Origin of the sequence: Sphingorhabdus sp. (assembly GCF_044338195.1) — a bacterium.
Lineage (GTDB): Bacteria > Pseudomonadota > Alphaproteobacteria > Sphingomonadales > Sphingomonadaceae > Sphingorhabdus_B.
The window spans coordinates 1-55,434 of the sequence record NZ_JBIIMC010000008.1 but is presented as its reverse complement, the minus strand read 5'-3'; the positions used below and the strand labels follow the sequence as shown (position 1 = coordinate 55,434).

The window sequence follows — 55,434 nt, the reverse complement described above, 5'->3', positions numbered from 1 at the left end:
CGGGCGCTGCGGATGACGATCCGTCGGGCATCGGCACGCACAGCCAAGTTGGCGCGCAATTTGGTTATGGGTTGAGCTGGACGTTTTTGTTCAGCTTCCCATTGATGGTCGCGATTCAAGAAGTCGCGGCTGAAATCGGGCGCGTTACCGGGGCAGGTATCGCGCGCAATATGCGCCGACATTATCCCCGGCCATTGCTGGTGCTCATGGTCGGCCTGCTGCTCATCGCCAATATCGTTAATCTTGGGGCCGATCTGGCGGCGATGGGTGCTGCTGTGGGGCTACTGATCGGTGGGCCAATCGGCCTTTACACATTATTGTTCGGGGTCTTTTGCATCACCGTTGAAGTGGCGCTATCCTATGAGCGCTATGCCGCGGTGCTCAAATGGGCGACGCTGTCGCTCTTCGCTTATGTTGCCGTCGTCATTGTGGCGCAGGTGCCTTGGGGAGAGGCGCTGACCTCTCTGGTTGTTCCGCGCATTGAATGGACCGGCGCGTACGCCACAGCCGTCGTTGCGATATTGGGGACCACTATTAGCCCTTATTTGTTTTTTTGGCAGGCGGGACAAGAGATTGAAGAGCAGAGGCGGCATAAGGTAAAACCGCTGTGCATCACGCCCAAGGAAGCCGGGCCTGAACTTAAGCGCATCCGTATCGACACGCTGACGGGCATGGCGTTCAGCTCGATCGTCTCGCTGGCCATTGTATTTGCGACGGCCGCGACGCTGCATGCCAATGGTATCCGAGATATCGAAACGTCGGCGCAGGCGGCCGAAGCATTGCGGCCTATTGCTGGAAATTTTGCCTTTGCGTTATTCGCGCTGGGTATCATCGGAACCGGATTGCTTGCGGTGCCCGTGCTTGCCGGGTCGGCCGCTTATGCCGTTACGGAAATGTTTGGTATGGCGGGAAGCCTTGATGCCAAGCCAACCAAGGCGCGTCTGTTTTACGGGACGATAGCGGTGACAACCTTACTTGGCGTGTCGTTGCAGTATGTCGGCATTGACCCGGCGCGTGCGTTATATTGGGCCGCTGTCGTCAATGGCGTGCTTGCGGCGCCGTTAATGGTGATGATGATGCTTATCGTGCGCAACCCGCGCGCGATGGGGCGGCTGACATTGGGACGCCGCGCGACCATTACCGGATGGATCGCAACGGGGGTTATGGCAGTGGCAACGATTGTGTTTTTCGCCACGCTCTAGAGTAGCGATGCCGCTGCGCCATTTATTAGGATTTCGGTACGCGGGGCTGTTTCGTGGGCGCTGGTAACGAGTCCAGAAACTCCAATTCGTTGAGATCTATGTTCGCGTCGGCTCTTTTGCCTTTCAGAACATCAATCTCCGCTTGGCGCTTCTTCAGATAATATTCGCGCATTGCCGCATACGGATTTCCGCTTTCCTGCACCCGGGTCAAAATCACATCATTTTCGACACGGTCGTCAATCGAGGAGAGCGCACCTTTGGTGGCCGAGACAATGGGATTGCTAAATGGCTTGCCAACTGCGGCTGGTAAAAGCGAAAGATCAACGACGCGCCCGAGAACATCACGAACGGTGGTCGACCCAATTAAAGGCAGATATAAATAGGGTCCAGGGCCGACGCCATAATATCCCAAGGTATCTGCGAGGCCATTGGAGCGGCGTGGCAGGTTGATGGGATGCTTTTTAGCGAAATCAAAAAGCCCGGCAACGCCGATGGTTGAGTTGATGGCAAATCGACCGACGGTTTCAGCGGCTTTCCCAATTTTGAACTGGAGCAGAAAATTAACAAAGACGATGGGTTCGTCCAAGTTGTTTAGAACATTATGCAAGCCGTCGCGGATCGGGGCGGGTAATCCATCTCGATACCCGTACGCGATCGGTGCGATAATGGCTTTATCGACCGACTGTACCGCGACGAAGGAGACTTCATTCACGACCGCAATAGGGTCGCCTCGCGGGGGTCCCTGATTTGCGGTAACAACGATCGTGTCCTTTTCGGCAGCAACCGGTGTAACCGGTCCGACGGGGTTTTGTGTATTCGGAGATTGCGACGGAACCTCTGCTCCGTCTGTGGATGGCGGCACCGTGGCTGTGGTACCCTGCTCGGGCGTAGGTGTGGGTGCGTCAGCAGTTTCCAATGCAATAACTGGCTCTACCACAGGCGGAAGCTGCGGGGTCCCCGATAAAAGGGCGATTGCGACGATATTGGTGATGCTCAACGTTGGAACTTTCCGGTCATAACCGCTTGCAAACGACATCCTACAGGCTGGCTGCCAAGCTGACAACTGCCGTTCAAGGATTTCAGTTCACCCTTAATCGCGGGCTATATTAAGCAATTCCCGATAGCATCCGTAGCTATTGGGTGCTTTCGGGGCGGCATTATTGACCCTGTTGGGCCCGCATCTGTGCATCAATTTGTGCCTGGATTTCGGGAGGTAGGCCCTGCGGTGCGCCGCTGGCCTGTCCACCTTGCTGCTGTTGCATTTCCTGCATTTGCTTTTGCATGGCTTCGATTTCTGCGCGTGATTTGAACTCTAACAGTTCGACATCAAAGGTTAGCTCGCTACCGCCGGGGATGGCGACTTGGCCGGTTTGCGGATTACGCTGATCTTCGGGGCCATAGCCAAGCTCGGCCGGAATCCACAGGCGATATTTGCCACCGCGCTGCATGATTTTAAGGCCTTCTGAAAAGCCGGGCACAACGCCAGTAACTGGAAAGCCAGCCTGAGGATTTTGGTCGAAAACAGTGCCGTCTTTCAACATGCCTGTGTAGCTGACGAGCACGACATCATTGTCGGTCGGCGACTTGCCTTCGCCGGTTTGGATAATCTTGTAACGCAATCCTGACGGCGTGGTGACGATATCGCCATATTCCTGCCGCACGTCGCTTGTGCCCCAATATGCCAAACCGCCACCGGCAGCGAGTACGAGCGCAATCGCGGCCCAATATTTGGTCATCGTGCCTTTTTTGAGCGGAAGAATCGGGACGGCAGTTACGGACATACACATTTCCTGTTGGCTAAGTTGCGCGGTGACTAGCAGAAACTAGCAGGGATTCCAGACACAAAAAAAGCGCCGTAAAAGGCGCCTTCCTTGTTGCGGGTCGCAGACGCTTATTTCGCGCCGTCACGTTCCTGCTGCTTGCGCTCCATCTTGCGGGCGCGACGAACAGCAGCTGCCTTTTCACGCGCGCGCTTTTCCGACGGCTTTTCGAAGTGACGACGCAGCTTCATTTCGCGATACACGCCTTCACGCTGCAGCTTCTTCTTGAGCGCGCGTAGGGCTTGATCAACATTATTGTCGCGAACCATGATCTGCATAAAAAACTCAACTCCGCATCGAATCGGCAAAATGGCTTAAAACGGCCACTTTGAAAGGCTAAAAACGAAAATCGCCGCGTTCACAGGCGGCGTGTTGTCGTGGCCCCTAACTAGGTCGCCCCTAAATATCAAGCGAAAATGGCGCTTTTAACCATGAGCGCAGAGAAAATCCGTTGGCCTTTTTGCTGCGCCCAGCCCCTTGCCCTCGTGCAATGTTCGTTTCATAAAGCAACGCAACGAATGATCAGGAGAGTGCGCATGGCAACCCAATTGAAGTCGAACAGCAAATATAGCGAAGCCGAATGGACCGCCCGTCAGGAGCTTGCCGCCTGCTATCGGATATTTTCGATGTTCGGTTGGGACGAACTGGTGTTTAACCATATTACGGTGAAGGTGCCTGACGAAGACGGCGCTTTTTTGATCAACCCTTATGGCATGCATTTCGGCGAAATTACCGCGTCGAGCCTGATTAAGATCGACATTGATGGCAACAAGATTGATGCCGACAACCCATGGCATGTCAATAAGGCCGGTTTCGTTCAGCATAGCCTGTTCCATCGCACTTTGCCTGATGCCCATGCCATTATCCATACACACACAACTGCCACGGTTGCTGTGTGCAGCCTTGAGGGCGGATTGCAGCCAATCAATTTCTACGCCTGCAATTTCATGGGCCAGCTGGCCTATCATGATTTCGAGGGCGTAACGGTGCGCGAGGAAGAAGGCACGCGATTGGTCCAAAATCTGGGCGACAAGCGGATATTGATGCTCAAAAATCACGGTCCTGTCGTGATGGGCAAGACATTGCCCGATGCGTTTATAAAGTATTGGGCGCTCCAGCGGGCGTGCGAGCAACAGATTGCAACGATGCAAATGGGCAAGGCCATTACAGTGCCGCCTGAGGTCATCGCCGTGCACCAGCGCGACCTGTATATGGCATCACCTCCGGGCGGTTCGGGCCGCGTTGAATTTGATGCAATGGTGCGCAAGGTTGACCAGATCGATAAAAGCTGGCGGGATTAATCACTCCGCCCCCTGAATGCTGTTCTCCGTTGGTGACTGTGTTTCAGGGTCTCAAATAAGATGCTGAAACGCGTTCCGCATGGCTATAATGGGGCTGCATGACCAAATTCACCGTCAATGATCGCCCGGTCCAGTATAAAATGGATCCGCAAACCCCGCTTTTGTGGGCTTTGCGTGATGCGTCGAACTTGACCGGAACCAAATATGGTTGCGGCAATGGCGATTGCGGCGCGTGCATTGTGGAAGTCGACGGGGAGGCGATACGGTCTTGCCTCGTCACGATTGCCGAAGCCGAAGGACGTTTTGTCACGACGATCGAAGGCCTCAGCCGTGATCGTAGCCATCCGCTGCAACAGGCGTTTGTCGCCAGCAATGTGCCGCAATGCGGCTTTTGCATTCCGGGTATCATCATGGCGGGCGCGGTGTTGCTGAAGAAAAGCAGCAACCCAACCGATGAAGAAATCGACGCGGCGATTACGAATTTGTGCCGTTGCGGCGTGTATCCACGGCTACGCGACGCGATCAAACGGGCCGGACGCGTTATGCGCGGTGAAGAACGTATCGCTGCTGCGCCACCGCCGGGAATTACGCCTGAAGATGCCGCGCGGGCGGTGCCTGCGCTGACGGTTACCGATTAAGTTTAACCCTGCAGCTCAATATCCCAATATAACCAGTCGTGCCATGTTTCGTGCAGATGGTTCGGCGGGAAAGCACGGCCCCTATCCTGCAATTGCCAGCTGGTGGGGCGGATGGCGGCCATGTTCAGCTGCATATGCGCTTGCTTTGGCGTGCGGCCACCTTTTTTCAGGTTGCAATGTAGGCATGCCGTTGTGACATTTTCCCAGCTCGTGATGCCGCCCAAACGGCGCGGAACGATATGGTCAAAGGTCAGATTGTCGCCCGATCCGCAATATTGGCATTCAAACTTGTCACGCAGGAACAAGTTGAAGCGGGTGAATGCAGGATATTCTGATGGCTTCACATATTGGCGCAGCGCGATGACCGACGGGATTTTCATGTCCAGCCTTGGACTATGGACATGCCGATCATAGTTGGAAACGATGTCGACCTTGTCGAGGAACACCGCCTTAATGGCGGCTTGCCATGGCCATAAGCTCAATGGATAATAGCTCAACGGCGTGTAATCGGCGTTGAGCACCAATGCCGGGCAGTTTTCCGGGTGCCTTGCGCGGCCCGCTGCTTCGAAAGTTCCGGTATGCAACATAAGTCGAACCCTACTCCCTTTATGTCATACATGCTTTAAGCGTATCAACGTTACAGCAATCTGACAGTCATCAACCTATTTGCACATATGGTGACGTCAAGAGGGCAAAGGCACAGCATATGGTATTTTTTGGGGATATGTTTTTTGAGCGCGGATGACTTTTTGAAGCAATATCTGCCTGCGCTGCCGCAATATGATGGCGCAGTGGTGACGCGGTTCGCGCCGAGTCCCAATGGGCGCTTGCATCTGGGGCATGCCTTTTCGGCATTATGCGCACATGATTTTGCGCGTGCTTTGAATGGTCAGTTCCACCTGCGGATTGAAGATATTGACGGAACACGCAGCCGTGCCGAGCATGTCGCGGCGATACTGTCGGATATGGACTGGCTTGGGCTTCATCATGACGGCGCTGTGCAATTTCAATCGCAGAACATTGCAAGATATGAGGCGGCGCGTGACCGGTTGATCGCGGACGGGCTGCTATACCGCTGCATCTGTACGCGAAGCGATATTGCCAATGCGCTCAAGCACAAGCCGGTGCCGCATGGTCCAGATGGCCCCCATTATCCCGGAACGTGCCGGGACAGCGACATTGACCCTTCTGTGCCGCACAGCTTGCGGATTGATATGGCCAAAGCGGTGGCGCAATCGGGGCTGTTGCATTGGGTCGATTTGGCGGCAGGACCGCAATTTGCGGACCCCATGGCATTTGGCGATGTTGTTCTGTGGCGCAAAGATGCGCCGGCATCTTACCATCTGGCTGCGACGATTGATGATGCTGCAGATGGGGTGTCGCATGTCGTGCGGGGCCAAGACCTTTTCGGATATACTGCGATCCACAGGCTGTTGCAGAAACTGTTGGATTTGCCGGAACCCATATACTGGCACCATCCGCTGTTGTTGGACGCGAGCGGCGAAAAACTGGCGAAGAGCAAATCCTCACCTGCGCTGTCGGACCGGCGATTGGCGGGCGAATGCGGCGATGGACTTATTAATAATTTGCGTCAGGGAACGCTACCGCTTGGAATCTCGTTATCTCACGCCTAAATAGGCGCAGCGGGGTATTGGCCCCGGACAAGGATTTCTCCCGATGACTATTTTGTTGGTTCTCCTCACCATTGGCGCTGCTGGTGCTGTGGCATTTGCACTTATCCGTGGCCTTCATGCGTTCGCCAATTTGCGACCAGCAGATGTTGACGAAGCGGGGCTGCCCAAATCGCTCACAGTGCAGAACAAGATGATGTTTGCCCGCGTCAAATGGCAGGCAATTACGATCGTTTTGCTTGCTGTGCTCGTCGTGGTCGCCGGCTCGCAATAAGCGGGCGGCATCCGACATGGTCAAGCTCAACAAGATTTACACACGCACGGGTGATGACGGGACTACTGGCCTCGTCGATGGTTCGCGCGCGTCAAAGACCAATGCGCGTTTACACGCCATCGGCGAAGTCGATGAAACCAACAGCGCGCTCGGCGTAGCGGTTCAGGCGCTTGCGGCGGACGAGGGCGAAACGCCTTTGGTCGCGGAATTGCGGCGTATCCAGAATGACCTGTTTGATCTGGGTGCCGATATCGCAACGCCCGGCGAAAGTTTTGAACCATCGCCGATGGAATTGCGGATTGTGTCGTCTCAAGTTGAATGGCTTGAGGCGGCTATTGATAAAGCCAACGAGCAGCTTCCGCCGTTGACCAGTTTCATTTTGCCGGGCGGTAGCTTGGCAGCAGCGCATATGCATATGGCGCGCGCCATTTCACGTCGTGCCGAACGGGCGCTGGTTGCGGCATCGCTGGACGTTTCGATAAATCCGCAGGCGTTGAACTACATCAACCGCCTGTCGGACTATTTGTTCGTGCTGTGCCGCCTGATCAATTCGACGCGCGGTGGTGATATCATGTGGGTGCCCGGCGCATCGCGGTGAGCGCGGCGGCGTCGAACCCGATTTGCAGTCCCTAACGCTTACGGCCACATGGCCCAAGCGCATCGATAACAAATGTATAGTCAGCTTGCGCGCGCGCAGCGTCTTCATCGCGCGCTGTTTCGATGCGGTCGGTGGGAAGGCTGCGCGGTAGGCCACAGGCTAGGCGATACCATAGCAGCGTGAATCGTTCCGGCGCGGTTGCAGACGAATCAATCACTTCAGCGGTCGATACCGCCCACTGTTTTTGCTCATTCGGCCTACTAAGAACCGTAAGAGACACTGGCTGGTCCTTTTCGGTCTTCAGGAAAATCTGTGTTTCGCCTTCACCGAGCACTGTGCCAGGGCTATGGAAAGCACTGGCGACACCTATGATGCGCTGCGGTGCATCGCGCAGGACAGCCTCCTGCGTGATTCGGCGGACCAAAGCATCATTTGCCGGGCTAAAATTCGCGAGCGCGTTGGGTCGCGACAACCGGATTTCGGCCGTTCGGCCCGCAACGGGGCTGCCAAATAGAAACCACCGCTGTTTTTTCAATTTGGGCACTTTGCCCTTCGCATCCTTGGGCACATCCAGCACAAAGCGGACGCGGTCTGCAATGCCGCCTTCGCCGCGAATCAACGCCATAACATCCGCTTCGATCAGCATGCGTTGTAGAGATGTGGGTACGCCAATGGCTTGTTCCGGGGCAACTTTAGCAGCTTTGCGGACAGTAACATCAGTGATCAGAGGCGATATGACGACCAAATCGGCAATATCCGAATAACTCGCCGTTTCGGCTTCAATGGCAAGTGCGGGTGGCAGGGTGGCCACGGGTTGGGCAGATGCAGCATTGCCCAAACCCATCAAAACCAAGCATAAAATCACTTTCACTTGCGAAATTCGCATTAAATAACCCTTCCTGAAACCGGCATCCGTCGCCAGTTTTACGTGTATCACATTGTAGCATAATGTGAACCTGTCCATGAATTGCGTCTGAATCGCAGAATCCGGATTGCTTGGCCTGTTAGGGTTGGCTAATGCGTCGATGAATCGAGCAAAAAAAAAGATAGATTTCGATATCGCGAGGGTACTTTGGGTCACGGTGAAATGTGCGCCCTTAGTGTACTATTTTGTTTTGAAGGTAGGAGAGTTGTTTCCGCATGGCATATGCTGATCAAGATGGGATGAGCACAAACCGTTTGGTTTCTGTCGTCATTGTACTCCTTCTTCACGCTTTCCTCGGTTATGCCTTGGTGACTGGCCTCGCATATGATGCGGTCGTCTCGATCAAGGAAAAGATGACCGTGGTCGACGTGAAAGAAGAAGAACCACCCGAAGAAGAAGAACCACCACCAGAACCAGAGAAGCAAATCGAGCCTCCGGTCGTTTCGCCTCCGCCAATGGTTGTTACGGTGACACCACCGCCAACGGTTCGCACAGTTGATACGCCGCCACCTGCGGCTCCAATTGTACCGACAGCTGCGCCACCAGCGCCGCCGCCGCCGCCAGCAGGTCCTACCGCTGAAGCGAAGCCACGGGGCAACCCAAGCAACTGGGCAAACACGAATGACTATCCGTCGCGTGCGTTGCAGCAGGAGCGTGAGGGTACAACCGCGTTCCGCATTACTATCGGCGTTGATGGTCGTGTCATTGATTGCCAAGTTACGCAGTCAAGCGGCCATGCGGATCTGGATGCGGCAACCTGCACCAACGTGAAGCGTCGTGCGCGCTTTGAACCTGCCGTTCGTAATGGCGAAAAAGTTCAAGGTTCGTATTCTAGCCGCATCAAGTGGCAGATACCGAAATAATTTTTCTGGCCCGGTAAAAGGGGGAGCCTTGGTTCCGGGTCTTTTTTACTAGATAGTTCTATTTTTTGAGAGGTAGTTAAAATGTCGATTTTGTTTCTGACTGCGGCCGGCGCCGCAAACCCAGATGTGGCCGCACAATTCGGTCTTATCCCTGCGCTTAACGAAGGTGGCCCGATTTCATGGTCGATTTTCATCGTCATGGTCATCATGTCTGTCTTCTCGTTCTACATCATGTTCACGAAGCTTTTTGAACAGCAGAAGGTTTTGAACCAGTACAAGGACGTCCGTGCACAATTCTGGCGCGCTGCAACGCTTGAAGAAGGCGCTGCAAAGCTCGATAAGAACAGTGCATATCGTCAAGTCGTTGATGATGGCATCGCCGCTCAAAAGCAGCACAGCCTTTTGACCGACCCTATCGAAGCCCATGATTGGCTGCACGGCGCAATGGCCCGTTCGGAAGATTCCATCAACAACAAGCTAGCGGGCGGCCTTCCGTTCCTCGCAACGGTTGGTGCAACGGCTCCTTTCGTTGGTCTGCTCGGTACGGTCATCGGCATTTACTCGGCGCTGATCAAAATCGGTATCGCAGGTCAGGCTGACATTGGTAAGATCGCTGGTCCAGTTGGTGAAGCACTGATCATGACCGCAATTGGTCTGTTCGTTGCTGTTCCTGCCGTTCTTGCGTACAACTGGCTTCAGGCACGTAACAAGACAATCGCACGTAGCCTTTCGACCTTCTCGAACGATGTGCTTGGTTACATCTCTTCGGGCGGCCGCGTTAAGCCTGCTGTTCCTGCCGCTGCACCAGCTGGTAAGCCAGCACCAGCTGCAGTTAAGAAGTAATATTGGGTTAGGGCCGCGTTTCGGCGCGGCCCATACGCCAGCATCCGCTGGCGCTCCATTTTTGACCCAATTTATTTAGAGAGGATTGGCCAATGGCAATCAGTTCAGGAGGCGGCGGCGATGATACGCCAATGTCTGACATCAACACGACGCCGCTCGTCGACGTCATGCTGGTGCTCCTCATCGTATTCCTCATCGCAATTCCTGTCGCTATCCAGACAGTGAAGATGGACATTCCGGTCATCAAGTTCGAACCAACAAAGGCAAAGCGTGAAAACGTTCTTTTGTCGGTGACAACAACCGATGTCGGTGGTCGTGATCCCGGTGACCCCGCTTACCAAGGTGCAAACCCGAATGGCGAGTGCCGCATTTACTGGAACGTAACGCCTGTTGATTCAACCGAGTTGGTGGATCGCGCGGCGAAGCATTTGAAGGCAGAATTTGAAAAGCTCGGTGGCCCAGAAGCCGCTGCCGCTGGTCTTATCGAGCCTGACATGCTGCCAGAGGCGCACATCCGTGGTGATATCAACACGCCTTATCGATGCATCGGTGGTGCAATTTACACCATGCAGATGGCCGGTTTTGCGCGTGTTGGCTTCATTTCATCGCCGTTCGAAACCGCGAACGTGCAGTAAGTTATTTAAGGAGCAATCATCATGGCAATGAGTGGCGGTAACGATGATGGCCAGCCGATGATGGAAATGAACACAACGCCGTTAATCGACGTTATGCTCGTTCTCCTCATCATGCTGATGATCACCATCCCCCCGGTTTCGCACGCCGTAAACATCGACCTTCCGGTCAATGATCCAAATGCGCCACCACCGGAAGTTCCGATCGATCCTGTTATTAACAAGATCATCATTCTTCCGAACAGCGCAATTCAGTGGAATGGCACGCCGGTTTCGATTCAGCAGATGGAGCAGTATCTGGTCCGGACGACGTCCATGAATCCGGAGCCCGAGCTTCAGTTCCAACCAGCCCCAACGGCGCCATATGACACCGTTGATAAGGCCCTGGTCTCTGTAAAGCGTAGTGGCATTTCGAAATTCGGTTTTGTCGGCAACGAACAATACCGCGTCTTCGGCAAGGCTTCGCGTGAGGGTCGGTAGTTACCGAACCTTCCGTTGATACGACATTTAAAAAGGCGGTGCAGAAATGCGCCGCCTTTTTTATTGTCTGCTGAAACCTCGAGTGGTGCGCCGTATAACCTGAACACCAAGCCGCTCGTCATCCTGAACTTGTTTCAGGATAACCAACCAACGTTGAACATTATCCTGAAACAAGTTCAGGATGCCGACTGATCAGATAATCAAACTGCAGTTCCCAGTCACATCGCCTTTTCCTGCGACAGCCGGCTCATCAGGATGGCTGCACGCTTTGCCTGACGCTTGATGCTGGCAAGGTCGACGGTCTCCCCGGGGGCGTGGTCGCCTTTGCTATAGACGCCAAGGCCGACGAGACCGTCGACGTCATTGGCGACGAAGCTGATGTCTCCTGCGCCACGTTTCAACGGGTTGAGCGGCGGTTGGGCATCCAGTCCCAGATCCCGGTTTACAACATTCAGTTGCGCCAACAACGCCTTGTTGCCCTCTGTTGGCGCCATCGCGGGATAGCCGCCGGGGTCAAAGCTAATCTTGGCGCTGGTCTTTGGTGCAGATGCCGACACGATGGCCTGCATCTTCTGCCGGACCCGCGCACTTTGGTCTTCGGATAAGGTCCGGAAGTCACCGCGCGCTATGGCTATGCCCGGAATGATGTTGGTCTTTCCTTTGGCACTTGCGCGGACGCCGTCATTGTCGAAGCTTGCCTCTTGCCCCGCTGCAATCAACCCGACGTTGAACGTCAGGTTCGGCTCAGGCAGCTCTGTGCGGAATTGATGGATTATGCGCGCCAGTTCAAACGCTGCGCCATCGCCATATGTGGAATCAAAGATTAGAGAGCTATGTCCGGTGACGCCGGAAACCTCCAACTTCCAACTGTTCGACGACCGGCGGGCGATAACGCCCATATCCTTGCCATCCTCAATCGACAGGCCTTCGAAATCGAGTGCGACGTCCGCGGTCTTTCCGGCAGCAATCAACGGCGCGCGGGTAATCTCGATGGGGTCGCCTGCGTCCTCTTCATCTCCCGTCATATGAATTTCTATATGCGCGTCCTTCAGCGTGCCTGCGGCCTGCATGGCGCGCAACGCCGACACGATAACGACCATGCCGCCCTTGTCGTCACCCGCACCGGGGCCAACAGCTTGGTCACCACGACGGACGAATTTTTGGAAAGGGCTATCGGCCTCAAAGACAGTGTCGAGATGCGCAATCAGTAAAAGCTTCTTTGTGCCCTTCTTGCCCGCCTTTGTCGCGACCAGGTGCCCTGCGCGCCCAGCCTTGGCCATATCGAGCCATGCAACCTTGAAGCCAAGCGGTTCGAGCTCAGCACGCATCATATCGCCGACGGTTTTGACGCCTGCGAAATTCATCGTTCCCGAATTCTGGTTGACCATCCGTTCAAGCAAGGCAACCGAGCGTTCATATTCCGCGTCAACGGTTGCGGCCATCTTGGCTTCGGGCTTTGAAAGCTGGGCAAAAGCCGGCGTTGAAAGCGCCAAGAGCGCAACGCTGCTCATCAAAGACAGGGCTTGGAATTTCATGACATACTCCTGAAGACTATAGCCATGATGTGCCGCGCTTTGTGCGTTCGGGCAAGGGTGTTGATGCGGAACTTATGCGGCCGGCTTTTTCGCAAGGATGTGTTCAAGGATGAAATGCGGCACCGTCAACGTTGATATCAGAATGAACGCAGACCGGACAATGCCCATGTCCGAAGGGACGTCGCCTTGGTACAGGAACATCAATACGCCTAACCCTAATGAAAGCGCGGACACGGCGGCGACAATGGCTGCCTTTTTGAATTTGGACAGACCACCTGTTTCGCGTAACGCGTCCGCCATATGTCGCGGGGAGTGCAACCCGCAAAAGAAAACGGCAAATGCCACGAGCGGCGGCAGGAACAAAGCGGCGGTGATGCAGGCGAGTACTTCAAGCGCGCTTTGCGCATCCTCATGCCGGAACGCCCAATAGGCAAAGACAAGGCTGCCCAGCGCCGCAGGGACCGATGCCGCGCCGAGCAACGCGGCGATCACGGTGCCGTTTTGGTTGCCCGTTAGCGCGGCGAATATCATGGCGACATCGTCAGGGCTGGCCAGCGCAGGCAAGGCGACCAATGCCCACCCCACCATCATGGCCAGAAACGGATCAACGCCGCCACGCCAGTCACGGCTGAAATGCACAATTGAGATGAGCAGGAATGAAATGAGCGCCAGTTCCGGCAGCTGCAGCCATAAAACGACCATAGCGGCGGCGCATCCCACATAGCCGCCGATAATCTTGGCCCTGCCGGCGAGCCCATTCTGCCCAAAATGGGCGGCGGCTATTTCGACATCCAGCGTGCCGTGGGGAATGCCTGCAAGGACGATGGCCAGAGCAGCCAACATATTAGCCTCAACACTGTCCATGCCGCCCAGAAGGCGGTCTGCGGCAATCAGCAGCAAGGTCGCTGCCGGTAACGCAAACAGGCGCAACATTTTTGAAAATGTTGCGCCTGCAGAATGCGGATATAAAATTATATTCATACAGGAATGTACGCCGCCGGAGCGGCGTACGTCCAGTGTTTATCCGGAGGCCTTAGCCATATTCGGCTTGCGACTTGCGCACGGCGATCATGTAGATCAAGACGCCAACGCCAGCCTTTGCGATCAAATCGGCGATTGTGTAGCCAACTTGTACGCCAACGGTTACGTCCGAACCGCTCAGATTGGTGTACGGGATCATATATACGATCGGGTAGAAACCCCATGATGCGAAGGTCAGTAAACGTGCCTTCTTCACCAATTCACGTACATTTTCTGGTTGGTTGTTGATCGATGCACCGAGGCCGGCGAACAGCTGCCACATGATGTAGACAAACGGGATTGCCGACAATGTGCCCCACAATACGCGGGTTGGAATGTCCGTTGCGATTTCACCTGGGTAACCCAAGATGATCATCAATGCCGCTGCGCCGCCAAGCTTGAACGACTTCGAGACGGTTTCTTCCTGGCTCAGACGCATCACGAGGATGAGTTCGATGAGAAGCAATGGCACCGTGAGCAACCAGTCGACATAACGATAGGCATCGTTAAACGCATAGCCGCTTGCGGTCACTATGCCGTCTTTAACGGAATATGCGCCTTCCCAGCTCTCGAAAATACGGAAATAGTGATATGCGGCAATGGCGGTAACCAAGCCGGAAATGGTGAGCGCTGTCTTGTATGCTGGGCCCACTTGCGAGCGGCCGAGCCACAAAAACAGCGTTGCTGCTGCCATGGTGGCAAATGTAAATGAGAATGCATTATAGACCAATGAATATTGGCCAAAAGTTAGATTTTCCACGTTATTCTCCCCCTTTACGACATCATTTCGGATGTCGGGGCATTTTTCTTAAACGCTGACCCGGGGACAACAACCTAACCTTTATACCATGTTTTTGTGATATTGCTCTCGACATCGCGGAACTGGCACATATAATGGTTAACGCTGAAATGCGCCTATGGGGGGTACGCGGGAGGCACTGTAATTTGGACGTTTTGGGACGGTCTAACGAGAAACTAGACGCGCTGATCGCGAATAGCCCGATAGCGTCCGTGATAAGCGACCCGCGTCAAAACGGTAATCCCATCATCGCCTGTAATGCTGCGTTTGTTGAACTGACGGGCTATTCGGAACATGAAATCATTGGGCGAAACTGCAAATTTTTGGCCGGTCCAGCAACGGAGCCGTGGTTAACCGACACGATTAGCAATGGCGTTCAACGTCATGCCCCGGTCATGGTCGAAATTTTGAACTACAAACGCGATGGCACACCCTTTCGCAATGCAGTGCTGGTCGCGCCGTTGTTTGACGAAAATGGTGAGCTTGAGTTCTTTCTTGGCTCTCAGGTGGAACTTGAGCCCAGCGCGCCAGCGTCTTACGAGAGCCGCCATGTTGCGGCAGCGGCGGCGGTGAAGGCATTGTCGCGGCGGCAGCGCGAGGTTTTGGCCGAAATGGCGCTTGGCCACTTGAACAAGCAAATCGCCTTCCGGCTTGGGCTCAGCGAGCAAACGGTCAAAATGCACCGTGCGTTGTTAATGGACCGCTTGGGCGCAGCGAGTACGGCCGACGCTATTCGCATTGCAGTAGAGGCCGGGCTTTAATCTGCGCATCTGCTGTCACGGCGGCTCACGAGCCGCCTCGATAAGACATGGCGTCAGGGACGCAATGACTAAACACAAATAAAAAGGCCCGGCAGTCCCCCAACCGCCGGGCCTTAAGCTAATGATCCGATGCGTGGGATCAGTAGCTGTAGTACATGTCGAATTCGACTGGGCTTGGCGTCATTTCCCAACGGGCGACGTCTTCCATCTTCAATTCGATATAGCTGTCAATTTGGTCCTTCGAGAACACGTCACCCTTCAACAGGAAGTCGTGATCCGCGGCCAGGCAATCCAAAGCTTCACGCAGCGAACCGGCTACAGTTGGCACTTCAGCAAGCTCTGCTGGTGGCAAGTCGTACAGGTTCTTGTCCATGGCATCGCCAGGGTGGATCTTGTTCTGAATGCCGTCGAGGCCAGCCATGAACAAAGCCGCATAGCACAGATATGGGTTCGCCATTGCGTCAGGGAAGCGGACTTCAACGCGCTTGGCCTTGGCACCTGCTCCATATGGAATACGGCATGAAGCTGAGCGGTTGCGCGCCGAATAGGCGAGCAACACAGGCGCTTCGTAACCGGGCACCAAACGCTTGTAGCTGTTTGTTGTTGGGTTTGTGAATGCGTTCACGGCCTTGGCATGCTTGATGATGCCGCCGATGAAATACAGGCACATGTCCGAAAGACCGGCATAGCCGTCACCTGCGAAAAGCGGGGTCTTGCCTTCCCAGATCGACAGGTGGGTGTGCATACCCGAACCATTGTCTTCCTTGATTGGCTTCGGCATGAACGTTGCGGTCTTGCCATATGCATGTGCGACCTGATGCACGACATATTTGTAGATCTGCATACGGTCAGCGGTCTGAGTCAGCGTACCGAAAGTCAGGCCAAGCTCATGCTGGGCTGCGGCAACTTCATGGTGATGCTTGTCGCAAGGCAGACCCATTTCGAGCATGGTCGAAACCATTTCGCCACGGATGTCCACTGCGCTGTCGACGGGCGCGACTGGGAAATAACCACCCTTTGCGCGGGGGCGATGGCCCATATTGCCGCCTTCATATTTCGTGCCGGTGTTCGTTGGCAGCTCAATATCGTCGATCTTGTAATATGACGTGTTGTAGCTGTTTTCGAAACGCACATCGTCGAACATGAAAAACTCGGCTTCTGGACCGACATATACGGTGTCGCCGATGCCTGTGGTTTTCAAATATGCTTCAGCGCGCTTTGCGGTCGAGCGCGGGTCGCGGCTGTACAGCTCGCCCGTTGATGGCTCGACGATATCGCAGAAGATGATCATCATGGGCGTGGCGGAGAATGGATCTACGTACACGGCATCAAGATCAGGCTTCAGGATCATGTCGGATTCGTTGATGGCTTTCCAGCCTTCGATGGACGAACCGTCAAACATCAAGCCGTCTTCCAACTCGTCTTCGCCGATCACGCCAGCGCACATCGTCAGATGCTGCCATTTGCCCTTGGGATCGGTGAAACGGACATCGACCCACTCGATCTCTTCATCCTTGATGCGCTTGATAATGTCCTTAGCTGAGGTACCCATTCTGCTTTCCTTCTTTGGCTTGTCTTTTTTGGATATTTTGGATTTTTTTAAACGGCGTCGTTATCGCGTTCGCCGGTGCGGATACGCAGCGCGGTTTCGACAGGGATAACGAATATCTTGCCGTCACCAATGCGCCCAGTCTGGGCCGCTGCAGCGATGGCTTCTACGACGCGGTCGGCAAGGCCGTCTTCAACGACAACCTCAAGCTTTACCTTCGGCAAAAAGTCGACAACATATTCGGCGCCCCGATACAATTCGGTATGGCCCTTTTGACGGCCAAAGCCCTTGGCTTCAGTAACAGTGATGCCCGAGACGCCAACTTCGTGCAGCGCTTCTTTCACCTCGTCCAATTTGAATGGTTTGATGATCGCTTCGATCTTTTTCATGGCTTTTCCCTTTATGGCGCGTGAGGCAGATGCTCCGCGCGCGCGGATGATGTATTAAGCATATCAAGTATCGTGCCAAAATTGACCAACACCAAAACGCGTTATTTTGGGCCGTTTGGCCAATAGCATCTGCCTAAATTTTAGGCAGATGCCAGATTCATGGGCAGCAGTTTTTTACTTTGCTGCCTTTTTTGCGCCACCGCTTAACGCCGCATCATTTGCCTTTGCATAATGTGCGCGGCTGACAACATAAGCGCGCATTTGCTCGGCTTCTTTCGGTGTTAACACGCTGCTAAAGCTGACCATGCCATTGCCCTTCAATATGCCGTCAATCACAACCGATTTCCAAGTGGCGGCATCCGCAATCACGCCAGATTTACGCAGGTCCGGCAGCACGCCGTTCCCGACCGCGCCGGGTCCGTGGCAGACGAGGCAATAGCGTTGGAAATTCGATCCCCCCGCAGCGATATCTGCTGGCGTACCGAATTGCGCTGGTGGCGCCCACACATAGGCTGGCGCTTTCGGCACGGGTGGCAAGGCTGTTTTTCCGCCCAGCTTCAGAACGATCAGGCGGGGGATGTTGGGAACCGCAGCGCTGGTGGAACCTGCATAACCCGAAACAAGCGGAAACGCCCCGCCCTTGCTGGTCAGGAAGGCGACATATTGTTCGCCGTCCACCGTATAGGTCGATGGGCCGGACAACACGCCAGACTGTACGTTAAGGTTCAACAATTGCTTGCCGCTATCCGCAGCATAAGCGCGGAACTCGCCCATTGCCGTCCCTTGGAAAACCAGATTTCCGGCTGTGGTCATCGTCCCGCCATTCCATGAGGCGGGGTGATCGACCGTCCATTTTGCTTTGCCGGTCTTGGGGTCGAAGGCGACAAGCTTTCCGGTCGTGGCCGCTTTCACAGCCTTCACGAAATTGATGTCATCGGGAAGGTCGGCCGTTGCCATCGCGCCGCCCACGTTGAAGCCTAACGGCTTGCGCTCTTGTTCGTTTGGCGCAACCGGCGGCAGATACGCGCCGCCAATGTACAATGCGGGAATGTAGACCAATCCCGTTGCGGGGTTAAAGCTCATCGGGTGCCAGTTATGCGCACCCAGCGCCGAAGGGTTCGCCAAATAAAGCTTGCCGGTTTTTTCATACCGCGCGGCAGGGTTTTCGATTGGCCGCCCCGTTTTCAAGTCATAGCCGGTTGCCCAGGTAATGCCGTCGATGAACGGGTTTGCTGACAACAACTTGCCGTTCATGCGATCAATGGTGAAGAAAAACCCGTTCTTCGGCGCGTGGTACAGAACTTTGCGTTCTTTGCCGCCGCGGGTTTCGGTTGCCAATATGATGGGCTGGGTCGCAGTGTAATCCCAGCTTTCGGCTGGCGTTTCCTGATAATGCCAGACATATTCGCCCGTGTCGGGTTTGAGCGCGACGATGGATGACAGGAACAGATTGTCGCCCTCGCCATTGGAACGAATACCATGGTTCCACGGATTTCCGTTGCCGACGCCAAGGTACAATTGGTCGAGTTCAGCATCATAAACTATTGCGTCCCACACGGTACCGCCGCCGCCACTTTCGCGCCAGTCACCCTTTTTGGGCTTGGAACTCCATGTTTTGGTTGCCGCTGTTTTTAAGATCTTGTCGCTCGCGGCATTGTCAGGCTCGCCCTTGGGATTGGGTGTGGTGTAAAAACGCCATGCCTGTTTGCCGGTCGCGGCGTCATATGCGGTCACATAACCGCGCGCGCCGAACTCTGCGCCGCCAAAGCCAATAACCACCTTGTCCTTTACGACCCGTGGCACGCCTGTGATGGTGCCGTTGGATTTGAGGTCAAGCGTTTGAACACTCCACAATTGCTTGCCCGTGGTGGCGTCCAAGGAAATCAAACGTCCGTCGATGGTTCCGACAAAAACGCTACCTTTCCAGAAAGCAACGCCGCGGTTGACCACGTCGCAGCAGGCTTTGACCCCGCGCGCTTTGTCGACTTCGGGATCGAAGCTCCACAATGGTTTGCCGGTTTTGGCGTCATAAGAGAATACTTTGGACCAGGCGGTCGAGATAAACATTTTGCCGTCGACAACCACGGGTGTTGCTTCTTGGCCGCGCGCATCGGGCAAGTCAGCGAACCAGGCAACGCCCAAATCCTGCACATTGCTGTCGTTAATTTGGGTAAGCGGGCTGTGCCGTTGCTCATTATAATTGAAACCGGTCATCGCCCAGTTTGAGCCATCGCCACCGGTTTTCAAATAATCACCGTTAATCTTAGCGAATGCGGGTACATCGGTCGGGCCCGCTACCTTTTGGCACGAACCCAATAATAATGTCGCGCCAGCAAATGCGGCTGCGAACCAAAGCTTATTCATCATATTTTTCCCCCCTCGACGGAAAGGCTATGCCCTTGAATAGGCTTCGTCCAGTGGGAATTTAACTGAGGGGTTAAATTATCTTTTTTATGACGCTTTCCATCTCGGTTGCCGCCTTTTCATAAACCTGTGCGCGGAGGTTTGTTAGTATTGCATCAGGTGCATTCGCTGGCGTTCCGCCGCTAAATGGGGGTGCCGGATCATATTCGAGCGCGAGCTGGATGGTGCGTGCAACATCTTCGCCTGCAATGTCTGAAATCAGTTCAAGCGCGAAGTCGATGCCCGACGTGACGCCGCCTGCAGTCACCAAATTGCCATCGCGGACAACGCGCGCGGGGCGATGTGTTGCGCCAAACATCGGCAACAAATGCGTGTAAGCCCAGTGGCATGTGGCTTCTTTGCCGTGCAGCAAATTGGCCGCGCCCAATATGAATGCTCCGGTGCACACGCTGGTGACATATTGCGCTCCGCGTGCTTGCGTGCGGACGAAATCGACGATCTGCGCGTCAGCAATCGCGTCGCGGACACCATGGCCGCCCGGCACGCAGATTATGTCCGCCTGCGGGCAGTCTGCGAAGCTGGATCGCGGCAGAATGGAAAAGCCGCTATCGGTGGTGACCGCCGCACCCGTTTTGCTGACGACATGAACATCCGCGCCCGGTATTCGCGAGAGGAATTGCACCGGCCCTGTGAAATCGAGTTGCGTGACATTGTCGAAGAGGACGAAGACGATATTCATGGCGCATGCTTAACCTGCACGCGGCAAAAAACAAAGGGTCGCCGGATTTCTCCGACGGCCCAAACGTCGCAAATTGTATCGATCAAATAAGCTCGATCGCCAAAGCAGTCGCTTCGCCACCGCCAATGCACAGCGATGCCAGGCCGCGTTTCTTGCCATGGCGCTGAAGCGCGGCGACCAAGGTTGTGATAATCCGGGCACCCGATGCACCAATGGGATGGCCCAATGCCGTGGCGCCGCCATGAACGTTAATCTTGTCATGCGTTATGCCCAGATCGTGCATCGCAAACATCGCCACGCAAGCAAATGCTTCATTCACTTCGAACAGGTCAACGTCGGCGATGGTCCAGCCAGCCTTGGCCAAGCATGCGTTGATAGCACCGACCGGAGCGGTGGTGAATGCCGATGGCTCCTGCGCGTGCGCGGCGTGCGCGACGATACGCGCAATCGGTTTTTGCCCATTGGCGTCGGCGACCGATTGGCGCGTGAGCACAAGCGCAGCGGCGCCATCTGAAATCGATGAGCTGGTGGCGGCCGTGATCGTGCCGTCCTTCGCAAAGGCTGGCTTGAGCGTTGGAATCTTGTCGGGCATGCCTTTGCCGGGTTGTTCGTCGGTGTCGACGATGACGTCGCCCTTACGTGTGGCAACGGTCACCGGAACGATTTCCGCCTTAAACGCGCCGTCTGCAATTGCGCTTTGCGCGCGGCGCAGCGATTCAAGGGCGTAAGCATCCTGTGCTTCGCGCGTCAGCTGATAATCGTTCGCGGTGTCTTGCGCGAACGTGCCCATGGCGCGGCCAGCTTCATATGCGTCTTCAAGTCCATCGAGGAACATATGGTCGTAGGCGGTGTCATGCCCAATGCGCGCGCCACTGCGATGCTTTTTCAGCAAATAGGGCGCGTTGGTCATGCTTTCCATGCCGCCGGCGATGACATAATCGACTGAACCAGCGGCGAGTGCCTCGCTGCCCATGATGACGGTCTGCATGCCCGAACCGCATACCTTGTTCACCGTCGTTGCTTGCACAGATTTGGGCAGGCCCGCTTTAATCGCGGCCTGACGGGCAGGGGCTTGGCCGAGGCCTGCTGGCAACACACAACCCATGTAGATGCGCTCAATCGCCGCGGCGTCGACGCCAGCGCGTTCAACGGCTGCTTTCACCGCAGTTGCGCCAAGGTCGGTCGCAGAAACGTCAGCCAACGCCCCTTGCATGGCCCCCATTGGGGTGCGGGCGTAGGACAGGATGACGACAGGATCGGCGTTGCGCATGGGAGATTCCTTTGATTTTGATTTGCCGCCTTATAGGGCGGCGCAGCATCAAAAACAAATGTGAATCAGCCCTGTTTGCTGCGTTAGAACAAGGCCTTCAAATCGCGTTTCAGGATTTTGCCATTCGCGTTGCGCGGCAGGGTATCCTGCGTGAAGATGATCTTCACGGGCACTTTGAATTTTGCCAATCGCGCGCTGACATATTCGCGCAGTTCATCCTCGCTTGCCGTCATGCCGGGTGCCAGATGGACCACAGCGGCGGGTTCTTCGCCGAGTGTCTGGTGCGGAATGCCAATCAGTGCCGCATCGGTAACCGCGGGATGTTCGTACAAGATATTTTCGACTTCAGACGAATAGATATTCTCGCCGCCGCGAATGATCATGTCTTTGGCGCGATCAACGATGAAGCAGAAGCCTTCGTCATCGACGCGGGCAAGATCGCCTGTGCGCACCCAGCCATCGACAAATGTTTCTGCGGTGGCGTCGGGACGGTTCCAATAGCCTTTGACGATTTGCGGACCACGCGCCCACAATTCGCCAACTTCACCAACAGGCAATTCGGTCGATCCATCCTCTGACATGATTTTCACGTCCGAGACTGCAACCGCCGGGCCACAGCTGTCGGGGCGATTCAGATAATCTTCGGCAACGTGCGAGGTGACGGTCGCCATTGTTTCGGTCATGCCCCAGCCATTGCCGGGGAATGCGCCGAATATTTCGTAAATCTTGCTGACGAGCTCTGGCGCGGATGGTGCACCGCCATAGCTGATCGCGTCGATTGAGCTGAGGTCATATTTTGCGCGGTCGGGGTGCTCGATTAACTGCCAAGCGATGAACGGCACGCCGCCCGTGGCGTTGATCTTTTCGCGTTCGATAATTTCGAATGCCTTCACCGTATCCCATTTGTGGAGGAGCACGATCTTGTGCCCTGCTTGAATCGTCGGAATCATCGACGCCGAACAAGCGGTGACATGGAACATCGGAATGACAAGCAGGCTCGCCCTAATGCTAGGTTCGGGTAGAGGCTCACCACGGCGCAATACAGTCGCAGCGCCGGAATAGGCGCTGGAAAAGCCATTGGTCAGCAGGTTGCGATGCGAACCCAAGGCGCCCTTTGGCTTGCCCGTCGTCCCGCTGGTGTAGAAAATGGTGGCCGCGTCATCTGGCGCAATCGCGACATCAGGCAATGGCAGGTCAGCCAAATCGGCGTAATTTTTGGGGCTGCCAATGATGCTTTCGAGCGTGATGGCGGGCTGCGCCATTGCCGCTGCACCCGCGCGTGCGACCATGACATGCGCGAGCGCCGGCATCTCTGCTTTATAGGGCGATATGCGGTCCCAGCGTTCTGCGTCGCAGATCAGAACCGCTGCACCCGAATCGGCCAAACCAAAGGCAAGCTCTTCGCCTGTCCACCATGCGTTTAACGGCACGACGATCGCGCCTGTCACTGCGGCGGCAAAAAAGGCGACTGGCCATTCAGGCAGGTTGCGCATGGCGAGGGCCACGCGGTCGCCCTTTTTCACGCCACGTTCTTGCAGCGCATGGGCGAGTGTCGCGACCGCGCGGTACCAAGCGGCGTAGGTGACGCGCTCATCCTCATACACCACAAATTCGCGGTCACCGAATGACGCATTGGCGTGGGCGGCCAGTACCGCGAGATTGGGTAGTGCGTTTTTCCAGACGCGCGTTGGCACGCCTTCAATCTCGACCGTTTCCATTTCGAACGGCATGCCAGGTGCACATAATGCATCCTTTACCTGATCTCGCGTCATGACGGGCCAACCCGCAGGTGGTGTCCACTTTTTACCGGCCTCGATCATGTTCTCTCCAATATACGCGTCATGCTTTGTGCATGTTGGATATGTGGATACGCCAAAATGGTTTTCATTTGCAACGCTTCACGCTAGCAATTCATCAACTGGTTAAAGGGAGAGAGAAAATGACCGCAAATATGCAGACAGTGCTCGAAAAGCAGCGCGCAGCATTTACCGCAGCTATGCCAGAATCGATGTCGGTCCGCCGCGACCGTATCGACCGCGCGATTGCGATGCTGATCGATCATGCGGAGGATTTTGCAAAGGCCGTTTCTGCTGATTTCGGTCATCGTAGCCGCGAACAAACGCTGCTAACGGACATCATGCCGTCTGTGAGCGCGATGAAGCATGCCAAGAAGCATTTTGAAAGCTGGGCCAAAGGTGAAAAGCGCAAGCCAACTTTCCCGCTTGGTCTGCTGGGTGCCAAGGCCGAAGTCGTGTACCAACCAAAGGGTGTCGTTGGCGTCGTTGCGCCATGGAACTTCCCCGTTGGCATGGTGATGGTCCCGATGGCGGGTATTCTCGCCGCGGGTAACCGCGCGATGATCAAGCCATCCGAATTCACCGAGCGCGTGTCGGCGTTGTTCGAAGAGCTCGTGCCACAATATTTCGCTGAAGAGGAAATGGCCGTTTTCACAGGCGGCGCTGAAGTTGGCATGGCGTTTTCAAAGCTGGCATTCGACCATATGATATTCACTGGCGCGACGGGCGTGGGCAAGCATATCATGCGCGCTGCAGCGGACAATCTCGTGCCCGTGACGCTTGAACTTGGCGGCAAATCACCGACCATCATTGGCCGAAGTGCGGACACGAAAAAGGCCGGCGAGCGTATTGCCCTGGGCAAGATGATGAACGCGGGCCAAATCTGCCTAGCGCCTGATTATTTGATGGTTCCCGACGACCAAGAGCATGATGTCATCGCAGCGGTGAAGGCCGGCGCAATCGCGCAATATCCCACTTTGCTGCACAATGACGATTATACATCGGTTGTGAATGGCCGAAATTATGAGCGGCTTCAGGGCTATCTGGACGATGCGCGTGAAAAGGGGGCTGAACTCATCGAAATCAACCCTGCGGATGAGGATTTTGTCGGATCAAACGGCAACAAAATGCCGCTGACGATTGTCCGCAATGTCACCGACGACATGAAGGTGATGCAGGAAGAAATCTTCGGGCCGATTCTGCCCGTCATGACCTATTCGTCGATGGATGAGGCGATTGATTATGTGAACGCGCATGATCGTCCGCTTGGTCTATATTATTTCGGAACGGACAAAGCCGAAGAAGAACGCGTGTTGTCGCGGACCGTCTCTGGCGGCGTAACGATCAACGACGTCGTCTTCCACAATGCGATGGAAGATCTGCCCTTTGGTGGAGTCGGGCCGTCCGGCATGGGCAATTATCACGGCGCAGACGGGTTCAAAACCTTCAGCCATATGCGTGCGGTCTATCGTCAGACCGGCGTCGATGTTGCTGGAATTGGCGGATTCAAGGCGCCTTATGGCAAAGCGACGCTGAAGACACTCGCTAAGGAACTTAAGAAATAAGGATGCGCTTGCATCGGGGCGGAGGCTCGGTTAGAGGAGCCTCCGCTTCAACGGGTTCGTCCTGACGAAGATGTGCCCCAGTGGTGGAATGGTAGACGCGCTGGATTCAAAATCCTGTTCCGAAAGGAGTGCCCGTTCGAGTCGGGCCTGGGGCACCACCATATTTACTCAGACAGCTTGAAATCCGTTGCTCCGCCGTGTGATGCGGCATCGCTGACAATCAGAATCTGATCATGATCCGCTGCGCAAGTGCGGGCGATATCGAATATACAAGCCGAAGCAGCTTCACCATGCCGACATTCGCCTCGGGCGCGTTTGTCGCAATGGCATCAATGATTTCTGCGGCACATTCCTTTGCCGACATCTTTTTGCCATTCACGCGGCCGCGCGTCATTGCGGTGTCCACCACCGGCGGCAATGCCTCGATAACATGAACCTTGGTATCGCGTAGATTGTGCCGCAGCGATTGGGTAAAGCTTCTGAGGCCCGCTTTGGTCGCGCAATAGACTGGGCCACCGGCGCGCGGGGCAATGGCAAGGCCTGAGGTGACATTCACAATCGATGCCTCGGGCCGCTTAAGCAAGCCGGGCAACAAGTGGCCAATCAGGTGCAACGGCGCGTTGAGGTTCAGGAAGATCGCCTGATCGGTGAGCGCCAGATCCAGCGGCTCGCCGGGACCGAAATTACCGCTCATCCCAGCGTTGTTGATCAGGATGTCCAGCTCGCGTCCTGCGAGCGTGGCAGCAAGCTCCGCGCAACCCGACGCGGTGGAAAGGTCTGCCTGAATGGCTTCCAATCCTTCTTGTCGTGCCGAAGCAAGCACGTCGTCGCGGCGACCACAGACGATGACGTTGGCGCCTTTCGCCATCATTTGGCGTGCTATTTCCAGACCGATGCCATCGGTCCCGCCCGTGACCAATGCGGTCTTGCCCTTAAGTTCCATAAATCCCCCTCAATATTGTCCGAAATTAACCTTGCTGTGAATTGTCAGGGAATCAATATGGAAGAACCAACTGTTTTCCGCCCTTCAAGATCGCGGTGGGCCTGTGCAACGTCTTCCAGCGCGTAGCGGTGGCCTATCGTGATATCGATGATGCCTTGGCGGAACATGTCGAACACATATTCCGCGCCTGCTGCCCGCTCTGCGGCGTTGTGATAATAATCGAACAAGGTGGGGCGCGAGACGTAGAGCGAACCTTTTTGCGCTAAAGTGCCAAGGTTGACACCCGTCACCGGCCCGCTCGCATTGCCATAGCTGACGATAAGGCCGCGCCGCGCAGTTGCGTTCAGCGATGTTTCCCATGTGTCGCGGCCAACACCATCGAATGTCACTTCCACGCCTTTGCCGTCCGTCAGTTCGCGCACCTGCGCGGCGACATCTTCTTTGCCATATAGAATGACATGGTCGGCCCCCGCCGCGCGTGCCAGAGCCGCCTTTTCATCGGTGCTGACTGTCCCGATGACGCGGGCACCAACATGCTTTAGCCACTGCACAAGCAACAGTCCGACGCCGCCCGCCGCTGCGTGCACCAATATGTCCCATTTGGGCTGAACCTTGGCACAGCGTTCGACAAGAAACTCCGTGGTGCAGCCCTTGAGCAAGCCCGCCGCCGCAATTTCGTCGCTGATGTCGTCTGGTACCGAAAATAGGCCATGTGCGGCAATATTGCGCGCGGTCGCATAGGCACCGATGCTTGGGCCAAAAGTGGCGACGCGGTCGCCAACGCGCCAGTCGGTCACGCCGTCTCCCACCGCCTCAATCACGCCCGCCGCCTCCATACCCAGGCCAGAGGGCAGCGCCATCGGATACAGGCCGCCACGATGATAGGTGTCAATGAAGTTCAGGCCCACGGCCAGATTGCGCATGCGGACTTCACCCGGACCGGGCTCTGCCAATTCAACGTCCGTCCATTCAATAACGTCCGGCCCACCGGTTTGCCGAATTTGTGCTGCTCTTTCCATCAAGAGAACTCCTGTTTGTTGCATGCATCCTAACAGAGCCAGTGGCAGGCCGCCAACCCGCGCTGCGGAATATGGTTAAAAAGGCGTCAATAACTGTCGCAGATCGGGACAGTCGAACGTGGGTCGCCGCTTAACCATCTTTTGGCATGGCCATTATGCCTAACAGAACGTTAACGTCCGATCATGATGAAACGAAGATTAGTCGGTCACAACGAAGCTGCCCGCCACCCCCTTCGGCGGATGCTTCCCCCACCACAGATGACGCACGCCGTCATCGCGCCACGCCCCATATCGTGGTGGCGCAAGGAAGATACGCATTTGTTTATGCTCAGCTTCAGTGCGTTTTTTGTCTCAATAACGAGCTTTATCGCCTGACTTTTAGGCGGCGACGGGGTCGCTCGCCTTGTGCAGCTTCCACGAAATCCATGCCGAAACAAGGCAGGCCGCAGCAATCATGAACAGCGTGTCGGGAATGCTCACACCTGCGCTGACCAGAAGGCTGTAAATGACAGCACCGATCACCATTGCGCCGGAATTCACGATGTTATTGGCGGCAATGGTGCGGGCGGTTTGTGACTTTGCAACCGTAGTTGTCAGAAACGCGTAGAGCGGGACGACAAACATACCCCCGGCGATGGAAATACCAAGAAGATCGACAATCATGCGTTCGCCATAGCCTAGCGTCAGAAACTGCCACCAATTCATCAGCTCTGGCCCGATAGGTTGCCAGTGGCTGACCGTCCACCACAGATCCAAGACAAACAGGCCCATGACGATGACTGAAATCGGCGCATATTTGGCGGACACTGTGCCATTCAACAGGCGGTTGACGGCGACTGAGCCGATGGCAATGCCGATCGAGAAAAACGCGGTAAACAAGGTTGCGACAGTATTGTCGCCACCGATCGCGTTTTTGACCATAGGCGGGAAAATTGACCCAAGCACAGCGCCTACACCCCAGAAAAAGCTGATTGCGACGATCGCCAAAAACAGGCGGGGTATGTGCATGGTGTCGCGCACCAGACGCCAGCTGCTGCGAAAGATATTCCAGTCCATTTTTGCCGTTGGCGCATCGCTTTCGGGCGGTGCAAGGGGAACAGATTGCGCGGTCACGCGTCCGATGATGGCAACGATGATAATCCCTACGCCGGCAATCTTTCCGGGAATGATCCCGCCCGCAATCGTCCCACCCAAGATGGCGAGATAGGTCCCGGCTTCGACAAGGCCCGTTCCGCCCAAAACCTCGTCTTCTTTCAGATGCTGGGGCAAAATCGCATATTTAATCGGGCCAAAGAAGGTGGAATGCACGCCCATTGCGAACAATGCGACGAGCATCATCGGTATGTTGTGCAGGTAGATACCCGCTGCACCGAAGATCATGATAAAAATCTCAGCTGTCTTTACCATCCGAATGACCCGCGTCTTTTCGATGGTGTCGGCCAATTGCCCCGCAAGCGCGGAAAACAGGAAAAAGGGTAATATGAACAGCGCGCCCGCGATGGCGTTAAAATTCGCTTCTTGGGTCGGGTCCGAATAGATTTCGTACGTCACCAAAATGACCATGGCCATTTTGTAAAAATTGTCGTTGAAGGCATTCAGAAACTGCGTGACGAAAAGCGGCAAAAATCTGCGCTTGTTCAACAGGGACATTGTCGTGGCCATTGGTTTTTGCACTTCCCATGCGGACGGTATCGGAGCCTTAGCGTTCCAGCCCTATCATGGCAAAGCGCATTTCATGTGACGGTGAAATAGCCGCGTGATTTTGCTGGCACATCGCGCTATTGTGATAGGATGCTTAGCTTACCCAACCTCCTGACCTTGTCGCGCATTCTTGCTGTGCCCATCCTCGTCTTTTTGCTGTGGCCCGGCGCCAAGCAGATAGGCATTCAGCCGGTGCCACTGGATTATGGCTTCGCATTCATATTGTACTGCCTGATGGGGATTACCGATTATTTCGATGGCTATCTTGCGCGGGCGCAGGGAACAGTATCGAAATTGGGCGTTTTCCTTGATCCCATCGCCGATAAGATCATGGTCGCCGCAGTCATTTTGATGCTGGTGTTCACGCGCGATGTCGACGGTTGGCATGTCATTGCGGCCCTCATCATTTTACTGCGTGAAATGATCGTATCGGGCCTGCGCGAATTTTTGGCTGGCCTGCAGATTTCTGTGCCTGTTTCGAAACTCGCCAAATGGAAGACGACGTTTCAACTTGTTTCGCTTGGCGGCGTCATTTTGGCGGGCGCTTTGCCTGATTGGATATTGCTGAAGCAAGCCGCACTGGCGCTGCTGTGGATCGCCGCGGCGCTGACGATGATTACCGGCTGGGATTATCTGCGCGTCGGCATCAAGCATATGGATTGACCAGATGAGGCTGGTCTATTTTGCGGCGGTGCGCGAGGCCATTGGTGTCGCCTCCGAAACATGTGATCTGCCGGCACATGTGCGCAATATCAATGACACCATTGACTGGCTCGCCGGTCAGTCACCCGGCCACGCGCTGGCCTTTCAAGATAAGGCGCGGCTTCGTTTTGCTTTGGACCAAGCTATGGTGCCGTTGGACGCCGCGCTTGGCGATGCACATGAGCTTGCAATTTTCCCGCCAGTGACCGGCGGATGAAGCGCGTCGTCATCAGCGACGAGCCGATCAGCGCGGAGGTTGCGCTGGCGGGCCTAAGTGATTTGGGGGGCGGCGCTGTGTCCAGTTTCACCGGCATATCGCGGGACGATGGCGGCGTAACCGCGATTGAGCTGGAGCATTATCCCGGCATGACGGAAGCAAGCCTGATGCGGTTAATCGATGAAGCCTTTACCCGCTGGGCATTGCTTGGCGCGGCGATTGTGCACCGGATTGGACGCGTTGCGGTGGGCGAGCCCGTGGTCGTTGTCGGCGCAGCGTCGCGGCACAGGGCAGACGCACTTGAGGCGACGGCGTTTCTCATTGATCGCCTGAAAACAGACGCGCCATTTTGGAAGAAAGAGCATTATGCAGATGGCACGTCCGTCTGGGTTGATGCCAAATCCAGCGACGACGACCGGTCTTCACGCTGGGCCTAACGGCTCCGGGCGCGGTTCAGCGCTTACGTTATGTGCAATTCCCGCAGGGACTCCGCAAGCAACTCAAACTCCTCACGGCGCGGGCTGTTGGTTCGCCAAATCAGCGCAATTTCGCGCGTCGCATGGTCCGCATTCAACGGCCGTGCCTGAACATCGGTTCCGTTCAATAGCCCTGCCGTTACGGCCATCTCGGGAATGATCGTTAGGCCCAAGCCATTGTCCACCATCTGCACAAGCGTGTGCAGCGATGTCCCCAGCATCATGGCTGTGGCGCGCAGTTCCGGCCTGTTACAGGCAGCCAGGGCATGGTCCTTCAAGCAATGGCCATCGACCAATAACAAAAGCCTGTTTTCGTCGATCAGCGCAGGTTCAATGCTTTCGGGTGGGTCGCGCGGATCATCCAATGGAAAGGCAACATATAATGCGTCGTTAAACAGGTGCGCTTTTTCGACATCGCCCGCCGGGAAAGGAAGCGCCAGCAGGACACAGTCGACCTGACCATGATGCAAGGCTTCGACCGCCGCTGCGCTGGCTTCCTCCCGCAGGTACAACTTCAAATCGGGATATTTCTTGCGCAATGCCGGTAGCAATTTGGGCAACAGGAACGGCGCAATTGTGGGGATAACGCTCATGCGCAAATCGTCCGCCAGGGGCTTGCCTGCGGAACGGGCCATTTCGGCGAGCTCTTCCGCCTCCCGCAAGATGCGGTGCGCCTTGGTCACCATCTTGTTACCCAGTGGCGTAAAGCGGACGACGCGCCGCGTGCGTTCCACGAGCATCAGGCCAAGCAGCGACTCCAGCTCGCGTATCCCCGCGGACAGCGTGGACTGCGTAACAAAGCACGACTCCGCCGCTTTACCGAAATGGCCATGCTCCTGAAGCGCGACCAGATATTGCAGCTGCTTCAGCGTTGGAAGATAGGTGCTCATAAATCGACCCCGTTTATTATTATGGGCCATATAATCGTTTTTACCGATGATTCCAGCAATATTTAGCGAAAAGGTTCATAGTTTGCTGGAAATGCCGGTTTGAAAGTTTTAGCTTAAATGCTCAATGGTCCCATACGGGACGTCAGGGTCATCTATGTTCATTTCCAATCTCATCGAATATCTCGACTCGATCAAGGAACGTGATCCTGCGCCGCGCTCGCGCTGGGAAATCTTGCTGTACCCCGGCGTATGGGCCGTGGGTTATCACCGTGTCGCCCATTGGCTGTTCCTCGGCCAGATGTTCTTTCTCGCGCGGTTGGTGAACCATTTCGCCCGGTTTCTAACGGGCATAGACATCCACCCCGGCGCCAAGATTGGCAGCAATTTCTTCCTCGATCATGGCTTCAGCGTGATTGGTGAAACGGCCGAAATTGGCGACAATGTCACCATGTACCAGAACGTCACCTTGGGCGGCACCAATCCGACGAACGGGATGGCGGGCAAACGGCACCCCACAATATTGGACGATGTTATCATTGGATCGGGTGCGCAGATCCTTGGCCCCATCACCGTGGGCGAGCGCGCGCGCATTGGCGCTGCTGCCGTGGTGACGGACGACGTGCCAGCTGGCGCAACGATGATTGGTCAAAAGGCGCGCTCGACATTGGTCCAGGCCGAAACCTATGCACGTGACTTCATGCCTTATGGAACACCATGCCGCGAGATGTTCGACCCAACCACGCAAAGTCTTGAGATCATGCAGTGCGAAATTGAAACCCTGCGCAAACGTATCGCCGAACTGATGGCCGAGCGTGATGGAACGCCCGTGGCGACGCCAGTAAAGCGCCGTGCGAGCAAGGGAAGCAAGGCCAGTTGAGCGCAATCATTACGCCTTTTCCCATAACCAATCGGCTCAACCAGATTGGTTTCGACAAAGGCGAACTAACCCAGATTCTCAATCTGTACGGGCGGATGGTCGCGGCGGGTAACTGGCGCGATTATGCCATCGATCTTGGCCGCGATGCTGCCGTATTCAGTGCGTTTCGGCGTGCCACCGAGCGACCGGAATATCGCATTGAAAAGCGACCAGCATTGCGTAACCGCCAAGGCATGTGGGCATTGGTCGGCGAAGGTGGCGCAATTTTGAAACGCGGGCATGACCTTGGCCCTGTCCTTGCTCCGGTCGAACGAAAGCTCATGAAACTCGTCGACGCATAAAAAAAGCCCGGCCAATGACCGGGCTCTTTCGAAACATTGTGAAGGGCATTAGCCGAGTGCTTGAAGCGCCTTCATCACGGCGATGGATTGCTCGCCGCCTGACTGTGGTACGGTTTCACCCGTGCGGTCGATAATCTTGTCCCACGCCGCAGCAAAGCCTTCGACGCTGCGGTCTTCTGGACGAAGGGCGACGCCTGGGGTCATTGTGACATAGGCTGCGTGATAGCCGCCACCGCCTGCGCCGATGATCATGTTCGTTGGCGCATCTTCGCTGACCAGATACAATGCGGCTGGGACAACATTTTCCGGCGTGAACTGTTCGAACAGGCCTTCTGGGAAAATATCTTCGGTCATGCGCGTGCCTGCAACAGGTGCGAGCGAATTGACGCGCACGTTGTATTTTGCGCCTTCAAGGTGAAGCGTCTTGGTGAATCCAGCTAATCCAAGCTTCGCCGCGCCATAATTGGCTTGGCCGAAATTGCCGTACAGACCGGTTGACGATGTGGTCATCAAGATGCGGCCATAGGCCTGATCGCGCATTGTATCCCAAACCGCCTTGGTGCAGTTTGCCGATCCCATGACATGAACCTGAAGCACCAGATTGAAATCGGGCATATCCATTTTGGCAAAGCTCTTGTCGCGCAGGATGCCGGCATTGTTGATCAACACATGCACGCCGCCCCATGCTTCTTTCGCTTTGGCGACCATTTCGACCATTTGCTCATATTCAGTGACGCTGCCGCCATTGGCCATAGCTTCGCCGCCAGCTGACTTGATCTGTTCGACAACCTGAGCCGCTGCGTCGGATGTGCCCGTGCCATCGCGCGCGCCGCCCAAATCATTAACCACCACTTTTGCACCGCGCTTGGCGAGTTCAAGCGCATAGGCCTTACCCAATCCACCGCCTGCACCGGTCACAATAGCGACTTTGTCTTTAAAACTGATGGTCATATTATATCTCCATAATCAGGGGCGAACCAAGCCGCCGAAACACGCTGTGCCTTGGCATGAGCAGCAACTTGACGCAAGCGTAAAGCAAGTTGGGGTGCATGTCATAAAAGAGAAATAATGCTGTCATGCGCAAGACATAAAATTGCTGTCTAGGCGTCACCATTGAAACAAGGATAATATTATGACCGCCGCAAAAAAATGGTTTGCAACTACAGCATTGGTAACAGCGGCATGTGTCGCGTTTCCAGCCTATGCGCAGGACAGCACATCTGAGGTTGAGTCGCTGCGTGCGGAAGTTGCGGCGCTTAAGACACAACTGGCCGCGATTTCGGCAAAGGTTGATGCGGTCGAGAAAAAGCCTGTAGCAGAGGTAAAATGGAAGGGCGGACCCGAGACCAGCGGTCAAGGCGGTTGGACGTTCAAGCCGCGTGGACGCATTCATTATGACACAGGCTATGTAAGCGTTCCCAGCGATTATGCGGTCAACCGCAATCTGGGTTTCAATAGCCGCGTTCGGCGCGTTCGCCTTGGTGCCGAAGGCAATATGCCCGGCGGTTTCGGATATAAGGTCGAGGCCGACTTTGCGGGCGGCAATGTTGCCTTTGGTGATACGTTCCTCAGCTACAATCCAAGCAATGCACCGATCAGCGTTCGGATTGGCAATTTTGAATCGCTGAACGGGATGGAGCAAATCACCAGTTCCAACAACGCCAGCTTTACTGAGCGGGCTGCATTCAATGACGCGTTTTTAAACAGCCGTCGCCTTGGCGGCGCAGTTGCGTGGCATGATTCTGATAATGTGCTCCGCGCGGAAGTTGGCTTGTTTGCTGGCCATACGATTGACAACTCGTTCGACAATGACGGCTGGATTGGCGCGGGACGGCTGACCTATGCACCAAAGGCGTTCGGCGGCCAGCTGCACTTCGGCGCAACCATTCAGCAGCGCGAATTTGCATCCAACAACAATGGAACGGCGTCGGTTTCCACAAATGCGCCGTCGACTAACCAGCTTGCCCGATATCGCGCGCGGCCGAACACACAGCTTACCGACGTACGATTTGTCGACACCGGAAGCTTCGCCGCCAAGAGCGATCGAATTGTCGGTTTAGAATTGGCGGCTATCTTCCCCGGATTTTATTTTGCCGGCGAAGGCCAATGGACCAAAGTAAGTGCCTATCGTGCGGGTGACATTGCAACGGGATTGAACAGTTTTGCTGGCGGCAACAGTGCGGTCACACCAAATGGCGATCCAAGCTTTTTTGGCATGTATGCCGAAGCTGGCTATTTCCTGACCGGCGAAACCCGCGGTTACAAAGACGGTGCATGGGCGCGTACCAAGGTACTGAAGCCAATCGACAAAAAGGGCCTGGGCGCGTTCCAAATTGCGGCACGCTATGATTATCTGGATCTGGATAGCAACGCTTTGAAAAACGGTGTGACGAACAACTTTGCGACGGGCAGCAATAGTCTCGCTGCGCTCAATGCGCGGCTTGGACGGGGCGGTACGCAGACAAGCTATTTGCTCGCTCTGAACTGGTACCCAATCGATTATATTCGCTTCATGCTGAACTATGGCCGCGTCAATGTCGAAGGCGGTCCGTTGGCCGCGACCGTTGACCCACTGTCAACGCAGGCTATTGATAAGCGCGACTATTCGGTTGATGTACTTGCCGCGCGGATGCAGTTGGAGTTCTAAACCGCGTCCTGATCAAGCGAATAGCCTGCCGAGCGCACCGTCCGGATGATATCGCTGTCAAAGCCCTCATTTAGGGCTTTGCGCAAGCGGCGGATGTGGACGTCCACGGTGCGGATCTCGATATCGCTGTCATGGCCCCAGACACTGTCCAAAAGGCGCTCACGCGAGAATACATGGCCCGGATATTCGAGGAAATGCTTCAGCAACCGGTATTCGGTTGGCCCAAGCGGAACCTGTTTTCCGCCACGTTTTACCTTGTGCGCGACCGTATCCATTTCGACGTCACCAAAGCGCAGCGCTTCGCCTGCCAGCGCGGGACGGACCCTGCGTAGAACGGCCTTTGCACGGGCAACCAATTCGCGTGGTGAAAAAGGCTTGGTGACATAATCATCAGCGCCGATTTCAAGTCCGCGAATACGGTCGTCTTCTTCACCGCGAGCCGTCAACATGATGATTGGCACATTGGCGGTGTTGTCCGCTTTGCGTAATTGCCGACACACTTCGATGCCCGACAGATTCTCCAACATCCAATCCAGCAAAACCAGATCGGGCGTGCGTTCTTTGGCCATCAGCAGCGCTTCTTCACCGTCCCCGGTATGCTGAACGTCGAAATCCTCGCGTTCAAAATGCCAGCGCACCAGCTCGGCCAGAGCACTATCGTCTTCAACCAACAGCAATTGCGCCTTGGGCATATGTCTCTCCGCGTTAAGCGTCGGGCAGGTTTTCACCCGTTTCGGTAAAGTAAATCATCTGGGCAACGGTGGTGGTATGGTCTCCAATCCGCTCCAGATTTTTGGCCGTAAAAAGCAGATGGGCGACTTCCGTCGCATTTTTGGGGTTTTTCGCCACATATGCGACAAAGTCGACGAACAGATCTTTGTTAAGCTGGTCAACGTCGTCGTCACGAATGGTCACTGCACGGGCCAGATCAATGTCACGCTTTGCATAAGCATCCATGGCGGTGCGGATCATTTCGACAACGATTTCACCCATGCGGCCCAGCTGTTCTTTTGCGGAGGCGTGAATTTTGCCTTCCATCTTCGGAACACGCTTGGCGATGTTTTTCGCGTAGTCACCAATGCGTTCAATAACCGCAGACATTTTGAGTGCGGCGATAAGCTCACGCAAATCGTCGGCCATCGGCGCGCGTAGGGCAATGGTGCGCACAACCAAGCGTTCGACGTCGGTCTCAAGAGTGTCGATCACTTTGTCTTCGGCACGAACGGAGGCTGCCAGTTCGACGTCATGTTCCGATAACGCTTTCATGGCTGCAACGACCGCAGTCTCGGCGCGCGCACCCATCTCGGCGATGAGGCCACGGATTTCGTCCATGTCATCGTCAAACGCGCTAATGGTGTGCCTTGTGCCTGTGCTCATGCTATTAATTCCTAACCGTAGCGGCCTGTAATATAATCCTTGGTGCGGTCTTCGCGTGGATTGGTAAATATCTCGGATGTCTCACCAAATTCAATGAGATTGCCCAAATGGAAGAATGCGGTGCGTTGTGACACACGCGCCGCCTGCTGCATATTATGCGTTACGATGATAATAGCATATTTTCCGCGCAGGTCGTGAATTAACTCCTCAATCCGCGCTGTCGCGATGGGATCGAGCGCCGAACAAGGTTCGTCCATCAAAATGACTTCGGGATCAACGGCAATGGCGCGGGCAATACAGAGACGCTGCTGCTGACCGCCGGAGAGCGCAGTACCGCTTTCGTTCAGCCGATCCTTGACCTCGGTCCACAAACCGGCCCGTGTCAGTGAGCCTTCCACGATCTGGTCCAGTTCTGCCTTGCCGCTCGCCAGCCCGTGGATCCGCGGGCCATAAGCAACATTGTCATAAATGGATTTGGGAAACGGATTTGGTTTCTGGAAAACCATGCCAACGCGGGCGCGCAATTGTACGACGTCCATCGATGATGCGTAGATGTCTTGCCCATCGAGCAAAATCTCGCCTTCGACGCGTGCACCAATCACGGTGTCGTTCATGCGGTTAAGTGACCGCAGGAAGGTCGACTTACCACAGCCCGACGGGCCAATGAAGGCAGTCACATTTTCGCGGTCGACGTCAATGGATACGTTGTTTATCGCTTGTTTATCGCCATAAAAAACATTCACATTGCGCGTGGATATTTTCGGATTTCCGGGGGTTGCGCCCACATTAACGTCCTTTTTGTTCATAAATCACCACCGCGTTTCAAAACGGTTGCGAAGATAAATGGCCAACGCGTTCATTCCCAACAGGAATATCAGCAACACAATGATTGCTGCACTGGTTTTTTCGACAAAGCCCTGATTGACTTCATCCGACCACAGGTAAATTTGCACCGGCAATGCCGTTGCAGCGTCTGTAAAGCCTTCTGGCGCCGCGGGAATGAAGGCGCGCATGCCGATCATCAGCAGTGGCGCCGTTTCCCCAAGGGCACGTGCCATACCGATGATGGTGCCCGTTAGGATACCGGGGAGGGCAAGCGGCAGTACATGGTGGAAAACGACTTGGACCGGTGACGCGCCGATACCTAATGCCGCTTCGCGGATCGACGGCGGCACGGATTTGACGGCGTTGCGGCCGGCAATGACGATGACGGGCATTGTCATCAGCGCGAGTGTTAACCCGCCCACCAATGCGGATGATCGCGGCATGCCGAAAATGGAGAGAAACACCGCGAGCCCCAAAAGACCAAAGATGATCGACGGAACAGCGGCGAGGTTGTTGATGGACACTTCAATCATGTCCGTCAGTCTGTTTTTCGGCGCATATTCTTCCAAATATAATGCTGCGAGGACGCCGACGGGAAAGGCGAGCAACAGGGTAATCGCCATCGTCATCAGCGACCCCTTGAACGCGGCCCAAATGCCAACCGCAGATGGGTCTGTCGCATCTGCACCCGTTAGGAATGTCCAGTTAAAGCCCGTGCGCAAAGCATCCTTTTCAGAGAGCGCAGCAACCGTCTTTTCCGCTGCTGGCTCGCCTTGGCGTTTGAATGCCACGTCCAATCGGGAATCCGCTGGCAACCAAAGCGTTTGTTTGGACGTCACCAATTCTGGATTGTCTATCAACATCTGCCGCACATTTGCTGCCGCGGCGGATGTCAGTAGGCTGTCGCCCAAGCCAGCATATTGTTGCCCAACAGCCAATTCGACGAGGCCGGGAATGTCCATCGAATTCAAGGCCGCATCGGCATTTGGACCAGTGACTGACGCAGCAGTCGCGCCAGAGGTGAGTGCCGGAAAATCAAACTCCACCGCGAGTTCTGTGCGCTGAAAGCCACGCAGGCCTTGGCCAAGCATGGTGAACAACAGAAACGCAAGGAAAAGCGTCGATAGCGCGACCGCAATAAAGCCCATCGCTTTAAAGCGGCGCTCAGCCGCATAACGGCTGGCAATACGCTTTTGCATGATCGGCCCGTTCCAGTCGGTCGGGCTTGGGTCGATGACGGCTTTATTCATATGCTTCCCGATATTTTTTGACCACGCGCAGCGCGGCATAGTTGAGGAAGAATGTTGTTACGAACAATGTGAGGCCAAGCGCGAACGCGGCAAGCGTGTGCGGGCTGCCAAAATCCTGATCGCCCGTCAAAAGCGCGACGATCTGAACGGTAATGGTGGTGATCGTGTCAAACGGATTTGCAGTCAGGTTCGCGGTGTAGCCTGCGGCCATCACCACAATCATGGTTTCGCCAATCGCGCGGCTGACGGCGAGCAATATGCCCCCGACCACGCCCGGAAGTGCGGCGGGCAACAGCACTTTTTTAATCGTTTCGCTCTTGGTCGCACCCATGGCCAGACTGCCATCGCGCATCGCGCTGGGAACTGCGGCAATGCTGTCATCCGACATGGACGATACCAATGGAATAATCATCACGCCCATGACGATACCCGCGGCAAGCGCGTTATCAGATGCTGCGTTGCTAACACCCAGCATGACCGCAAAGTCACGCACGGCGGGCGCCACGGTTAAGGCCGCAAAATAGCCATATACCACGGTGGGCACGCCAGCGAGGATTTCCAGAATCGGCTTCATCCACTTACGGACAGTGAAGGATGCATATTGCGTCAGGAAGATGGCGCTCATCAGACCCAGCGGGATCGCAACGATCATCGCGATAATCGCGCCAATGAAAATCGTGCCCCAGAATAATGGTATGGCGCCATAGCCATTATCCGCGCCCGGCGTGATAACCGATTTTGGGTTCCAGTCGGTTCCGAACAGGAACTCAACTGGCGACACCATTGAGAAGAAGCGCCAAGTCTCGAATATCAGCGATGCAAATATACCAAGCGTGGTGATGATGGCGATCAGCGATGCGACAAGCAGCCCGAACATAATGACGCGTTCGACTTTACTGCGCGCGCGAAAGTCCGGTTTCAGACGGGTAAATGCAAAAGCGCAGCCAGCGAACAACAACAACAATGTCGCGGCGACGCCGAGCCACTTATAATATGACAAAGCGCCTTTGTATAAAGGAACAAGCTTGTCGCTCATGTCCTGAAATGCGGTTGCTTGAAAACCCTGCGCTATGGCGCGTGCTTCAGACAATATGGCTGCGCGGGCAAAGGTGTCTTGTGGCAATTCAGCGGCGATCGGTGCCGACAGCACCATATTGGTGACCAGCGATGGCGAAAGCGACTGCCAAATGACCATGAACATCAGCGCAGGCGCAACGGCACAAATCGCAACAAACCAACCGTGATAATAAGGCAGGCTGTTCACAGTTCCGCGCGGGCCGCCCTTTGCCTTGCGGACGAAACCCGACGCGCGGGCACGCCCAACGATCCAGCCAATGAGGCCGAGACCAAGGACAAGGAAGAGCAAAGCCGTTCCGGTCATAAACTTAACATTGCTCCCATGGACCAAAATTGGCCGAAAACCGACGAAAAACAACCCAAAATAACAATGGGCCCGGATCAAATAGAGATTCGATCCAGGCCCATAGACGCGATGATTGTTGCAGTTTTATTTCAAATCTGCGCCCGTCATGGGATTGAGGCTGTTTGCAGCTTCGTTTGCCGCTTTATAGTCTGCTTCAGTCGATGCAATCATGCCCAATTTGGTCAGATATCCGCCAACTGCGCCACCCTTAAGAAACTCGACAATAAATTCCTTAATGCCAGGAATTTTACCGATGTGGGCTTTCTTGACATAGATGAACATCTTGCGCGCACCGGGGTAGCTACCGTCCGAAATCGTCGCGACTGTCGGGTTGACGCCGTTCATCACGATGCCGTGTACCTTGGATGCATTTTCTTCCATGTAGCTGTAGCCAAAGATGCCAACCATGTTGGGGTTGGAATCGAGCTTCTGCACGATCAGGTTGTCGTTTTCGCCTTGCTCCTTGAAAGCGCCATCGGTGCGGATTTCGGTGCAAATTGCTTTATACTTGTCTTCGTCGGTGTCCTTCAACGCCTTGGTTGCCGCGTCGGATTTGCAACCGGCTTCCATGATCAGCTCATGGAATGAATCGCGTGTGCCGGATGTCGTTGGCGGGCCATATACCGAGATTGGCAATTTAGGCAGCGACGGGTTTACGTCCGACCAAAGCTTTGCAGTCTGTGGCTTACCAAACGGGTTGGCTGCGAGTGCCTTGTAGACATCAGCGGTCGACAATTCGAACTTGGTGCCCTTGTTTGACTGTGCAAGCGCCAGACCGTCAATGCCAACCTGAACTTCGATAATGTCCTTAACGCCATTCTTCTGGCAATTTTCGAATTCGCTCTTCTTCATGCGACGTGAAGCATTTGCGATGTCTGGTGTCTCTGCGCCAACGCCTTTGCAGAATTGTTCAATTCCGCCGCCGGTTCCGGTCGATTCCAGAACAGGTGATTTGCGTGAAGGATCGGCTTTAGCGAACGCTTCAGATGCGGCCTTTGCGAATGGAAATACCGTCGATGAACCCACAATGCGGATTTCCTGACGCGAGCCGCCAGCGGCCCCACCCGTGCTTGCCTGGTCATTACATGCCGCAAGCGCGAGCGCGCTGATGGCAACAAGTGAAATTTTCTTAATCATAACTGTTGTCCCCATAGTGGATTCGGCACAGATCGAACTGCGCTCCCGGGTCCATTAGACGCCGCAGATGGCTGATAAATGACTCTTGTGTTACACTATTGTGACGGTCATGCCGGTGAAACGGGAAGCAGAATCGATACCGTGGTGCCTTTTCCCACAGTGCTGCGGATTTCCAGATGGCCGCGGTGCCGGTCCACAATATGTTTCACCAGGCTAAGCCCCAGACCCGTGCCGCCAACCAGCCGACTGCGCCCCGAATCGACGCGATAAAAACGTTCCGTCAGCCGCGGTAAATGTTCGGGCGCAATTCCGTCGCCTTCATCCGCAACTGCGAAGTTCAGCATGGCGCCAGATCGCGATGAAATAAGCGAGACCAGAACTGGAGTACCGTCTTTTCCATATTTCATGGCGTTGTTCAGAATATTATTGGCAAGCTGCCGCAATTGGCCCGCGTCGCCAATCACTGCAGGTAAATCCGCGGTGATGTCGAGAGAAATGTCTGCGCCGCGGTCCTTTTGACTATTGCGAAGCTGGTCTACGGTTTCCAGCACGATTTGGGCAAAATCGACGGGCGTTTGCGGCGGATCATATTTTTCGGCTTCAATGCGGCTAAGCGACATAAGGTCGCGCACCAGCGCCTGCATGCGATCGGTTTCTGTCGCCATGATGCCCAAGAATCGACTGCGCGTGGCTGGGTCTTCGCCAGCAGCGGGATCGTCCAATGTTTCGATGAACCCTTTAACTGCAGCGAGCGGCGTCAACAGTTCGTGGCTGGCATTGGCAACGAAATCAACGCGCATCTTTTCGGCGGCTTGTGTGCCACTGCGGTCGGCCAAATGGACAATCTTCTGTCCGGGTCCCATCATCTGGATACGCATTTCCCACAACTGGTTTTTCTGACCGATGCCTGTTAACTTTATGGGGTGGCCGCTGTGCTGGGCATCCGGATCAGACAGCCGCTCAATTGCACCGGCATGCCGAAATGCCATTCGGACATTCTGACCAACAATATTGCTACCTAATAAGCGCAACGCGACCACATTCGCAGCCGTTACGCGTGCGTTTTCCACCATCAATATCGCATCGGTTGATGCATCGATGAACGCCTGCAACTGGGGGTGCGATGTGATTGAGGCAGCATCGATCGCTGGCGGTTCGTCTGACCGCGGCGTATCGATAACGGCTTCATCCTGGTCATGCCCTTCGGCCACGACGAACAAAGCAATCAGCATGGATACCAACACAATTAGGATACGTTCGGCGACGCCAATCATTTGCCCTGCAAAAACGGCGCCAACAAAAGCAAGGCCAAAGGCAAAGATTACGCGGGGAGAAAACCAACTGTTCAATTTATTAACCCGTCCATGTCAGCCTGATCGGCGGCAGTCCCTTGTGCGCTATTACCGGTTACATTGTCCCACATATAGACGCAGTTTTTGCGTGCAAGCATCGCCGATCAAATAACGGACATTTGATCAGGAGAGGTTTCGCAAAGCCGCGATCAGATCATCAAAATGGTCAATGATGGCATCTGCGCCCATATCCTCCACTGGCCCGTGCAGGAAACCAAAGCTCACGGCCACACTCGGGACATCGGCATTTTTCGCGGCCATGATGTCGTAGATGGAATCGCCAATATAGGCCGCACGTCCGCCGCCGCATCTTTTGACCATTTCAAAGATCGGCGCGCCGGATGGTTTGGCATTTTCCTTGCCCAACGTGTCCGCGCCCAAAATGCAGCCCATGCGATGTGCAAGGTTCAGGTCGTTCAGCAGCTTGACCGCCAGGCTCTCAAACTTGTTGGTCACTACGGCATAACGGACGCCCATCGCGTCCAATTCATCCAGCAATTTCAGCGCACCGTCAAAAGGCCGACTGTGGACCGACACATTGGCTTCATAATAAGCCAACATCTGGCGATAGAGCGGTTTGAAATCGCCATCGGGAACGCCGCCTGTTGCCTCCAACCCCTGTTGCAACATCAGCTTTGCCCCGCCGCCGATATGTTGCTTGACCGTTTCGGCCAAAAGCGCGGGTCTGCCGACGCTGGTGAGGACATGGTTGACCGCGGCAGTCAGGTCGCCGCTGGTATCCACTAACGTGCCGTCAAGGTCGAAGCCGATGATGTCGAAAGGAATTTTTGTCATATCGCTCCCAAATGGCTGCAAGTTCTGGAAACCGCAACAATTTGCTGGCATGACACTGCACATGACTGAATTAGCTGCCATCATCCTTGCCGCGGGCAAGGGCACTCGCATGAAATCCGACTTGCACAAGGTCCTGCATCCTATCGCCAGCCGGCCAATGCTGATGCACCTGATGGCGTCGGTTGATGCCTTAAGTCCTGCCAAAAAAATTGTGGTGGTCGGCAGTGGCAAGGAACAGCTTGAAGCCGCCTTGGCCGGGTCCGCAGAATTGGCGGTGCAAGAACCGCAACATGGAACAGGCCATGCCGTGCAGCAGGCGCAAGGCGCGCTGGCTGGCTTTGATGGCGATGTCCTCATTCTCTACGGCGATGTTCCGTTCGTGCCGACGGCAACAATGCAGGCGATGGTCGAAAGACTGAACGCCGCCGACGCGCCTGCCGTGGTTGTATTGGCGTTCGAGCCGGAGAATCCAACGGGCTATGGACGTGTGATTGTCGAAGATGGCCGCATCGTTAAAATGGTCGAACAGAAGGACGCAACCGAAGCTGAAAAGGCGGTGAAGCTGTCCAATTCCGGCCTGATGGCGGTCAAGTCACGCGATCTGTTCGGCTTGCTCGACCGCGTGACGGACGACAATGCGCAGAAGGAATATTATCTCACCGACATCGTTAACATTGCGAACGCCGATGGCCGTGTTTGCGTTGCAGTCACCACGGATCCCTTTGATGTTGCAGGCATCAACAGCCGCGCACAATTGGCCGAGATGGAGGCCGAATGGCAAAAGCGCCGCCGCGTGCAGGCGATGGATGACGGGGCGACGCTGATCGCGCCGGACACTGTCTGGTTCGCATGGGACACGCAAATTGGCCGCGATGTGCTGATTGAACCTAATGTCTTTTTTGGTCCCGGCGTGCGCATCGCTGATAACGTCAAAATTCGCGCGAACAGCCATATTGAAGGCGCGCAGATCGCCAGCGGTTGTGAAGTCGGCCCATTTGCGCGGTTGCGGCCCGGAACGGTGCTGGAAGAAAAAGCCAAGATCGGCAATTTCGTCGAAACCAAGAAAGCGCATCTTGGCAAGGGTGCGAAGGCCAATCATCTCACTTACCTTGGCGATGCGACCATCGGTGCAGGCGCAAATATCGGCGCGGGCACGATTACCTGCAATTATGACGGCTATTTCAAATATCAGACGGTGATTGGCGAAGGCGCTTTCATCGGCTCTAACAGCGCCCTCATCGCGCCAGTCAAAATCGGCCGCGATGCGATTGTCGCGGCAGGCAGCGCCGTATCACGCGACGTCGCCGACGGTGAACTCCGCATGGTCCGCGCTGAGCAACTGGTAAAGCCAGGCTGGGCGGACCGTTTTCACGATGCGATGCGGAAGAAGAAGGAGGGGAAGTGAGCGATGCTTGACGTCAAAGGGCAAGTGCCCAAATTCCTTATCATTGCATTGACATGATATCATGATATGATATCAATATATCATGACTCGTATCCTCGCCGATCTGCCTGATGAAGACATCAAATGGCTCGACCAACTTGCTGCCGAGCAGGGCAAGTCCCGCGCGGCGGTTTTGCGCGAGGCGGTGGAGGCATATCGCGCTGAAAGTCACAAAGAGGGCTTCGAGAAATATTTTGGTCTTTGGGAGCGGCATGGCTCGACGGTCGATGGCCTAGAGTATGAGCGGCAGTTGCGCGATGAATGGCCGGACGTCAGCGACGTTGCTCCGGCCAAAAAGAAACGCAGTGCTGCGTGAGCGAGCGCTTTTTCGACACCAATATTGTTATCGACATGTTGCATAACCGGCCTGCAGCGTGGGCAGAGGTGCGCAACATCGCGCGTGCTTGGATAAGTCGGATGACTTGGATTGAGGTTATGTCCGGTGTTCCTGATGATGCCGCGATCGAGACGGAGGAATTTTTGCGTCTCTTCGCCATGAGCGAGATTGACGAAGAAATTGCGCGACGTGCGGCGGCGCTTCGGCACCAGCGTAAGTCACTGAAATCGCCTGACGCGATCATCCTGGCTTCGGCGCAGGTGACAGGGCGCATACTCGTTACACGAAATACAAAGGATTTTCCGGCAGAAATGCCGGGAATAAGGGTCCCCTACAAAGCAGATTGGGAAACAAAATAAATGTGCGGAATTATCGGAATTGTTGGCAAATCTGCTGTTTCGGACCGGCTGGTCGATGGACTGAAGCGGATGGAGTATCGGGGTTATGACTCTGCCGGTGTGTGCACCGTGCATGATGGTCAGCTCGTGCGTCGCCGTGCAGAGGGCAAGCTTGCGAACCTCGTCAATGTTCTGAAAACCGACGATGCGGCTGGCAACATTGGCATCGCACACACGCGCTGGGCCACCCACGGCGCGCCAACCACCAGCAATGCACATCCCCATGCGACCGGCGAAGTCGCGCTCGTGCACAATGGTATCATCGAAAATTTCAAGCAGTTGCGGGATGAACTTATCGCCTGCGGACGGACATTTGAAAGCGAAACCGATACCGAGGTTGTTGCGCATCTGGTGTCTGAACAGGTTGAGGCTGGCCATGCACCTGCTGAGGCTGTGAAGGCCGTTCTGCCGCGCCTGCGCGGTGCCTTTGCACTTGCGATTGCGTTTCGCGCATTTCCGGATTTTCTGATTGGCGCCCGCCTCGGTAGCCCACTTGTTGTTGGTTATGGTGACGGCGAAACCTATTTGGGGTCTGATGCGTTGGCGCTCGCGCCGCTGACACAGAAAATTGCTTATTTGGAAGAGGGCGACTGGGTTGTCGTCGCCCGAGATGGCGCGCAGATTTTCGATAAGGACAATAATCCTGTCACGCGCGAAGTAACCACCAGCGGCGTGTCCGCGGCGCAGATCGAAAAGGGCAATTACCGCCATTATATGCAGAAAGAGATTTTTGAGCAGCCCACAGTGGTCGCCCAAACGCTCTCCAGCTATATCCGCCCCGTTGAACAGACCGTTGCCCTGCCGCAAATGGATTTCGATCTTGCTGGCGTGAAGCGCATTACCATCGTTGCCTGCGGCACATCCTATTACGCTGGCATGGTCGCCAAATATTGGTTCGAAACATTTGCCCGTGTCCCCGTCGACATCGATGTCGCATCCGAATTCCGGTACCGTGATCCGGTGTTGGAAGAAGGCGGTCTCGCGCTCTTTATCTCCCAATCGGGTGAGACGGCAGATACGCTGGCCGCGCTGCGCCACTGCAAGGAAAACGGCCAGACCATCGCGGTCGTGGTCAATGTGCCGACCTCTTCAATGGCGCGTGAGGCGGACCTGTTGTTGCCAACACATGCCGGCCCCGAAATCGGCGTTGCTTCAACCAAGGCCTTCACCTGCCAGTTGGCCGTGCTCGCCGCACTCGCCGCGCATCTTGCGCTCGTCAAAGGCAAGCTGACTGCAGAAGAAGAAAGCGAGATTGTGCGCCATCTGATCGAAGCGCCCGCTGCCTTGAACGCCGCTTTGGCGCATGACGAAGACATTGCGGCAATGGCGCACCTCATCGCGCCGGCGCGTGACGTGCTCTACCTTGGCCGTGGCCCTGATTATCCATTGGCGATGGAAGGTGCCCTCAAGCTCAAGGAAATCAGCTACATCCATGCCGAAGGCTACGCGTCTGGCGAAATGAAGCATGGCCCAATCGCGCTGATCGACGAAGCCGTGCCCGTTATCGTGCTCGCACCAAGCGGCCCGCTGTTCGAAAAGACCGTGAGTAACATGCAGGAAGTGCGCGCGCGGGGCGGGAAGGTCGTGCTGATTTCCGACGCCGAAGGCATAGCCGAAGCGGGCGAGGGCTGCCTCGCCACTATCGAAATGCCAAGCGTCCACCCGCTTATCGCGCCATTGGTATATGCGGTGCCCGTCCAGTTGCTCGCTTATCATGTGGCGTGTGCGAAAGGCACGGATGTCGACCAACCCCGCAATTTGGCAAAGTCTGTTACAGTGGAGTGATGATGCGCGAGCAGATGCTATGGGGGCGGGCATGAGCGCTGGCAAAATCATCCTGATTGTCGTTTTATTATTGGTGGCGGTGCATCTGCTGTTGTTCGGTTACCTTAAGCGACGGATTGCAGCCGCGAAACGCGACAAGGGGCTATAGTCGCTGCGCCTTAATGCGCCGATAGCAGGGGTGATACAGCAGCGGCCGGACGGGTTGATTTGCCATATTTGCAAGCTTATAGCGGTAGGGCAAAACAAGCGGTCCCGTGGGGCCGCTTTTTGGCTTTTGGAATATGCCAAGCATTTTGTTGGAAGGAAATATACCATGTCGATCACGCCTTTGATGCCCGTCTATCCGCGTTGCGGTTTCCGACCGGTGCGCGGCGAGGGCGCTTGGTTGATTTCCGAAGACGGCAGCCGCGCGCTCGATTTCGCAGCGGGCATCGCTGTGAACTTGCTTGGGCATGGCCACCCGCATTTGACCAAAGCCATTCAGGATCAGGCGGCAACGCTGATCCACGTGTCGAACCTGTATGGCAGCCCGCAGGGTGAGGCATTTGCCCAGCGGCTGGTCGATACGACTTTTGCGGACACCGTGTTTTTCACAAACTCAGGCGCCGAAGCTGTCGAGTGCGCGATCAAGACTGCGCGCGCGTACCACCAGAGCCAAGGCAGCGACCGCTTTGAAATCATCACCTTCAAAAATGCCTTTCATGGCCGCACGATGGCGACGATTTCTGCCAGCAATCAGGAAAAGATGCACAAAGGCTTTCTGCCTTTGCTCGAAGGTTTCAAATATGTCGACTTCGACGATTTGGAAGGCGCCAAGGCTGCATTAGGGCCCAAGACCGCGGCCTTCCTTGTGGAGCCCATTCAAGGGGAGGGCGGTGTTCGCCCTGCGTCTGACGCCTTTATGAAGGGCCTGCGCGCGCTGGCCGACGAACATGGCATCATGCTCATCCTCGACGAAGTCCAGTGCGGTGTTGCGCGTTCGGGGACGTTATATGCCTATGAACAATATGGCATCACGCCCGACATTATGGCGACGGCAAAGGGCTTGGGCGGCGGCTTCCCCGTGGGTGCGTGCTTGGCGACCGAAGAGGCAGCCCGCGGCATGGTCGTCGGGACGCACGGCTCGACGTACGGCGGCAACCCATTTGCGATGGCGGCATGCCAAGCGGTGTGGGATGTCGTGGCGAATGACGAATTCCTAGAAAATGTGCGCGCGACGGGCGATAAAGTGCGCACCTCACTTGAACAGTTTATTGGTAACTATCCCGACCTGTTTACCGGCGTGCGCGGCAAGGGCTTGATGCTTGGCGTGATGATGACCCACGAAACGCGCGCGTTCGTTGCGCATTTGCGGGACAATCATGGGCTGCTGTTGGTTGCCGCTGGTGACAACACCTTCCGCGTGCTGCCGCCGTTGAACATTACCGATACTGAAATCCAAATTTTCATGGAAAAGCTCTCGGCTGGCGCGGCAAGTTACCAGATACCGCAGGCGGCATGACCCGTCATTTCCTCAATCTGGCGGATGCGGGCGGCGATGCGATTGCTGCCATGCTCAACGACGCCATTGACCGCAAAGCCGCACGACAAGGCTGGCCAAAGGGTAAGGCAGATGCGGATGCGCCCTTGGCCGGGCATACGCTGGCGATGGTGTTCGAAAAAAATTCGACACGTACGCGAACGTCGTTTGAAATGGCGATGAAGCAACTGGGCGGCGACAGCATTTTTATGGCGTCTGGCCAAATGCAGCTGGGGCGTGGGGAATCAATCGCCGATACCGCCCGCGTTTTGTCGCGCTATGTTGATGCCATCATGATCCGGACCGATGACCATGCTAAGGTGGAAGAGCTCGCGCATCACGCCAGCGTGCCTGTGATCAACGGACTGACCGATTTGTCGCACCCCTGCCAGATTGTCGCTGACCTGTTGACGATAACCGAGCATAATAAGGCCTTGCCCGGGCTGGAGCTTGCGTGGCTGGGCGATGGTAACAATGTGCTCAACTCCATCGTCGAGGCTGCGGGACTGTTTAAATTCAACGTGCGGATTGCCGTGCCGCAGGGTTATGAAAGCGACGATAGCTTTATCGAAAGCGCGCGCGCCGCGGGTGCGAACGTTACGCTCACGCGCGACGCTGCCGAAGCGGTAAGCGGCGCAGACGTGATTGTCACCGATACCTGGGTGTCGATGGGACAAGAGCACGCCCATAACAAAATAGCCGCGATGATGCCTTATCAGGTGAATGAGCAGCTTATGGCTATGGCGAAGGCCGATGCCAAATTTTTGCACTGTCTGCCTGCGCACCGTGGTGAGGAAGTCACCGACGCCGTGATCGATGGACCGCAGTCGGTCATCTGGGATGAGGCCGAAAACCGGCTACACGCGCAAAAATCAATCTTACGCTGGTGTTTTGGCCAAATTTAATGGCTGGGCAGTCCGAAACTTTTTGTAATCAGCCTTTGCGCTTTTCCATTCCGACCCGTGACGCACGCGGACGGTTGGTGCGCCTCGACGAGGTGCTGGCTGAAATATTGGCCGCGCATGCGTATCCGCCGATCATTGAGAAAACCCTCGCAGAAGCACTTGTGCTCACGGCATTGCTGGGCGCTTCGCTGAAGGAAAAGGGCAGCCAGCTGACATTGCAGACGCAAACCGAAACGGGTGCCATTCGTTTGATGGCCTGCGATTATAAGGACGGTGCATTGCGCGGATATGCGCAGTTTGATCCAGCGACTGTCGCTGCGCTGCCGGACGATGCCACATTATTTGGCATCTTCGGCAAAGGCTATCTTGCCATCACGTTCGACCGGATGAAGCCAGCGGTTGAGGGCGGTGGCCGGTATCAAGGTATCGTGCCGCTTGAGGGCGATACGCTGGCCGATGCCGCCGCGAACTATTTCGTGCAGTCTGAACAAATTCCGACACTCATTCGCGTCGCGGTCGACCATGTGAACGGCCGCTGTGTGGCGGGCGGGCTGCTCGTCCAGCATCTACCGGAAGGCGAAGAAGGCCGCGAGCGCCTGCATGTCCGGCTTGACCATCCTGAATGGGAGCATGTGGAAATCATTGCCTCCACGATCGCGCGCGCCGAACTTGCCGATCCATCATTGCCACTGGAAGAAATTGTCTGGCGCTTGTTCCATGAAGAACAAGAAGTGCGCATTGAACAAGGCGACCCGCTGTCCAAGGGCTGTCGTTGCGACCCCGTGCATATTCGCGATGTCATCGCAAAATTTCCCGCAGAAGACCGCGCGGAGATGGCCGATGATGCCGGTGATATCGTTGTTGATTGCGAGTTCTGCTCGCGCCGCTTTCCGGTGAGTTTGGCAAGTTTCAATAACTGATCGAAATGCTTTGACCAATCCGGTCACGCATCGTTCACCGCCCACATTCTATCATGCGAAACGCCGCATTTTGTGATATGTCTCGGCAATAATCGGGCCATTTCAACGAAAATGGCTGGTTTCTGGATTAATACTTATGACATTAAAACACGCCCAATTTTGCCTGGCTGGTACCATTTTACTGTCGCTGACGTCAGCTTCAGTTGCGTTTACGCCAGCAAATGATCTGTCATTATTGAACACGCTGGAACGCGGGCAATGGACTTTGCGGGCCGCCGGGGCCGAGGCACCATTGACAAAAATATGCCTTGGAAACCCAGAGGTGCTAACCCAAATCCAGCATTCAGGTGTAGCCTGTGAGCGGTACGTTGTCCGTTCAGCCGTGAATTCGGTGACGGTCAGCTACACCTGCAAAGGTCAGGGACAAGGTCTGACGACCATCCGCAAGGAATCCAACCGGATCATCCACATTCAGTCGCAGGGCATTCGCAATAATGCACCTTTTTCGTTTTCGGTCGAAGGCCGAAGGACTGGCCCTTGCTAGGCCAATCGTCGACGCGGCGTTCATGAAATATTTACCATCTTCGCGTTAAAAGGATGCGTGTCTTTCAGGAGATACGCTTTCCTCCCTAGTTGGCTGCAAAGCCATAACTGGGCCGCCCCGCTGTACAGCTTGGCGGCCCAATTTTTATCAGAACGCGGCGATGCCCGTGATGGCGCGCCCCAGGATCAAGGCATGGACATCATGCGCACCTTCGTAGGTGTTGACCGTTTCGAGGTTCGCCATGTGGCGCATGACTTGATATTCCTCGCTGATACCATTGCCGCCATGCATATCGCGCGCGGCGCGGGCGATATCGAGCGCTTTGCCGACATTGTTGCGCTTCACGATTGAAATCATGTCGGGTGCCAACTGGCCTTCGTCCATAAGCCGTCCGACGCGCAACGATGCCTGAAGCCCAAGCGCGATGTCGGTCATCATATCGGCCAGTTTCTTTTGATAGAGCTGATTAGCGGCCAGCGGCTTGCCAAATTGATGGCGATCAAGGCCATATTGGCGCGCGGCATGCATGCAGAATTCTGCTGCCCCCAATGCGCCCCAGCTGATGCCGTATCGGGCACGGTTGAGGCATCCAAACGGACCCTTCAGGCCTTGCACGTCTGGTAAAAGCGCGTCCTCACCAACCTCGACATTGTCCATCATGATCATGCCAGTGGTTGATGCGCGCAGCGACAGCTTGCCTTGAATTTTTGGCGCCGAAAGGCCTTTCATGCCCTTTTCCAGCACAAAGCCGCGAATGCCGCCGCCATGCGCTTCTGATTTTGCCCAGACGACAAAGACGTCGGCAAAGGGTGCGTTGGAAATCCACGTTTTCGAACCGTTGATGACATATCCGCCATCAACCTTTTTGGCGAAGGTACGCATGCCCGCTGGATCGGACCCGGCGTCCGGCTCGGTCAATCCAAAGCAACCGATGAGCGTTCCTGCCGCAAGCCCGGGCAGATATTTGCGACGCTGCTCTTCGGAACCATATGCATAGATCGGGTGCATCACGAGCGACGATTGAACCGACGCCATCGAACGGTAGCCGGAATCGACGCGCTCAATCTCTCGCGCAATCAAGCCATAGGCGACGTAAGACGCGCCAACGCCGCCATATTCTTCCGGAATCGTTGCACCCAGCAAACCCGTTTGGCCCATCAGCGGAAACAATTCGGGCGCATCAATTTCGGTCCGGTAAGCCTCAATCACGCGTGGCTGCAATTCGCTTTGCGCAAAGGCATGTGCGGAATCGCGGATCATGCGTTCATCTTCGGTAAGCTGCGCATCCAGACGGAAAGGGTCGGACCAATCAAATGCTGCCAATTCGGCCATAAGGTTTCTCCAATGTTGCATGGGTCGCTAAACTTTTTGTGTGCTGCGGGCAAGCTGGCAAAATGTCTGTAACCCGTCTATTCGGCAGCAATCAAATAGGAGATAGCGGTGAAGCTGGAAGCAGATGTAGAGACGATATTGAAAAACCTCGGAACCCAAAGTTCGGGGGATATGGCGTCATACTCGCCCGTCGATGGCAGCAATATCGGATCGGTATCAACCGCCTCTGCCTCGGATATGGATGCGGCGTGCACAAAAGCCACCGATGCGTTTCACAGTTGGCGCGCCGTCCCCGCGCCGCGTCGTGGAGAGCTTGTTCGCCTTTTCGGCAATGCCTTACGCGAAGATAAGGAAAATCTGGCGCGCCTTGTTACCATCGAATGTGGGAAGCCGTTGTCCGAAGGCCTCGGCGAAGTGCAGGAGATGATCGACATTTGCGACTTCGCGGTCGGCTTATCGCGCCAGCTTCATGGCCTCACCATCGCCAGCGAACGTCCCGGCCACCGTATGATGGAACAATGGCATCCCTTGGGGCCGGTTCTGGTCATTTCTGCGTTCAATTTCCCAGTCGCCGTCTGGGCATGGAATGCGGCGCTGGCACTTGTCTGCGGTAATAGCGTAATCTGGAAACCGTCCGAAAAAACCCCGCTGACCGCGGTGGCCGTTCAAGCCATTTTTGAACGTGCGGTGACCGCATTTGGCGATGCTCCAGCGCATGTATCACAAGTGGTGCACGGCGGACGTGACGTTGGCGCGGCTTTGGTCGCGGACCCGCGCATTGCGCTCATCTCTGCCACCGGCAGCACGGAAATGGGCCGCAAAGTCGGACAGGTTGCAGCATCGCGCTTTGCCAAGATGATATTGGAGCTTGGAGGCAATAACGCCGCGATCATCAGCGACAAGGCTGACCTTGCATTGGCATTACGCGGCGTGCTGTTCTCGGCGTTCGGCACCAGCGGGCAACGCTGCACGAGCCTACGACGCGTCTTTGTGCATGATGCGATCTATGACAATTTTGTGGAAGCATTGAAGGCCGCCAGCACATCGATGGCGGTTGGCGACCCGCTAGATGGCGGCAACCTTGCAGGCCCCCTTGTTGACGAAGCGGCATATGACGGCATGCAGCGCGCCCTCGATGAAGCACGCGCGCTTGGCGCAAATATCACGGGCGGTGAACGGATGGACTTGGACGGTGTCTATGTCCGGCCCGCGCTTGTCGAGATGCCCGCGCACAACGGCCCGGCATTGCGCGAAACCTTTGCGCCGATACTCTACATCTTCCGCTATCATGATTTGGCGCACGCCATCGCGCTTCAAAACAGTGTCGGCGCGGGGCTTTCGTCCTCAATATTCTCGACCGACATCCGCGAGTGCGAACGGTTCCTGTCGGCGGAAGGTAGCGACTGCGGCATCGCCAATGTCAATATCGGCACATCGGGCGCTGAAATCGGTGGGGCATTTGGCGGCGAAAAGGAAACGGGCGGTGGTCGTGAATCCGGTTCGGACGCATGGAAAGCCTATATGCGCCGGGCGACCAACACGATTAACTATTCGAATGAACTGCCGCTTGCGCAAGGGGTGACTTTCGACCTAGGTTAACGCCTGAGGAGAGCGAAAATGCGTGTCGATAGATTGCCACCGGTGAAAGCGACGCTGCAGCCGAGCAACCACCCCTATCTCAATGGCGCGTGGACGCCGCAGCATGAAGAGGTCACCGCGACGGACCTTGAGGTTATCGAAGGCAGCATTCCGGACGACATTGACGGCGTCTATTTGCGCAACACCGAAAACCAAGTCCATCAGCCGCTAGGGCGTTATCATCCCTTTGATGGCGACGGCATGATCCACCAGATTGATTTTTCGGGTGGTAAGGCAAGCTACCGCAACCGTTTTGTGCGCACCCGCTGTTTTCAGGCGGAGCAGGATGCCGGCGGTTCGCTGTGGGGCGGGTTGATGGACAAGGTGGGCGTGTCGAAACGCCCCGGCTTTGGCGCGCATGGCAGCCTTAAGGATTCATCAAGCACCGACATCATCGTGCATGCCGGCAAGGCCGTGTCCACTTTCTACCAGTGCGGGGAAGGCTATGTGCTCGACCCCGAAACGCTGGAGCAGGAGGGCGTTGCGTCCTGGGTGCCGCTTGACGGCATTTCGGCGCATCCCAAGGTTGATGAACGCACGGGCGAGTTGCTGTTTTTCAACTACTCCAAACATGCGCCTTATATGCATTATGGTGTGGTCGACCGCAGCGGAAAGCTGGCGCATTATGTGCCCATCCCGCTTCCCGGGCCGCGTTTGCCGCATGACATGATGTTCACCGAAAATTGGTCAATATTGTGCGACTTCCCGCTGTTTTGGGACGAGGAGCTGTTGAAGCGCGATGTCCATGTGACGCGGCTGCACGAAGGGCTGCCATCGCGTTTCGCGCTCATTCCACGTTATGGCCAGCCTGAAGATATCCGCTGGTTTGAAGCGGCCCCGACCTTTGTCCTGCACTTCATCAATGCCTATGAGGAAGGGGACGAGGTCATCCTCGACGGCTATTTCGAAGAAGACCCTTATCCGCCACCGATCGAAAATGCCGATGGCTATGGGCATATGATGGCCTATGTCGACGAACATAGTTTCAAGCCCAAGCTGCACCGTTGGCGTTTCAATTTGAAGGACGGCACCACATGCGAAGAGCGTTTGGATGACCGGATTTTAGAGTTCGGGATGATGAACCAGCGTTATTTGGGGCTGCCCTATCGTTATGCCTATAGCACGACGGCAAAGCCAGGCTGGTTCCTATTCACAGGCTTCGTCAAACATGATTTGGTCACGGGCGAGTCTTGGGAAGTCCAGCTCCCCGATGGCCGTTATGCCAGCGAAGCGCCCTTCGCCCCGCGGGTGGGCGCCACAGACGAAGACGATGGGTATCTTGTCAGCTTTGTGACCGACGAAAATCGTGGAACGTCGGAATGCATCCTCATCGACTGCAAACGCTTTGATGATGGGCCGGTGTGCAGAATCGCGCTGCCACATAAGATCAGCAGCGGAACCCACGCGCATTGGGCGGACCGAACGGTCCTGTGACATCTGCATATTGCGCAGCCATGAAACCCTAGGAATTCGGTACCTTTTCCCGGTCTTGCTTGGTCGCCAAGTAAACAGTACTAATATTTAATATTAGAAAAAGCTGTTGCTGCGTTTTGACGGCGCAATCCGATTGCCGCACCAGCTTTTAGTCTGACATAGGGCCGCGATAACGAAAATTGGTGGATAATATGAAGAGCACAGCACGGGCG

The 55,434-nt window shown here is 55.5% G+C and carries 57 protein-coding genes and 1 tRNA gene (1 of these 58 only partly in view); 30 read left to right on the top strand and 28 right to left on the bottom strand.

All coding sequences use genetic code 11. The annotated features are described in order from the left end of the window. On the top strand, window positions 1-1,202 hold the 3' portion of the coding sequence (locus tag ACIQZK_RS03965) for an NRAMP family divalent metal transporter (protein WP_397575001.1). It extends 61 nt beyond the left edge of the window; only the last 1,202 of its 1,263 coding nucleotides appear in the window; the start codon falls outside the window, past its left edge; its stop codon occupies window positions 1,200-1,202. Between the two features lie 25 nt (window positions 1,203-1,227). Here ACIQZK_RS03965 and ACIQZK_RS03960 read toward each other — a convergent pair whose 3' ends face one another. From ACIQZK_RS03960 to rpsU, 3 genes are all read right to left on the bottom strand, one after another. Next, window positions 1,228-2,238 (bottom strand): VacJ family lipoprotein, encoded by a 1,011-nt coding sequence (locus tag ACIQZK_RS03960; protein WP_397575000.1) that lies wholly within the window; start codon window positions 2,236-2,238, stop codon window positions 1,228-1,230. Window positions 2,239-2,359: 121 nt separating this feature from the next. Beyond that, on the bottom strand, window positions 2,360-2,983 hold the full coding sequence (locus ACIQZK_RS03955; RefSeq protein WP_397574999.1) for an FKBP-type peptidyl-prolyl cis-trans isomerase: 624 nt from the start codon (window positions 2,981-2,983) through the stop codon (window positions 2,360-2,362). A gap of 110 nt (window positions 2,984-3,093) precedes the next feature. Next, on the bottom strand, window positions 3,094-3,300 hold the full coding sequence (gene rpsU, locus ACIQZK_RS03950) for a 30S ribosomal protein S21 (protein WP_125231027.1): 207 nt from the start codon (window positions 3,298-3,300) through the stop codon (window positions 3,094-3,096). A gap of 258 nt (window positions 3,301-3,558) precedes the next feature. Here rpsU and ACIQZK_RS03945 point away from each other — a divergent pair, with 258 nt between their 5' ends. Both ACIQZK_RS03945 and ACIQZK_RS03940 read left to right on the top strand, forming a co-directional pair. Next, window positions 3,559-4,323: a class II aldolase/adducin family protein gene (locus ACIQZK_RS03945; RefSeq protein ID WP_397574998.1), complete on the top strand. Its 765-nt coding sequence runs from the start codon at window positions 3,559-3,561 to the stop codon at window positions 4,321-4,323. Window positions 4,324-4,421: 98 nt separating this feature from the next. Further along, a complete protein-coding gene (locus ACIQZK_RS03940; protein ID WP_395629315.1) occupies window positions 4,422-4,961 on the top strand; it encodes a (2Fe-2S)-binding protein in 540 nt (179 codons plus the stop codon). Between the two features lie 2 nt (window positions 4,962-4,963). Here the strand turns inward: ACIQZK_RS03940 and ACIQZK_RS03935 are convergent, their stop codons facing one another. Next, window positions 4,964-5,548: an HNH endonuclease gene (locus tag ACIQZK_RS03935; protein ID WP_324478493.1), complete on the bottom strand. Its 585-nt coding sequence runs from the start codon at window positions 5,546-5,548 to the stop codon at window positions 4,964-4,966. 144 nt (window positions 5,549-5,692) lie between these two features. Here ACIQZK_RS03935 and gluQRS point away from each other — a divergent pair, with 144 nt between their 5' ends. From gluQRS to ACIQZK_RS03920, 3 genes are read left to right on the top strand one after another with little or no spacing between them, the layout of a single operon-like run. Then, window positions 5,693-6,595, top strand: coding sequence for a tRNA glutamyl-Q(34) synthetase GluQRS (gene gluQRS / locus ACIQZK_RS03930; protein WP_397574997.1), 903 nt, complete (start codon window positions 5,693-5,695; stop codon window positions 6,593-6,595). 43 nt (window positions 6,596-6,638) lie between these two features. Beyond that, window positions 6,639-6,866 (top strand): hypothetical protein, encoded by a 228-nt coding sequence (locus tag ACIQZK_RS03925; RefSeq protein ID WP_395635497.1) that lies wholly within the window; start codon window positions 6,639-6,641, stop codon window positions 6,864-6,866. Between the two features lie 16 nt (window positions 6,867-6,882). Next, window positions 6,883-7,464: a cob(I)yrinic acid a,c-diamide adenosyltransferase gene (locus ACIQZK_RS03920; protein WP_397574996.1), complete on the top strand. Its 582-nt coding sequence runs from the start codon at window positions 6,883-6,885 to the stop codon at window positions 7,462-7,464. Between the two features lie 31 nt (window positions 7,465-7,495). Here the strand turns inward: ACIQZK_RS03920 and ACIQZK_RS03915 are convergent, their stop codons facing one another. After that, window positions 7,496-8,308, bottom strand: a complete 813-nt coding sequence (locus ACIQZK_RS03915; protein ID WP_397574995.1) for a hypothetical protein — start codon at window positions 8,306-8,308, stop codon at window positions 7,496-7,498. Between the two features lie 296 nt (window positions 8,309-8,604). Between ACIQZK_RS03915 and ACIQZK_RS03910 the strand changes: the two genes are divergently transcribed. From ACIQZK_RS03910 to ACIQZK_RS03890, 5 genes are all read left to right on the top strand, one after another. After that, window positions 8,605-9,252, top strand: a complete 648-nt coding sequence (locus ACIQZK_RS03910; RefSeq protein ID WP_397574994.1) for an energy transducer TonB — start codon at window positions 8,605-8,607, stop codon at window positions 9,250-9,252. Between the two features lie 81 nt (window positions 9,253-9,333). Next, the gene (locus tag ACIQZK_RS03905) at window positions 9,334-10,095 is read left to right on the top strand and encodes a MotA/TolQ/ExbB proton channel family protein (RefSeq protein WP_397574993.1); all 762 of its coding nucleotides are present in this window, start codon (window positions 9,334-9,336) and stop codon (window positions 10,093-10,095) included. Window positions 10,096-10,187: 92 nt separating this feature from the next. Continuing rightward, window positions 10,188-10,730, top strand: coding sequence for an ExbD/TolR family protein (locus ACIQZK_RS03900; RefSeq protein ID WP_395635501.1), 543 nt, complete (start codon window positions 10,188-10,190; stop codon window positions 10,728-10,730). Between the two features lie 21 nt (window positions 10,731-10,751). Further along, window positions 10,752-11,207 (top strand): biopolymer transporter ExbD, encoded by a 456-nt coding sequence (locus ACIQZK_RS03895; RefSeq protein WP_333569732.1) that lies wholly within the window; start codon window positions 10,752-10,754, stop codon window positions 11,205-11,207. A 63-nt stretch (window positions 11,208-11,270) separates the two neighbouring features. Beyond that, window positions 11,271-11,399: a hypothetical protein gene (locus tag ACIQZK_RS03890; RefSeq protein ID WP_397574992.1), complete on the top strand. Its 129-nt coding sequence runs from the start codon at window positions 11,271-11,273 to the stop codon at window positions 11,397-11,399. Window positions 11,400-11,425: 26 nt separating this feature from the next. Here the strand turns inward: ACIQZK_RS03890 and ACIQZK_RS03885 are convergent, their stop codons facing one another. The 3 genes from ACIQZK_RS03885 to ACIQZK_RS03875 all read right to left on the bottom strand — a co-directional run bounded on the left by ACIQZK_RS03885 (window position 11,426) and on the right by ACIQZK_RS03875 (window position 14,522). Then, entirely contained in the window at window positions 11,426-12,742 is a 1,317-nt protein-coding gene (locus ACIQZK_RS03885) for a M20/M25/M40 family metallo-hydrolase (RefSeq protein ID WP_397574991.1), read from the bottom strand. 72 nt (window positions 12,743-12,814) lie between these two features. After that, the gene (locus ACIQZK_RS03880) at window positions 12,815-13,723 is read right to left on the bottom strand and encodes a Brp/Blh family beta-carotene 15,15'-dioxygenase (RefSeq protein ID WP_397574990.1); all 909 of its coding nucleotides are present in this window, start codon (window positions 13,721-13,723) and stop codon (window positions 12,815-12,817) included. A gap of 52 nt (window positions 13,724-13,775) precedes the next feature. Continuing rightward, complete coding sequence (locus tag ACIQZK_RS03875) at window positions 13,776-14,522, bottom strand: bacteriorhodopsin-like (RefSeq protein WP_395629598.1); 747 nt, start codon at window positions 14,520-14,522, stop codon at window positions 13,776-13,778. 194 nt (window positions 14,523-14,716) lie between these two features. On the opposite strand from ACIQZK_RS03875, the gene ACIQZK_RS03870 reads away from it, so the two are divergent. After that, window positions 14,717-15,322 carry a LuxR C-terminal-related transcriptional regulator gene (locus tag ACIQZK_RS03870; protein WP_395635509.1) on the top strand — a complete coding sequence of 202 codons (606 nt, stop codon included), beginning with the start codon at window positions 14,717-14,719 and terminating at the stop codon, window positions 15,320-15,322. Between the two features lie 139 nt (window positions 15,323-15,461). Here ACIQZK_RS03870 and glnA read toward each other — a convergent pair whose 3' ends face one another. The 6 genes from glnA to ACIQZK_RS03840 all read right to left on the bottom strand — a co-directional run bounded on the left by glnA (window position 15,462) and on the right by ACIQZK_RS03840 (window position 23,453). Next, window positions 15,462-16,874: a type I glutamate--ammonia ligase gene (gene glnA, locus ACIQZK_RS03865; protein ID WP_397574989.1), complete on the bottom strand. Its 1,413-nt coding sequence runs from the start codon at window positions 16,872-16,874 to the stop codon at window positions 15,462-15,464. 47 nt (window positions 16,875-16,921) lie between these two features. Beyond that, window positions 16,922-17,260 (bottom strand): P-II family nitrogen regulator, encoded by a 339-nt coding sequence (locus ACIQZK_RS03860; protein WP_125231011.1) that lies wholly within the window; start codon window positions 17,258-17,260, stop codon window positions 16,922-16,924. A gap of 174 nt (window positions 17,261-17,434) precedes the next feature. Beyond that, the gene (locus ACIQZK_RS03855; RefSeq protein ID WP_397574988.1) at window positions 17,435-19,627 is read right to left on the bottom strand and encodes a PQQ-dependent dehydrogenase, methanol/ethanol family; all 2,193 of its coding nucleotides are present in this window, start codon (window positions 19,625-19,627) and stop codon (window positions 17,435-17,437) included. 70 nt (window positions 19,628-19,697) lie between these two features. Then, a complete protein-coding gene (locus ACIQZK_RS03850) occupies window positions 19,698-20,363 on the bottom strand; it encodes a DJ-1/PfpI family protein (protein ID WP_397574987.1) in 666 nt (221 codons plus the stop codon). 82 nt (window positions 20,364-20,445) lie between these two features. Beyond that, entirely contained in the window at window positions 20,446-21,633 is a 1,188-nt protein-coding gene (locus ACIQZK_RS03845) for an acetyl-CoA C-acyltransferase (RefSeq protein ID WP_397574986.1), read from the bottom strand. Between the two features lie 83 nt (window positions 21,634-21,716). Continuing rightward, the gene (locus ACIQZK_RS03840) at window positions 21,717-23,453 is read right to left on the bottom strand and encodes a class I adenylate-forming enzyme family protein (RefSeq protein ID WP_397574985.1); all 1,737 of its coding nucleotides are present in this window, start codon (window positions 23,451-23,453) and stop codon (window positions 21,717-21,719) included. Window positions 23,454-23,572: 119 nt separating this feature from the next. Between ACIQZK_RS03840 and ACIQZK_RS03835 the strand changes: the two genes are divergently transcribed. Beyond that, window positions 23,573-24,994, top strand: coding sequence for a coniferyl aldehyde dehydrogenase (locus tag ACIQZK_RS03835; protein WP_324478461.1), 1,422 nt, complete (start codon window positions 23,573-23,575; stop codon window positions 24,992-24,994). A gap of 74 nt (window positions 24,995-25,068) precedes the next feature. Continuing rightward, window positions 25,069-25,152: transfer RNA gene (locus tag ACIQZK_RS03830), tRNA-Leu, on the top strand. A gap of 62 nt (window positions 25,153-25,214) precedes the next feature. Here ACIQZK_RS03830 and ACIQZK_RS03825 read toward each other — a convergent pair. The 3 genes from ACIQZK_RS03825 to ACIQZK_RS03815 all read right to left on the bottom strand — a co-directional run bounded on the left by ACIQZK_RS03825 (window position 25,215) and on the right by ACIQZK_RS03815 (window position 28,618). Then, the gene (locus tag ACIQZK_RS03825; protein WP_397574984.1) at window positions 25,215-25,937 is read right to left on the bottom strand and encodes an SDR family oxidoreductase; all 723 of its coding nucleotides are present in this window, start codon (window positions 25,935-25,937) and stop codon (window positions 25,215-25,217) included. A gap of 44 nt (window positions 25,938-25,981) precedes the next feature. Beyond that, on the bottom strand, window positions 25,982-26,956 hold the full coding sequence (locus ACIQZK_RS03820) for a quinone oxidoreductase family protein (protein WP_397574983.1): 975 nt from the start codon (window positions 26,954-26,956) through the stop codon (window positions 25,982-25,984). A 378-nt stretch (window positions 26,957-27,334) separates the two neighbouring features. Continuing rightward, a complete protein-coding gene (locus ACIQZK_RS03815) occupies window positions 27,335-28,618 on the bottom strand; it encodes an MFS transporter (protein ID WP_397574982.1) in 1,284 nt (427 codons plus the stop codon). Window positions 28,619-28,747: 129 nt separating this feature from the next. On the opposite strand from ACIQZK_RS03815, the gene pgsA reads away from it, so the two are divergent. From pgsA to ACIQZK_RS03800, 3 genes are read left to right on the top strand one after another with little or no spacing between them, the layout of a single operon-like run. Beyond that, complete coding sequence (pgsA, locus tag ACIQZK_RS03810) at window positions 28,748-29,320, top strand: CDP-diacylglycerol--glycerol-3-phosphate 3-phosphatidyltransferase (protein WP_397574981.1); 573 nt, start codon at window positions 28,748-28,750, stop codon at window positions 29,318-29,320. A gap of 4 nt (window positions 29,321-29,324) precedes the next feature. Beyond that, window positions 29,325-29,576: a MoaD/ThiS family protein gene (locus ACIQZK_RS03805; protein ID WP_397574980.1), complete on the top strand. Its 252-nt coding sequence runs from the start codon at window positions 29,325-29,327 to the stop codon at window positions 29,574-29,576. Further along, complete coding sequence (locus ACIQZK_RS03800) at window positions 29,573-30,013, top strand: molybdenum cofactor biosynthesis protein MoaE (protein WP_397574979.1); 441 nt, start codon at window positions 29,573-29,575, stop codon at window positions 30,011-30,013. The genes ACIQZK_RS03805 and ACIQZK_RS03800 overlap by 4 nt, the downstream gene beginning before the upstream one ends. Before the next feature lie 23 nt (window positions 30,014-30,036). Here the strand turns inward: ACIQZK_RS03800 and ACIQZK_RS03795 are convergent, their stop codons facing one another. Then, on the bottom strand, window positions 30,037-30,942 hold the full coding sequence (locus ACIQZK_RS03795) for a hydrogen peroxide-inducible genes activator (protein ID WP_397574978.1): 906 nt from the start codon (window positions 30,940-30,942) through the stop codon (window positions 30,037-30,039). 154 nt (window positions 30,943-31,096) lie between these two features. Between ACIQZK_RS03795 and epsC the strand changes: the two genes are divergently transcribed. Both epsC and ACIQZK_RS03785 read left to right on the top strand, forming a co-directional pair. Then, window positions 31,097-31,819, top strand: coding sequence for a serine O-acetyltransferase EpsC (epsC, locus tag ACIQZK_RS03790; RefSeq protein ID WP_397574977.1), 723 nt, complete (start codon window positions 31,097-31,099; stop codon window positions 31,817-31,819). Next, on the top strand, window positions 31,816-32,160 hold the full coding sequence (locus ACIQZK_RS03785; RefSeq protein WP_395635965.1) for a DUF2794 domain-containing protein: 345 nt from the start codon (window positions 31,816-31,818) through the stop codon (window positions 32,158-32,160). Before epsC ends, ACIQZK_RS03785 begins: the two co-directional genes overlap by 4 nt. A 48-nt stretch (window positions 32,161-32,208) precedes the next feature. Here ACIQZK_RS03785 and ACIQZK_RS03780 read toward each other — a convergent pair whose 3' ends face one another. After that, entirely contained in the window at window positions 32,209-33,111 is a 903-nt protein-coding gene (locus ACIQZK_RS03780) for an SDR family NAD(P)-dependent oxidoreductase (protein ID WP_397574976.1), read from the bottom strand. A gap of 181 nt (window positions 33,112-33,292) precedes the next feature. On the opposite strand from ACIQZK_RS03780, the gene ACIQZK_RS03775 reads away from it, so the two are divergent. Next, entirely contained in the window at window positions 33,293-34,807 is a 1,515-nt protein-coding gene (locus ACIQZK_RS03775) for an OprO/OprP family phosphate-selective porin (RefSeq protein ID WP_397574975.1), read from the top strand. Here the strand turns inward: ACIQZK_RS03775 and phoB are convergent. The 8 genes from phoB to ACIQZK_RS03735 form a co-directional block, all read right to left on the bottom strand. Continuing rightward, a complete protein-coding gene (phoB, locus tag ACIQZK_RS03770; protein ID WP_395628635.1) occupies window positions 34,804-35,499 on the bottom strand; it encodes a phosphate regulon transcriptional regulator PhoB in 696 nt (231 codons plus the stop codon). The genes ACIQZK_RS03775 and phoB overlap by 4 nt on opposite strands. 13 nt (window positions 35,500-35,512) lie before the next feature. After that, the gene (gene phoU / locus ACIQZK_RS03765) at window positions 35,513-36,184 is read right to left on the bottom strand and encodes a phosphate signaling complex protein PhoU (RefSeq protein WP_395635968.1); all 672 of its coding nucleotides are present in this window, start codon (window positions 36,182-36,184) and stop codon (window positions 35,513-35,515) included. An 11-nt stretch (window positions 36,185-36,195) separates the two neighbouring features. Then, window positions 36,196-36,969 (bottom strand): phosphate ABC transporter ATP-binding protein PstB, encoded by a 774-nt coding sequence (gene pstB, locus ACIQZK_RS03760; protein WP_397574974.1) that lies wholly within the window; start codon window positions 36,967-36,969, stop codon window positions 36,196-36,198. Between the two features lie 24 nt (window positions 36,970-36,993). After that, window positions 36,994-38,259: a phosphate ABC transporter permease PstA gene (gene pstA, locus ACIQZK_RS03755; protein ID WP_397574973.1), complete on the bottom strand. Its 1,266-nt coding sequence runs from the start codon at window positions 38,257-38,259 to the stop codon at window positions 36,994-36,996. After that, complete coding sequence (gene pstC / locus ACIQZK_RS03750) at window positions 38,252-39,640, bottom strand: phosphate ABC transporter permease subunit PstC (RefSeq protein WP_397574972.1); 1,389 nt, start codon at window positions 39,638-39,640, stop codon at window positions 38,252-38,254. The genes pstA and pstC overlap by 8 nt, the downstream gene beginning before the upstream one ends. Window positions 39,641-39,766: 126 nt before the next feature. Beyond that, window positions 39,767-40,819, bottom strand: coding sequence for a substrate-binding domain-containing protein (locus ACIQZK_RS03745; protein WP_395635972.1), 1,053 nt, complete (start codon window positions 40,817-40,819; stop codon window positions 39,767-39,769). Window positions 40,820-40,926: 107 nt separating this feature from the next. Continuing rightward, entirely contained in the window at window positions 40,927-42,168 is a 1,242-nt protein-coding gene (locus ACIQZK_RS03740) for an ATP-binding protein (RefSeq protein ID WP_397574971.1), read from the bottom strand. Window positions 42,169-42,294: 126 nt separating this feature from the next. Then, window positions 42,295-42,966, bottom strand: a complete 672-nt coding sequence (locus tag ACIQZK_RS03735) for an HAD hydrolase-like protein (protein ID WP_397574970.1) — start codon at window positions 42,964-42,966, stop codon at window positions 42,295-42,297. Window positions 42,967-43,027: 61 nt separating this feature from the next. Here ACIQZK_RS03735 and glmU point away from each other — a divergent pair, with 61 nt between their 5' ends. The 8 genes from glmU (at window position 43,028) to ACIQZK_RS03695 (ending at window position 50,818) form a co-directional block, all read left to right on the top strand. Next, window positions 43,028-44,371 (top strand): bifunctional UDP-N-acetylglucosamine diphosphorylase/glucosamine-1-phosphate N-acetyltransferase GlmU, encoded by a 1,344-nt coding sequence (glmU, locus tag ACIQZK_RS03730; protein WP_397574969.1) that lies wholly within the window; start codon window positions 43,028-43,030, stop codon window positions 44,369-44,371. A gap of 82 nt (window positions 44,372-44,453) precedes the next feature. Beyond that, entirely contained in the window at window positions 44,454-44,726 is a 273-nt protein-coding gene (locus ACIQZK_RS03725) for a ribbon-helix-helix protein, CopG family (RefSeq protein ID WP_397574968.1), read from the top strand. Beyond that, window positions 44,723-45,106: a type II toxin-antitoxin system VapC family toxin gene (locus tag ACIQZK_RS03720; protein ID WP_397574967.1), complete on the top strand. Its 384-nt coding sequence runs from the start codon at window positions 44,723-44,725 to the stop codon at window positions 45,104-45,106. Before ACIQZK_RS03725 ends, ACIQZK_RS03720 begins: the two co-directional genes overlap by 4 nt. Further along, entirely contained in the window at window positions 45,107-46,930 is a 1,824-nt protein-coding gene (gene glmS / locus ACIQZK_RS03715; protein WP_397574966.1) for a glutamine--fructose-6-phosphate transaminase (isomerizing), read from the top strand. It abuts the gene before it with no gap. A gap of 313 nt (window positions 46,931-47,243) precedes the next feature. Further along, on the top strand, window positions 47,244-48,431 hold the full coding sequence (locus ACIQZK_RS03710) for an aspartate aminotransferase family protein (protein ID WP_397574965.1): 1,188 nt from the start codon (window positions 47,244-47,246) through the stop codon (window positions 48,429-48,431). Then, window positions 48,428-49,354, top strand: a complete 927-nt coding sequence (gene argF / locus ACIQZK_RS03705; RefSeq protein WP_397574964.1) for an ornithine carbamoyltransferase — start codon at window positions 48,428-48,430, stop codon at window positions 49,352-49,354. The genes ACIQZK_RS03710 and argF overlap by 4 nt, the downstream gene beginning before the upstream one ends. After that, a complete protein-coding gene (locus ACIQZK_RS03700; RefSeq protein ID WP_397574963.1) occupies window positions 49,354-50,274 on the top strand; it encodes an Hsp33 family molecular chaperone HslO in 921 nt (306 codons plus the stop codon). Before argF ends, ACIQZK_RS03700 begins: the two co-directional genes overlap by 1 nt. Before the next feature lie 136 nt (window positions 50,275-50,410). After that, window positions 50,411-50,818 carry a DUF3617 domain-containing protein gene (locus tag ACIQZK_RS03695; RefSeq protein ID WP_397574962.1) on the top strand — a complete coding sequence of 136 codons (408 nt, stop codon included), beginning with the start codon at window positions 50,411-50,413 and terminating at the stop codon, window positions 50,816-50,818. 147 nt (window positions 50,819-50,965) lie between these two features. Here the strand turns inward: ACIQZK_RS03695 and ACIQZK_RS03690 are convergent, their stop codons facing one another. After that, window positions 50,966-52,150, bottom strand: coding sequence for an acyl-CoA dehydrogenase (locus ACIQZK_RS03690; RefSeq protein WP_397574961.1), 1,185 nt, complete (start codon window positions 52,148-52,150; stop codon window positions 50,966-50,968). A gap of 108 nt (window positions 52,151-52,258) precedes the next feature. Here ACIQZK_RS03690 and ACIQZK_RS03685 point away from each other — a divergent pair, with 108 nt between their 5' ends. After that, on the top strand, window positions 52,259-53,749 hold the full coding sequence (locus tag ACIQZK_RS03685) for an aldehyde dehydrogenase family protein (RefSeq protein ID WP_397574960.1): 1,491 nt from the start codon (window positions 52,259-52,261) through the stop codon (window positions 53,747-53,749). Window positions 53,750-53,767: 18 nt separating this feature from the next. Further along, a complete protein-coding gene (locus tag ACIQZK_RS03680; protein WP_397574959.1) occupies window positions 53,768-55,222 on the top strand; it encodes a carotenoid oxygenase family protein in 1,455 nt (484 codons plus the stop codon). Window positions 55,223-55,434: the final 212 nt, after the last annotated feature.

What these genes read in the sequence shown, in the direction of transcription:
- ACIQZK_RS03960 (WP_397575000.1), bottom strand. Translation starts at nt 2,238, where the DNA reads ATGTCGTTTGCAAGCGGTTATGACCGGAAAGTTCCAACGTTGAGCATC.
- ACIQZK_RS03955 (WP_397574999.1), bottom strand. Translation starts at nt 2,983, where the DNA reads ATGTCCGTAACTGCCGTCCCGATTCTTCCGCTCAAAAAAGGCACGATG.
- rpsU (WP_125231027.1), bottom strand. Translation starts at nt 3,300, where the DNA reads ATGCAGATCATGGTTCGCGACAATAATGTTGATCAAGCCCTACGCGCG.
- ACIQZK_RS03945 (WP_397574998.1), top strand. Translation starts at nt 3,559, where the DNA reads ATGGCAACCCAATTGAAGTCGAACAGCAAATATAGCGAAGCCGAATGG.
- ACIQZK_RS03940 (WP_395629315.1), top strand. Translation starts at nt 4,422, where the DNA reads ATGACCAAATTCACCGTCAATGATCGCCCGGTCCAGTATAAAATGGAT.
- ACIQZK_RS03935 (WP_324478493.1), bottom strand. Translation starts at nt 5,548, where the DNA reads ATGTTGCATACCGGAACTTTCGAAGCAGCGGGCCGCGCAAGGCACCCG.
- ACIQZK_RS03925 (WP_395635497.1), top strand. Translation starts at nt 6,639, where the DNA reads ATGACTATTTTGTTGGTTCTCCTCACCATTGGCGCTGCTGGTGCTGTG.
- ACIQZK_RS03920 (WP_397574996.1), top strand. Translation starts at nt 6,883, where the DNA reads ATGGTCAAGCTCAACAAGATTTACACACGCACGGGTGATGACGGGACT.
- ACIQZK_RS03915 (WP_397574995.1), bottom strand. Translation starts at nt 8,308, where the DNA reads ATGGGTTTGGGCAATGCTGCATCTGCCCAACCCGTGGCCACCCTGCCA.
- ACIQZK_RS03910 (WP_397574994.1), top strand. Translation starts at nt 8,605, where the DNA reads ATGGCATATGCTGATCAAGATGGGATGAGCACAAACCGTTTGGTTTCT.
- ACIQZK_RS03905 (WP_397574993.1), top strand. Translation starts at nt 9,334, where the DNA reads ATGTCGATTTTGTTTCTGACTGCGGCCGGCGCCGCAAACCCAGATGTG.
- ACIQZK_RS03900 (WP_395635501.1), top strand. Translation starts at nt 10,188, where the DNA reads ATGGCAATCAGTTCAGGAGGCGGCGGCGATGATACGCCAATGTCTGAC.
- ACIQZK_RS03895 (WP_333569732.1), top strand. Translation starts at nt 10,752, where the DNA reads ATGGCAATGAGTGGCGGTAACGATGATGGCCAGCCGATGATGGAAATG.
- ACIQZK_RS03885 (WP_397574991.1), bottom strand. Translation starts at nt 12,742, where the DNA reads ATGAAATTCCAAGCCCTGTCTTTGATGAGCAGCGTTGCGCTCTTGGCG.
- ACIQZK_RS03880 (WP_397574990.1), bottom strand. Translation starts at nt 13,723, where the DNA reads ATGAATATAATTTTATATCCGCATTCTGCAGGCGCAACATTTTCAAAA.
- glnA (WP_397574989.1), bottom strand. Translation starts at nt 16,874, where the DNA reads ATGGGTACCTCAGCTAAGGACATTATCAAGCGCATCAAGGATGAAGAG.
- ACIQZK_RS03860 (WP_125231011.1), bottom strand. Translation starts at nt 17,260, where the DNA reads ATGAAAAAGATCGAAGCGATCATCAAACCATTCAAATTGGACGAGGTG.
- ACIQZK_RS03855 (WP_397574988.1), bottom strand. Translation starts at nt 19,627, where the DNA reads ATGATGAATAAGCTTTGGTTCGCAGCCGCATTTGCTGGCGCGACATTA.
- ACIQZK_RS03850 (WP_397574987.1), bottom strand. Translation starts at nt 20,363, where the DNA reads ATGAATATCGTCTTCGTCCTCTTCGACAATGTCACGCAACTCGATTTC.
- ACIQZK_RS03845 (WP_397574986.1), bottom strand. Translation starts at nt 21,633, where the DNA reads ATGCGCAACGCCGATCCTGTCGTCATCCTGTCCTACGCCCGCACCCCA.
- ACIQZK_RS03840 (WP_397574985.1), bottom strand. Translation starts at nt 23,453, where the DNA reads ATGATCGAGGCCGGTAAAAAGTGGACACCACCTGCGGGTTGGCCCGTC.
- ACIQZK_RS03835 (WP_324478461.1), top strand. Translation starts at nt 23,573, where the DNA reads ATGACCGCAAATATGCAGACAGTGCTCGAAAAGCAGCGCGCAGCATTT.
- ACIQZK_RS03825 (WP_397574984.1), bottom strand. Translation starts at nt 25,937, where the DNA reads ATGGAACTTAAGGGCAAGACCGCATTGGTCACGGGCGGGACCGATGGC.
- ACIQZK_RS03820 (WP_397574983.1), bottom strand. Translation starts at nt 26,956, where the DNA reads ATGGAAAGAGCAGCACAAATTCGGCAAACCGGTGGGCCGGACGTTATT.
- ACIQZK_RS03815 (WP_397574982.1), bottom strand. Translation starts at nt 28,618, where the DNA reads ATGGCCACGACAATGTCCCTGTTGAACAAGCGCAGATTTTTGCCGCTT.
- pgsA (WP_397574981.1), top strand. Translation starts at nt 28,748, where the DNA reads ATGCTTAGCTTACCCAACCTCCTGACCTTGTCGCGCATTCTTGCTGTG.
- ACIQZK_RS03805 (WP_397574980.1), top strand. Translation starts at nt 29,325, where the DNA reads ATGAGGCTGGTCTATTTTGCGGCGGTGCGCGAGGCCATTGGTGTCGCC.
- ACIQZK_RS03800 (WP_397574979.1), top strand. Translation starts at nt 29,573, where the DNA reads ATGAAGCGCGTCGTCATCAGCGACGAGCCGATCAGCGCGGAGGTTGCG.
- ACIQZK_RS03795 (WP_397574978.1), bottom strand. Translation starts at nt 30,942, where the DNA reads ATGAGCACCTATCTTCCAACGCTGAAGCAGCTGCAATATCTGGTCGCG.
- epsC (WP_397574977.1), top strand. Translation starts at nt 31,097, where the DNA reads ATGTTCATTTCCAATCTCATCGAATATCTCGACTCGATCAAGGAACGT.
- ACIQZK_RS03780 (WP_397574976.1), bottom strand. Translation starts at nt 33,111, where the DNA reads ATGACCATCAGTTTTAAAGACAAAGTCGCTATTGTGACCGGTGCAGGC.
- ACIQZK_RS03775 (WP_397574975.1), top strand. Translation starts at nt 33,293, where the DNA reads ATGACCGCCGCAAAAAAATGGTTTGCAACTACAGCATTGGTAACAGCG.
- phoB (WP_395628635.1), bottom strand. Translation starts at nt 35,499, where the DNA reads ATGCCCAAGGCGCAATTGCTGTTGGTTGAAGACGATAGTGCTCTGGCC.
- phoU (WP_395635968.1), bottom strand. Translation starts at nt 36,184, where the DNA reads ATGAGCACAGGCACAAGGCACACCATTAGCGCGTTTGACGATGACATG.
- pstA (WP_397574973.1), bottom strand. Translation starts at nt 38,259, where the DNA reads ATGAATAAAGCCGTCATCGACCCAAGCCCGACCGACTGGAACGGGCCG.
- pstC (WP_397574972.1), bottom strand. Translation starts at nt 39,640, where the DNA reads ATGACCGGAACGGCTTTGCTCTTCCTTGTCCTTGGTCTCGGCCTCATT.
- ACIQZK_RS03745 (WP_395635972.1), bottom strand. Translation starts at nt 40,819, where the DNA reads ATGATTAAGAAAATTTCACTTGTTGCCATCAGCGCGCTCGCGCTTGCG.
- ACIQZK_RS03735 (WP_397574970.1), bottom strand. Translation starts at nt 42,966, where the DNA reads ATGACAAAAATTCCTTTCGACATCATCGGCTTCGACCTTGACGGCACG.
- glmU (WP_397574969.1), top strand. Translation starts at nt 43,028, where the DNA reads ATGACTGAATTAGCTGCCATCATCCTTGCCGCGGGCAAGGGCACTCGC.
- ACIQZK_RS03725 (WP_397574968.1), top strand. Translation starts at nt 44,454, where the DNA reads ATGACTCGTATCCTCGCCGATCTGCCTGATGAAGACATCAAATGGCTC.
- glmS (WP_397574966.1), top strand. Translation starts at nt 45,107, where the DNA reads ATGTGCGGAATTATCGGAATTGTTGGCAAATCTGCTGTTTCGGACCGG.
- ACIQZK_RS03710 (WP_397574965.1), top strand. Translation starts at nt 47,244, where the DNA reads ATGTCGATCACGCCTTTGATGCCCGTCTATCCGCGTTGCGGTTTCCGA.
- argF (WP_397574964.1), top strand. Translation starts at nt 48,428, where the DNA reads ATGACCCGTCATTTCCTCAATCTGGCGGATGCGGGCGGCGATGCGATT.
- ACIQZK_RS03700 (WP_397574963.1), top strand. Translation starts at nt 49,354, where the DNA reads ATGGCTGGGCAGTCCGAAACTTTTTGTAATCAGCCTTTGCGCTTTTCC.
- ACIQZK_RS03695 (WP_397574962.1), top strand. Translation starts at nt 50,411, where the DNA reads ATGACATTAAAACACGCCCAATTTTGCCTGGCTGGTACCATTTTACTG.
- ACIQZK_RS03690 (WP_397574961.1), bottom strand. Translation starts at nt 52,150, where the DNA reads ATGGCCGAATTGGCAGCATTTGATTGGTCCGACCCTTTCCGTCTGGAT.
- ACIQZK_RS03680 (WP_397574959.1), top strand. Translation starts at nt 53,768, where the DNA reads ATGCGTGTCGATAGATTGCCACCGGTGAAAGCGACGCTGCAGCCGAGC.